Source organism: Thalassotalea sp. SU-HH00458 (genome assembly GCF_040362795.1).
GTDB lineage: Bacteria > Pseudomonadota > Gammaproteobacteria > Enterobacterales > Alteromonadaceae > Thalassotalea_H > Thalassotalea_H castellviae.
In genome coordinates, this window is the sequence record NZ_BAABWW010000001.1 from 634,387 (window position 1) to 680,292 (window position 45,906).

Genomic DNA, 45,906 nt, shown 5'->3' on the forward strand with positions numbered 1-45,906 from the left:
ATTCTGATGAGTTAATTATTCAGATACAGTTTTGGATGCAAACAAACCTTAACTCTTCCTTATCTTTAAAAGATGTGGCGGAACAATTTGGGATCAGTCAACGTACTTTTACCCGTCGTTTCAAAAATGCAATAGGAATAAGTGCGATCAACTATTGGCAACAATTGAAAGTTGAAGCCGCCAAAGAATTATTAGCCTCAAGTAACTTATCTATTCAAGAAATTTCATATCAAGTAGGGTATCAAGATCAAAGTCATTTTACTAAACTGTTCAAAAAATCGTTAAGTACAACACCAAAAGACTATCGTTTAATGGTTAAAAAGAAATTATTTTCACAATAAAATAATTATAATGGCAATTCACAAGCAATAGACAAGCAATAGACAAGCAATAGACAAGTTTTTTGTGCTGTTAAGTGAAGTTGTGCCAAGTAGAACGTGTTTTATGAGGGTAGCGGCATTCACCAAAGCCAAAAAAAACACTGATCATTATAACCAGTGTTTATTCTTTGCTTTAAATAAATGGGAATTTATTAAGCGGCTTTTAATTTACGCGATAATAAACCAACGACGCCTAGAGCAAAAATAGCTAATGATGATGGCTCTGGAACTTGTGTAGTAATAGCGATTGGCGGCTCACCTTCTGAAGGAGCAGCAATAGTCCAGTCTGAAGCGTAAAAAGTGCTACCTGAATGAGTATCTTTAACGCGTTGATATACAAATTGATCATCATCAACAACATCAGCTAAAGGTCCACCTACAAAAGTTGCCCCAACAGGCACGTTAATGTTTTGAATAGCAGTAATAAAATCAATTAAAACACCCGAAGCATTATAAAGAGCGATAGAAAATGCAGTTCCGTCATTAATTGGGATATTAAATAGAACGTTTACATCATGGCTTGCCTCTTCACCGACAACAAGAATATCGCCTGGTGCAAGTAACAATGCACTATTAAAGATAAACACATCAGAATCATTTTCATAAAAGTTTATGCTGTAATCTTGTAAATCAATTGCAGCACCGCCGGTATTAACTAATTCAATATAATCTTCATCACCAAGATTAACTTCATTGATGATCAAGCCTGCGTTGGCGGTTTGTATAAATGTCGCTAGGATAACTAACGCAGAGAAAAAAAGTGATTTCATGTTCTTCCTTAAGTTGTTTAAAAATAATCACTTACGCCTAAGCAATAATCAAACCAACAAAAAATAACGTTAATTATCAACAAGTTACATGAATCAAATTAATAAAGACACTATATGTGTAAAAAAACACGACACAATCTTTGCGCTAAATCACTAAAATAGTTAAGAAAATAATTATTACGGACAAAATTCTTCTTGTAAAAAACTAATCAGTCGCACAACCGATTGGTTAGCAATACTATAATATATAGTTTGCGATTCGCGGCGAGTTTTCACCAGTGAATCATTTCTTAACCGTGCTAAATGCTGAGATAAACTTGACTGGCTTAAATCTATAAATTGATTCAGTTCACTCACTGACAGTTCTTTTTCGCCAAGATAACAGAGAATTAATAGTCTATTTTCATTACTCATCGCTTTCAGTAATTCCGCGGCTTGACCAGCATTACTTCTCAATTCAGCGATATCAACTTGCTTTGCTTGATTCATTTTTCTATACCTTATAAAACTATTCATTGATATTACATTAGATTATGCTAATATAAAAGTATATTAACAAAATCTAATATACAAAGGATGCCACTTTGCATTATTCTCAGCTTTTACAATTTGCATTAAATAAGCCGAAAACCATCTACGCGATAGTAATCACTATGGTGCTAATTAGCTTAGCAATGATCCCTCAGCTCACCATAGATACTGATCCTGAAAATATGTTAAGTAGTCAAAACTCTGAACGCGTTTTTCACAATAATATTAAAAAAACCTTCAACATGCCTGACATGATAGTGGTGGGTATAGTGAGTGAAAATAGCATTTACCAACCAAAAACGCTGGCTATTTTACAACAGTTATCCGATAAAATTTTACAAATTGAAGGGGTGATCACACAAGATCTATTATCACTTAGTGTGGTGGATAATATTACTCAAGAAAAAAATGGTGGCATTCGGTTTGAATATCTCATGCAACAAGCGCCTAAAGACTTAGCGGGTAGTGAAAAAATTGCTGAGGCAGTCAAGCGTTTACCTTTACTTGCAAACACCTTAGTGTCTGGAGACGATAAAGCCGCCGCCATCTATGTTCCAATTACCGCGAAAGATTTAAGTTATTCGATCGCGGAACAAATCAGAGAAATTAATCAAACCTTTACCCATCATGATTTAACTTTTCACATTACTGGACTACCGATTGCTGAAGATCAGTTTGGCTACGAAATGTTTGTCCAAATGGGTATAGCAGCCCCACTGGCAGGCTTAGCTATTTTTGTTTTACTATGGTATTTCTTTCGAAACTTTCCATTAATCATTGCACCAATGGCCGTAGCAATGGCGACGGTAATTATTATCATGGGTGCATTAATAGGCCTTGGATTTACTGTACATATTATGACCTCGATGATCGCCATCTTTTTAATGCCGATTGCCGTTGTCGATTCCGTACATATTTTGTCGGAGTTTTCGGATCGTTATAAAGAAGGTGATGACACCAAACAAGTCATTAAAAAAGTAATGTCGCACTTGTTCACTCCGATGTTATTTACTTCCATTACCTCAGCCGTTGGTTTTTATTCTCTTTTATTAACCCCTATCCCACCCGTGAAAATCTTCGGTGCCTTCATTGGCACAGGCATTTTATTAGCCTTTTTATTAACGGTAATTTATTTACCGGTTTATCTGTCGAGATTAAGCCCGAAGTCTTTAGCAAATTTACAGCTTGCGGTCGCTAAAATGGAAGAAAAAGGCCGTTTATCGAATAGTCTTTTATGGCTTGGCAACTTAGCAACGAAAAAAGCCAAAGCCATTATCTTTTCTTTTATTGTGATATTTATCTTCAGCCTTGTCGGTATCAATAAAATCATTATCAACGATAATCCGGTTAACTGGTTTAAAGCCGATCATGAAATTCGTATTGCCGATAAAGTCCTTAATGAACATTTCGCCGGGACATACGATGCATGGTTAGTGTTTAGCCAGCCTCAAAAAGACGTGCAACAAGCAGAACTAACATTCATGCAGTTGATTGCAGATGCGAATCAACAAGGAATCGATTTATCAACAATTCAAGAGCACTTAGCACAATGGAAGTCCTCAACAGATAAAGGCATATTTAGCCAAGAATTATTAATAAAATTAGATGATTTAGCCTTTAGTGTTGCGATGGAACACCAAGCAGCTATCGATAAATTATATCAATTTGCTGATCAACAATTTGCCCAGCAAAAATTATTTATTCAACCTGAGATGTTAAATTGGCTTGCCGACTTACAAACGGCACTAAACAATACGGCATTAGTAGGTAAAACAAATGGTTTGAGCGATATCGTACGTACGGTAAACCGAGAACTACACTCAGGAAACGCGCTTGATTTTGTTATTCCTAAAACCAGTAATGGCGTCGCTCAAACGTTATTACAATATCAATCTTCTCATCGACCAAATGATCTGTGGCATTTTGTCAGTCAAGATTATCAACAATCTTTAATTTGGCTACAAATGACCAGTGGTGATAATCAACATACTACGGCGGTTGTTGAATGGGTTAATCAATATGTACAACAAAATCCACCGCCAATTGACGTTGAAATGAATTGGGCAGGAAAGTCGTATCTGAATATTGTCTGGCAAGATGCCATGGTAAACGGCATGCTCAACAGTTTACTTTCTTCCTTTGTGATTGTCTTTTTAATGATGGCACTGTTATTTCGCTCGATAAAATATGGCGTGTTAGCCATGCTACCTCTCACTTTAACCATTAGTTTAATTTACGGTTTAATCGGTTGGTTAGGAAAAGCCTATGATATGCCTATCGCGGTACTTTCAGCATTAACATTAGGACTTTCAATTGATTTTGCTATTCACTTTTTACAACGGGTTCGTGAATTAGAAAAACAAACCAACAGTTTAACCAAAGCATTGCTATTAATGTTTGAAGAGCCTAGTAGAGCTATTTCAAGAAATGCCATCGTCATCGCTATCGGTTTTACTCCGTTATTACTCTCACCGTTAATGCCCTATATTACGGTGGGATTTTTCTTAGCAAGTATCATGATAGTTTCCGCATTAGTGACATTGCTGCTATTGCCAGCCTTACTAAGTCTTTTTTCAAAGGATCAGACGACTAACAACCAAGCTTAAGTTTATGAATGACTCATGAAAATAAAACAGGATAAATGATGTTACATTTTTTAAAGAAAACACAATTGATTACATTAAGTTTTTTATCTTTGATAACCGCAGCAAATGCAACTGTGAATGTTGAAAGCATTATCAAAAAAAGTAACTTAGCGTCTTATTACGCCGGTGAAGACGGCAGCGCACAGGCAAGAATGATCATCGTCGATGCCAATGGAAATAAGCAAATGCGTCAATTTACAATTTTGCGTAAAGACCAGGAAGATTTAGGCGATCAAGATATGTTGGTGTTTTTCTCTCGACCAACTGATGTTCAAGGAACCGTTTTTCGAGTCACCAAAAAAGTACAAGCAGATGATGACCGCTGGTTATATTTACCGGCACTTGATCTCGTTAAACGCATTTCTGCCGGAGATAAACGTACCTCATTTGTTGGCGCTCACTTTTATTATGAAGATGTTTCAGGTCGTAATCCCGCAGAAGATAATTATTCTTTAATAAGCAGCGACGAAGAATCGTACATCATGAAAGCCGTACCTAAAGACCCATCAAGTGTAGAGTATGCTTATTATCACATCATCATTGATAAAAATACTTATTTACCAATGAAAGCGAGCTACTTTAATGAGCAGCAAGAAATCATCCGCGAAATGCAGGTGCTAGCGGTGCAAAATATAGACGGTTTCCCCACGGTTGTTCATGCAAAAATGACACAATTAAGTGATGGTAGCTTCACCGAAATGCAATTTAGGAATGTGAAATATAATGTTGGATTGCCCGACAATATTTTTTCTGAACGCAGCCTAAGAACTCCACCAAAAGCATGGTTAAGATAGTGAAGAAATTGGCCCTTATTCAAACTTTATTACTGCTAGGTTTATCATTAACGAGCAGCCAAATAATTGCCCAAACAAAGGCAGTGCAACAAGCTGTCACTGAATCTTCAGATGAAAAAGCCAGCCAAGAAATATCAACATTGTCGGCTGATGACTGGCAAGATGAATGGGCAGATGATTGGCAAGAAACGACTCAATTATCACCGTGGAAATTCAGTTACTTTGTTGAAGTAGCTTACGGTAAATTTATGCAAAATAATATCGTTGAGTCTAATGCTTCATTGAGCGAATTAAGAGGGCGTATCAATCTTGATTATAGTCACGCGTTTTTCGAATTAACCGCTAAAGGTGATTTTCTCTACGACGACGTATTAGAGCAAACTGATTTTAATACCCGAGAATTAAACATCGCCTTTAGTCCATTAAAAAACCTTGACGTAAAACTTGGTAGGCAAGTACTTACTTGGGGCACTGGCGACTACCTTTTTCTCAACGATTTATTTAAGAAAGACTGGCAATCCTTTTTTTCTGGTCGTGATGATGAATATTTAAAGTCGGCGTCAGACAGTATTCGAATGACTAGCTATTGGGGAGATTTCACCGTTGATCTGGCATGGACTCCAGAGTTTACTCCTGATAATTACCTTACCGGAGAACGTTTCTCATTTTATTCGTCTTTGATGAAAACGAATATTGCGCCTGATGAAAACTTTAGGGTTGAGCAAACACAAGACTCACAATGGTCGGCTCGGGTAGCAACAAGTATTCAAGGCGTTGAATATGCCCTGTATGGCTACAAAGGTTTTTGGACGACACCACTTGGCATGAATCAACAAGGTATGGCTTATTTTCCGAAGATGAATGCTTGGGGAGCGAGTGCTTTAACCCCACTAAGTACTGGAATTTTTAAAATGGAATTTTCTGCCTATAACAGTCTTGAAGACAGACAAGGGAACCAAGCAGCGATTCCAAATAGCCAAATAAGAGCGTTAATCGGCTATGAGCAAGAAGTGATTAAAAACTTATCGGTTGGTTTGCAATATTACCTTGAAAAGACCCAACACTATAATGCTTATACACAATCCGCATTATTTACCGATGAAGTCGTTGACGAATATCGACAACTAGCCACCGTTAGATTGCGTTATACCACTATGCAACAAAAATTAATTTATTCATTATTTGCTTTCTATTCTCCAACAGACCAAGACAGTTATTTAAAACCCGCTATTCATTATCGATACAACGATAATTATAGCTTTAGTGCAGGGGCAAATATTTTCTCAGGAAATCAAGATTTTACCTTTTTTGGTCAACACCAGGCAAATACCAATGTTTGGTTAAGAGGACGATTTAGTTTTTAATTTTATTCAACAACTATAGGTATTAACCATGAAAACAAATATTTCATTAGAAACCGCCATCATTCGTTTTGCAGGATTTATGGTGCTATTGTCCGTAGCTTTAACCTATTGGTTACACCCTAACTTTATGTGGTTTACGGTATTTATTGGTGCCAATTTATTTCAGTCTTCATTTACCGGTTTTTGTCCCGCTGCAACTGTTTTGCAAAAGTTTGGCTTTCAAAGCTCCTCCAATTGCTCAGACAAGTAAAGTCATAGAAAAGCCAGAAATCCCTTGTCTTTACTTGTCACCATCGCTTAGGTACGGCAAACTAGAGCTCTACTAATATTTATCGATTAATTGATTAAAAATAGAGATTAAAATGAGCGAAATGTTGATTGCACAAAACCAAATTAGCCAAATGTTAACCATGCAAGATGCGATGAATGCAAGAGTCAGTGAAACATGGCGTGACAATGGTTATGAATGGTATAGAGCAATATGGGTTGAATGTGCTGAAATGCTTGATCATCATGGTTGGAAATGGTGGAAACATCAAGAAATCGACGTCGCTCAAGTACAATTAGAACTGGTGGATATATTCCACTTTGGATTAAGCTTACGATTAATGACCGGCGCTACTGTAAGTGATATTACTTCACAGCTTGCTCATGAACTAACTCAGCAAAGTGATGAAACAGATTTTAAGATTGCCCTTGAAAATTTAGCATCCGCTGCTGTTACCAATAAAGCTTTTGATGCCATTGCGCTAGCAGACTGTATGCGCTTGATGAATATGGATCTTGATGAATTATTTCGTCAATACGTCGGCAAAAACACTTTAAATTTCTTCCGCCAAGATCACGGATATAAAGAAGGGACATATATCAAAATTTGGCATGGCGAAGAAGATAATGAAGTATTAGCTAAATTAGTGAACGAGTTAGATGCTAGTGCCACTGACTTTCAACAACAACTTTATTCTGCGCTAGAAGCTAAATACCCTAGTTAACGACGGATTCTAAGCTTTAAAAGTGCGCTTAGGAACAAACTAGGCGCATTTTTACCCTGTATTGCTTAAGCCACCAATCACATCGTTTGAATAATCTAAAGCAAAAACTATCACGTTTTATAGGCCAATAAGTTGACTGATCCCAGGTTTAAGTTGGGTAAGGCCTGCTTGTATACCCCGTTCTAACGCTTGTTGCGCTGATACACCTTCACACCAAAATGCATGTAGAGTAATTAATGCGCCTACTCTGTTACCTGTTGCACAATGAATTAACGTCGGTTTATTAAACGATAAGATATTATCAAGCCGTTCAGCTGCGTCTTTGGTAAACGAGTGGATATTAGTCAATGGAATAGCATGATAGTCACTCTCCATTTCACGTAAAACATTCCATTCATCGAAGTGGTTAACTTCGTTTTCCCCTCTCAAATTAACAACATGTTTTACACCTATTCTATCGAGCAATAGCAGATCTTCAATTGTCGGTTGGCCACCAACGATCAGGGTTTTAGTTGGTACTAGTACATTATCCATCTGAATGTTATTGATTATTTCAGCAGTAAACATTGCATACTCACTATTATTTTTTCAAGGTAGTTAAATTTTTACGACCATATATTTAAGCATTCTATCGTTTAAATGTTACATTAGTCAAAACTAATTTAGAAAAACCTAATATTTAAAGCACTTCGATAATTTATCAATGTATAGCGTCAAATTAACAGAAGAATGAGTGATTAAATAAAACACGAAGAGATTAAATGGCTCACCCCGATTTCCTGCATAGATCTGTTTTGTAAATTATTTTATCTGTATGGCACATTCCGTGCTTATTCCATAGTAATTATATAAACGTCAAAATTTTGAATTATCGGAGATGACTATGGAACTTATACTTTTCGCCATGATCAGCCTAATTGTTATTGTTGCTTTATTAGCGAGTCGCTTAAATGATAATAGCTTCCCTTTTCCTTTTGAAAAAAAGCAGGTGGTCTTTACCGCGGCGGAGAAAAATTTTCAGAATTTAGTTGAGCAAGCTTTAGGGCCAAAATATCGCATCATTAATCGCGTTAAATTATCTGATATGGTTACGATTCGAAATGGCGTCTCGTCTAAAGCAGGACAAACCGCAACCCATAATGCTGACAATAAATATTTAGATTTTGTTATTTGTGAACGTGACACAATGAAATTACTAGCCGCCATTGATTTAGTCGATACCCAAGGTAAAGGCTACAAAGTTAAAAAGGATTGGTTTGTAAGTGGCGCTTTAGAAGCTGCCACCATTCCTCACTTACGTATTAAAGTAAAAAGTAACTACAGTCTTGATGAAATAAGAGCCTGTATAAACAGTCGTTTACTCGGTAATACGGCTCCTGCCCCTAAAGTTAAAGGGCGTGTTATACCTGCACCTTTAGTTAAAGCACGCAAAAAAGTAGATAATGAACAACCAGCTACAGGCGTTATTACCTCTGCAGCCGCAGTTGCTCAAGCAAACTTAAACCGACAAATACCCGCTCCTCAACAAGCAGCATTGCCTCATTAACAAAATTTACGGTAACTCAAAGGTTGATCATCAACGCCTTTGAGTTACCCCCGCGTTTACTCATTCCGAACAAAAATTTCAACTAGATGGATAAATGTCGGCTTGGATCAATCAAGGGATTCTCCTCTTTCCTAGATTCAGGTTATAATCTCTTTTATCTAACGACTTAATTTTGAAGAAGAATCATGAAAGCAGGCATTATCGGTGCAATGGAGCCAGAAGTTGCAATTTTAAAAGCACAATTAGTAGATGCAACAACCAAACAACTCGGCGGTTATACATTTTATCAAGGACAATTAGCGGGCAATGACGTCGTGATTGTTCAATCAGGTATTGGAAAAGTTGCTGCTGCTTTAGCAACCGCTTTTTTAATTCATGAATTTAACCCTGATTATGTGGTAAATACTGGCTCTGCCGGTGGGTTTGAACAATCGTTGAAAGTTGGAGATATCGTGATCAGCTCTGAAGTCAGATATCACGATGTTGATGTAACGGCGTTTGGTTATGAGATAGGTCAACTGCCTGCTAACCCTGCTGCGTATATACCTCATCCAATGTTAGTCGAGGCCGCAAAATCGGGTATTGCACAATTAAATAACATTCAAACACTGATTGGTTTAATCACCACTGGCGATACTTTTATGACTAAAGATGATGACATTGCCAAAGCTCGAAAAAACTTCCCAACCATGGCAGCGGTTGAAATGGAAGGCGCGGCCATTGCCCAAACTTGTCATCAATTAAACACGCCATTTGTCGTGATTCGTTCGATGTCAGATATAGCAGGCAAAGAATCACCCACGTCATTTGAAGCTTACTTAGAAACGGCTTCGGTAAATTCATCACAGTTAGTGCTGAATATGTTAACTAGTTTACAAGATAAGACCTTGTCTTAATCTTTGAGTCTTGCATGATTGAAGTTTATGACACCTTACCTCAAATTGCGCAATATATTCTTGTGTTATTTGGGGTGGTGTTTTGTAAACTTTTATTCAATATAATATCCCCTTCATTGACTCAACAATCAGCATTTAGTTTTTATCGCTTTTATTGTCAGCAACTTGCCGAAAAAGTCAATAAAGATAAAAACAGTGATTCGCAACGAAACATTGCGGGTTTTATTGCCACCGTGATCACCATAACGCCTTTAATTGTTATTGTTTGGTTATTTGAGGAATTTATTGCTGTGCCAGTAATTTGGCAAGCGTTGCTTTTATTTACTACATTGGGAAGTTTTAACTTAAATAACCTAGGTAAAACCGTAGCCACTCAACTTAACGCACAAGATAAATACCAAGCAAAACAAACTTTATCACCTTGGCTGTCACGTGATGCCGAGCAATTATCACCTATTGGTATCAGTAAAGCTTGCATTGAAATGCTGCTTTTGAGAAAAATACAACAACAATTTGCCATCGGCTTTTTCTTTATATTTATAGGACCATTAGCGGCATTAAGCTTTCGTTTACTGCTAGAAACGCACTACAGTTGGAACTTAAAACATCATCAGTTTCGATTTTTTGGTCGCTTTATCGCTAAAATAACCAACTTATTACAATGGCTACCCAGCAGATTGTTTTTCTTGTTATTGATTTTAACTTCGATGAATCAAAATAGTTTATTATTTTGGCGACTTGTTAAACGATCATTTTTCACTAATAACAACAGTATTGTCATCGCATATTTAGCTTATATATTGGGAATAAAACTAGGCGGTGTTGCTATGTATAGTAAAAATAAGCTTCGCCGAGAGTCGTTCAATGATCAAGGACAACAACCACAAGCAAAAGATATTATCGCCACGATAAAACAGCTTAATTTGGTGATGACCTTAGCCATAGGAATATTAATTTCAATCGTCATTGTTATTGCTATACTCGTAAAACAATCAACTTAAACATGTTTAAGGTTAATACTAATGAAACTGCAACTCACTTTTATTCTGCTCGTTTGTTTTTCTCTATTTAGTCATGCTAATAAGATCAGTAACATCTCACAGCAACAATTACTCAGTTTACAACATGCTGCAAAAGCGCCAGAATTTATCGTCCTTGATGTGCGCAGTAAGGAAGAATTTAACGCGGGTCATATAAAAGGCGCTTTGAATATAAGCCATGACTCTATAGAACAGCATTTAGATAAATTATCGGGTTACCAAGATAAAACAGTGGTAGTGCATTGTCGCTCAGGCAGAAGGGCTGAAATTGCTGAAGCAACATTGCAAGCAAACGGTTTTACTCAACTAAAACATTTAACCGGCGATTATAAAGCGTGGGAAAGTGCTGACTTGCCTTTAGTAAAAGAATAAAAATGTTTGAATTATTGCGCTGGTTAGATTTATTTGGCGTGATCGTATTCGCTCTTTCTGGCGCATTAATGGCTGGCCGATATAAACTTGACCCGTTTGGTGTTGTTGTTTTGTCGGCTGTCACTGCGGTTGGTGGCGGTACAATACGCGATGTTATTTTAGATACCACCGTTTTTTGGGTGGCCGATCCTATTTACTTATTCGTTATCTTAATGACGGCCATATTAACGATATTAATCATACGTCGACCCAAACGAATTCCTAAACGATTTTTATTGATTGCTGATGCTTTTGGCTTAGCATTATTTGCCGTTTTAGGAACACAAAAATCCTTAGACTTAGGCGCACCAATACCGGTCGCTATAGTTATGGGAACCATTACAGGTGTTGCAGGAGGAATGATCAGAGACGTGCTCTGTAATGTGATACCTATGATTTTAAGACAAGAAATTTATGCTTTAGCAGCAATGCTAGGTGGCTGTTTATTTGTGGTTTTTCATACGTTTGGTTTATCTGAAAATGTCTCAACGATTTGTGCGATTGTTGGTGCCTTAAAATTAAGATTAGCGGCAATTTATTGGCAAGTATCGTTACCAGCTTTTCATATTTCAGAAAAAGAACAGTAACAAAGAACGAGTCGAATAGAAGAAGTAGGCAGCTAAAAGCGACACAGAAAAATTAGGCTTCAATTCCCCAACCATCGTTATAACCATTAAATTTAGCGGCGATTTGTTCAAGTTGAGCTTCTTGTGCAACAATAGCATCGTAATCAGGTAACATATTAATGGTACAATCTAAGTCCCAAACATTAGGAATTTCATCAGGATGAATACTTAATTGCATATCTGGCGCTTTCTCTTTTAACAATTGAGCCATGGCTTCTGCTTGTTCTTTTTGCTCAAACAATTGAAAAAAGACAACTGGGTGGACAATCGTTAAATCAACACCTGCTGCCTGCATTTCTGTTAAAACTTGGCCTGTATCATCGTTTGGAAAAGTCATAAAAAATTACCTTATTAAATTCAGCGCCATTATAAACATCAAAATCAAAGTATGATAGTTAAGACGTTAATTACTTCCTGCAAGTGTGCAAAAATTATCAACACATACGGCTTTATTTACATCACTATGATGTTCACAATGACCAATGACGGTTTTGTCTCGCTTTGCTTTTTTTAATTGTGAAGCCCCAATGACATTGACCGCAACCTGACAGCTCAAATCAACAAAATCAATCTCAACAACTCGACATTGCTCATTCGAAACACAAGTGAGGTTTTGCGCAACTATCGCTAAATTAACCGATTTTTTTGGCTCATCATTTACAGTGTTAAGCGTTACAATTTCAGTAGCAGCAATGCTTGAATGATTATTTTCTTGTTGTTGCTTTTTTATTTCAAGCTGACGATTATATGCTTCATGCTGCTTTTCATTTTCATGCAGTAATACCCCAAAGCCGAAAAGAATAATAAAAAAAATCGACAAAACTAACAATGCGATATATAGCCATTTCATCATTTCAATATCCCTTTTAGCGACTATAGTAACGCTAATGGTACGGTTTTCATCATAATACGAATGGCATGTTGAATTTTATCTTGTACTTCTTGACTATTATCTTTCGGTCTAATTTTTAGTGGATAAACACTACGCCAAACGGACCGTTTGTCTTGCTGATCAACAATATCGAGCACTAAACTACCTGGTGACAATTGCCATGACTTTCTATCTTGAACCGCTAAACCTGAGTGTAAGCACGGATCGCAATATTTCACTCCTTGGTTATATTTGTTCAAGCCTTGCTTATCTTGTATTAAATGATAGCCAATAATGACATCCGCTTTATCATTAGTCTGATAAAGCAAACCTTTGCTGTCAAAGCTTCGTTCAATTGCAGTTTCAATGTTATTTCGTGTTGCGTAACTGATGTTTTGAGACTCGCCAAACTCTGAATTTCGAGAATAAGTACTATAAGATTGAATATCAGAAAAGTTAAAGTTACTTTTAAATTTAGCCGTCGCTGGAGGCTGACTTGAACAGCCAAAAAGTATCAAAACACTTATAGCAAGGGCCAAAGGTATTTGTTTTATCATAAAGAGTTAGCAAACCTAGTAACATTGATGCTATTTAGCCTACCTTAGCCACTAAATAATTCAACCATTTCAGTATGAGATAAAAGGGCACTTACATTAATACCGATAAATCAATGTCTTGAAAGCTTAATACCTTACCTCCGTATGCTTTGGCAAATTGTTGGGCATCTCGCTGTTTACTAAAGCTTGCGAGGGTTTTCCCCATTGCTCCTGTTTTTTCAGAGCCCGCGACAAACCAAGCGGTTTTAGCGTCGATAAAATAATTATCATTAGGCGAATCCCACGGAGATTTACTCATATCATGTACATATAAAGTAGTGACATTACGCTTATTCTCCGGATCAAGATAAAAGCTAAACATATCGCGGGTTGAGCAAAATTTATGTACTTTTTTTCCTTGTTCTGCGGTCACTCCTTTGCGAAATAACTCTCCTTTTGGCCCAGCAAAGTGGGCAATTAACATCCCGCATAAATGACATTCATCGGCGGATTCTATCGCTGCAGCTTGATGAATAGTCTGATGGCCATCTTCATGCTTAGAACAAGCGGTCAACAATGTCACAACAAGCAAACAGCTCATTAATTTTGATAATGATTTCATAGTTTTCATTCTTTCTAACTTAAGATTAAAGTGTTTTTTTCATAAAAATAAAATTAGCACCCGCTAGAGGTAACATCACCCAAGCAAAGAGCACGAAAAATAATTGCCCTTGAGTTAAACTCGACTTAATAGCTATGGCTAGCACGCCATTTACATCACTACTGTCAAGGCCCGCTAAATTGACTAATCTGAAAATATCGGATGGACTAAACATCATAATTTGCGTTAATCCTTGCTGACTAACCCCCTGCTCTACTCCCACAAGTAATGCTAACAAGGCAAGGTCAAACACGAGAGCAAAGAAAAACCAAATCAGTAAGGCAATACCTGCCGCTTTAGATTTTTCATTTACCGTTAAACTGATAACATAAGCTATGGCAGTAAAGCTTAAGCCAAGTAAAACGGCACTAGCAATAAAGGTACTGAATAAACGAACTACTTCAAGATCCTTCACTTGTAGGTATAAAATCAGTGCTGAAGCACCAAAACCTAACAAAGTAGCTAAGGCTATAATGCCACCTTGTCCGATAAATTTACCGAGCAATAATTGCGTTTTACTCAGCGGATAAGTTAATAATAAAAGTAAGGTGCCGCTTTCCTGCTCACCAACAAAGCTGTCATAACTTAATAACAAGGCAATTAATGGGATCAAAAAAACGGCTAAACTTGCCAAGCTCGCAATAGTGGTAGACAGTGAAGTCACCCCTACTTCTCCCGATGCAACGCCGCCAAAATACGTTAAACCTATCGATAAAACGGCAAAAACAATGGTAATTGAAATGAGCCAACGGTTTCGTAAACCATCAAAAAATTCTTTCCCTGCAACGGCTAATATCTGATTCATACTAAGCTCCTGTGCTTAAATTTTTGACTTTACTATCGCTTTTATTTTGCTGTAAATAATATTGGTAAACCTGTTCTAAGTTGGCTTTATCCACATCAATATCATCAATAGTTTCAAACGCTAACAAGTAACGTAACATCGCGACTTTATCTTGCTCTGGTACCATTAATACTGAATCGCTGTCACCACTTTCTAGGAATTTCAGTAAATGTGCGTCTTGTCGAAGAGCGCCATTTAATCCATGAGGTGTTATTTTTATTGGTAAATTCGCTTGTCGACGTAATTCAGCTAATGTGCCAATCGCTAACATATTTCCTGACGAGAGTATCATTGCTCTATCAATATGTTGTTCAACTCCCGGTAAAACATGAGAGCATAAAATAACGCTTGAACCTTGGCTCTTTAATTGATCAACTGTTCGATAAAAATCGGCAGTTGCAATGGGATCTAATCCGACAGTCGGTTCATCAAGCAATAATAATTTAGGTTTACCAATAAATGCTTGAGCTAACCCTAAGCGTTGTCTCATACCTTTTGAAAAGGTTTTAACCGGCTTTTTCATCGCATGGACAACACCGACTTGCTCTAATAATTCAATCGCATGCTGCTTCGCCGGTTTAGGATAAAAACCTTTTAATCGAGCAAAATAAGTTAACACTTCTAAGCCGGTTAAATGCTCATAAAAACTGACGTTTTCAGGTAAGTAGCCAATTTGTTCACGCATGTGCCATGCGGCTTTAGAGTCAGGTGCAACTCCCATGACATTGACTTCACCATGACTTGGCGAAATAACCCCTAAGATCAATTTCATCATTGTGGTTTTACCTGCACCATTGTGACCAAACAGACCTAACACTTCACCTTGATTCAATTGCATATCAATCGAATTCAACGCGGTTAATTTTGCATATTGCTTGCCTACATTTGATAGGCTAATGATTGGAGAAGTTGACATTAATGCACGTCCTTAACATTGAGTTGTACAAGGCTTAATTCAATGTTTGAATTTTCTGCAGATTGGCTTGCATGAGGCGATTTCATCAGCGGGAAGCTATCTTTGACCCCTGATGGTTTTAAAATAGGAAATTGCCTTTGTACCCACCGTAAAATGATCACAGCAGGACTATCCATTAGTATCTTCATTTCTGGATATTGCCACACTAGTTTATCGATACCATCATTAGGCTCAAAAACGACATCACCTATTTTATCGTTATTCATATCCCACCCTAAGTAGTTACTCCAATAGTTACCAACCCCCTCTTGGCTCCATTCTTGGTTTTTATTGGAAACATATTTCACTTGTGTTGGGTTATCGATAAAACTATTGGCATACACTTTTGTATGTTCAGATCCTGCAGTTAAATGTATACCGATTTCCGTTGTATCTATCACATTGCCATAAATCGAGTTATAGGCAGAATTATAAACAAACAAGCCTTTGCCATCTCGGCCTAATACTTTGTTTTCTGGTTTAGTCCAAACATTTTTAATGTAATTATTACTAATGGTTGATGACGTAATAAAGTTCATTAAAAAACCATAATCTTCACTATCAAGCGTGCTATTACCATCAACAATTAAATTTCGAGAACTCATTAAGGCATAACCAGCTCTCGTGTTATAGGCCAAATTGTTAAGCACTTTGTTACTGTGTGAATACATATAATGAATACCGTAACGTAAATCGTGCAGGGTGTTATTTTCCAACACATTGTCTTGGCTGGAAATAATATATAGGCCATCTCGCGTGTGAAAAACTTCGTTATCTCTCACCTCAACATTTTTAACAATAGAAAGTTGAATCCCATTACCTCGATCTGCTGAACGTAAGGCTAAATTCCCTTCAATTGTATTATTAATTACATGAATTGATTCCCCTTTTTGTAACCAAATACCAAAACCATCGCCTTTAAGGTAATTGTTTTGGATCACCAGATGACTGGCTTTTTCATCAGAATATATGCCGGAATGTTGTTCGGTTAAATCACTGCCCCAATTTTCAATGGTTAAATTTTCAATCGAGATATGAGAATTTTTCAGCAATATCGCGTGACCATCTCCTTGGGCATCTATAATCGCTTTTTGCTGATCGTCAGGGGTAGTTGTTAAATGAATAGCCCGATAAATAACAAAATTTCCTCGATATCGACCGGCAGACAATATCAGGGTGTCACCATCATTGGCGTTATCAATCATCTCCTGTAAGTTATCACTTGGTAACACCATGACTTCACTTGCGTAAGCTTGATTAATTGATATTGGCATACCACTAAACAGCGCAATAATCAGGAGGAGTTGGGCATATTTACATATCATAAATTTACAGCTCTTCTATCACGTAGAAAAAGCATAACACCGATTAAATGTTATGCTTTTGATCTCAGTTAATAAACGTGCTGTTTTTAGGTTTCAACAAACATTCTTCCACGCATTTCCATATGTAATGCATGACAAAACCAATTACAGTAATACCATTGAACGCCGGGTTTATTGGCGGTAAAGGTAATTGACGCAGTTGCTTGCGGACCAATCTCCATCTGAACACCATGATTTGTCATACAGAAACCATGAGTTACATCTTCAACTTGATCCAGATTAGTAACAATAACAGTGACTTCATTGCCTAATTTCACATTGAATGACTCCATACCGTAGGTAGGAGCAATGGAAGTCATGTATACACGAACTTTATTACCATCACGGATCACTTTGTTTTCGGTATACACATCGACACCATCACGTTTTGCTTGAGCGATGGTTTCGGCGAACATCACATCATCTCTTGGCCAGATTTTCAGCGGTTTCATTTTACTGCGATGAACAATCATACAATCATGCGGTTCGGCATAGGTAGGTCCATCATGCACTAACTTCATTTCATCACCTGAAATATCAATTAACTGATCATTTTCCGGACGTAATGGACCAACAGGTAAAAATCTGTCTTTAGAGAACTTACATAAGGCGATTAACCATTTACCATCAGCATCTCGCGTTTCACCGGCCGAAGTATGGTTATGACCTGGTTGATAATGTACATCGAGTTTTTGACGAATATAATTCACTTTTTTACCGTTATGGGCATCAATAGCATCTTGCACATTCCATTTGGCAATTTGGCTATCAAGGAATAACGTGGTATATGCATTACCTTTATTATCAAACGCGGTATGAAGAGGACCTAAACCTAACTCAGGCTCAGCAACAATGGTATCACGAGGTTTGATGCTATTTGAAAATAAGGCATCTAATTTGTTAATAGCGATCACCGATACTGTCGGTGATAGTTTACCATTCGCAACAAAATATTCGCCATTTGGCGAGGTATTCATACCATGTGGAGATTTAGGGACAGGAATATAACGGGTTAATTCAGAGCCCTTGGTTCCATCAAGTACAGGCACATTATTACCATTATAGGTTTTAAATTTACCGGCTTTTAGCGCCGCTTCACAGCGTGCAAGGCTAAATACAACAACATGGTCACGCTCAGACGAGATCATATCTCCTAAATTCATGCCCATTTCTGAATTATAACAAGTAGAAGCGAAATATTTTCCATCGTAATCAGCGTCAGTATTATCTAAATTACCGTCCACCATGACTTGGAAAGCGATTTCCATTTTCTCAGCATCAATGACGTTAAATAACGAACGATACGTGCTGACATCTTTCATGCCGCCTTTTCCGTCATTATTCATCGGAATTTCGAATTCACCGTTACAAATTACGTATTTGGTATAAGGCACTTTTTGTACCCGTAATCCGTGTATTGCTTGTACATTAGGAATGGTGATCATTTTGTCACATTTCATAATGTCACAACGAATACGAGCTACCCGAGAATTAGCTTTATCATTGATGAAAACATATTTACCATTATATCGGCCATCCGTCATACTCATATGTGGGTGATGCGAATCCCCTGCATGTAAGTGCGCACTATCACCTTTAATTCGTTTACTTTCATCGGTTAATCCCCAACCAGTAGCACTATCGGTATTAAATACCGGAATACGCATTAACTCACGCATAGATGGCACGCCCATTATTCGTACTTCACCTGAGTGACCACCACTCCAAAAACCGTAATATTCATCTAAATCACCTGGGCCAACATGTGGACTATTCGCCGCTTCACTTCTTTGCGCTTGTGCCATAGATGAAAACATAGCAGCGGTCATAGGAGCAGCAATAGCGCCAGCACCAATTAAAGCTGTTTTACCAAAAAATTTACGTCTATCTTCACTTTCTAGCTCAACATTATTTGAGCTTTTATCTTCATTACTCATACTCTTCCCCAGTTATTTTATCTATAAAATTTTTAACGTAAGTCACTTAAGCGACATTGACAGTTTCTATTTCGTTTTCTTTAAAGCGGTTCTTTTTACGTGCTAATTTTTTCAATGGAGGACATTTTTCTTCATTAAAGTAAGTGACTTGGCAATCCAAACAGTAATGACATTCACGCATATTAATTTCGCCATCAGGATGAATAGCTTGAATTTCACATTCTTTGGCGCATGTTTTACAAGGTTGACCGCATTCTGGTCGACGACGTAGCCAACTAAATAATCGAACACTATTACTGGTCGATAACGCCGCCCCTAATGGACATAAATACCGACAGAAAAATTTACGATTAAATATATTGATGATAAGTAAAGCTGATGCGTATAAAACAAACGGCCATTCACGATCAAATTTCAATAAGAAAGTCGTTTTAAACGGTTCTATTTCGGCGAATTGTTCAGCCAACGCCAATGACTCCATTGATAACCCGAACAAGCCAAGCAGAATTAAATATTTAATGGCCCATAAACGTTCGTGCACAGCCCAAGGCAATTCAAATTGTGGAATTTTTATATAACGCGCAAAAATATTTAACAATTCTTGCAAAGCGCCAAATGGACACAACCATCCACAATAAACAGCACGTCCCCATAAAATCATGGTTACTGCTGCGGCACACCATAAGATAAAAATAATAGGGTCGAGTAAGAACAAGTCCCATGAAAAGTCCGTCATAAAGGCTTGTAAGAAGGTAAAGACATTTACAACAGATAATTGTCCGCCCCAAGACCAACCGATAAAAACAACAGTGACAATAAGAAACGCATGTCTAAAGTTATGCATAAAGGTAGGATGTCGAACCAAAATATCCTGAAAAAACAAACTCATCACGACAATAGAAAGCAAGATCACTAAAATGATCACCTCAGTATTTTTTTCTTGCCATACTTGCTGAGTCAGGGTTAATTCTGGTTCTGGTATTATAACGGCTGGGCGATCAACATAATGATCTAAGGTATGATAATCCCCCTTAAAACTGGTGAATAAGCTATCGACCGCGCCTAATTGACGTCTGACGAGTAATTCAAGCTGCCAATCTACACCGGGGTTAAACTCATGTTGAGCTCGGACAATGAATAACGACATCTCTTTGAAAAGCGGCGCACCTTCAAGATAAAGGTCAGTAACACGATTGTGATCCAAGTCACGAAAAGCAAAAGCATCACCATTTTGCAAAATTTGAATACGATCGAAAATCCCACCTCGAACATAGCCAGAGCCTTTAAAAGAATAACCATTGCCTAATAAAATAATGGCGTGTTCGTTTGGCTTTAAACTGCTCATAAGCCATTGATATTCAGCATCCCCTAACAAGTTTCGTCCAACCGTTGGAATATTGGCTTGCGCAAAATAGATATCAGCAAACATATCTTCTTTTTGATCGGCATTGGCTTTATCAATATGTTCAGCCGCTGTACCGACAAAAGCTTCATCAACCATTTTTCTATTCAAGGTTAATCGTCGAATAGAGCCATCACCAATAAGCGTTTGCCATGAAGACTCTTGGTAAACATCAGGGTAAATGGTTGACATAGGTTGGATAATTTCTTGGCTAGCACTAATAATCCCCAGCGAACGCGCCACTTTAGTGGCCGATTTGGTAATCGCCACATTCATTACCATGACAGTTACGGTAGCACCTGATAAACCATCAATATGAATGATATTTTCTTGCTGGTTGTTACCACCAACTTTTAAGCGATCACTCACTGATAAACCATCATATTGCTCTGCAAAGGCATGTAACTTACTCTCAGGAATACCAGCAAGAATAATAGGTTCATGGTGCTCAAGTACTTTAGCGCCGAGGTAAACCCCTTGGGGGTTGATGGCAACTAACATATTTACTGGTTCACCTGAATAGGCAGGAATTTTGGCAATATCATTGGTTTCAAAAGCATAACCAATAATTTCACTGTCTTGATAGATAGTCCAAACTAAGGGGTCGCCAGTTTTCTCACTAATATGGGTTAAATTTGGAAATATTTCATGGATCAGTGGAATAGGATCTTTAGGAGGGCTAACGAATAAGGCGTTGGCAGACATACTAGTGCACAACAAAGCAGCCGCAAGCAGAAAAATATAAACAACACATTGTAGATTTCTTTGAATATTAATCATGAACTCTTACTACGTAGCACTGCAGTTGAAGCATCAACTGCGACAATATGTCGCACATAATACGTAAGCGTCGTGATGAGAGGTTGATCTAGATCATGATCTAAATGTTGTTTGAAAGTGGATGTGAAAAAATCTGATTTAGATCAATATAACGGGAAAATTTGAGTTTGAGAGATGAATTTAAGAGATTGATTACCGAACAAAAACAGAGGGGGTTGTGTTAATTTCACCGTCCATTTCAATAGTTGCCACATTATCATCAACCGTCATAAAGGCGACGTTTCCAGCGGAAGAGCAACGAATATATGACAATTCATATCCATATTTAGTTAAACTACTTGCAGCGAATTTTTGTGCTAAGGTCAAGTTAGACCATAATTCATCGAAGTTGTTTTGGCTCGATCGTCTTTCTATTAACGGATCCCTGAGACTATTTTGTGCCATCAAAAATTACTCTTAAAAAATGCATACTCGAAATATAAGCATTTTATATTCCAGTTTTACTATCATTATACACTTCAACAAGTTAAATCCTGTTTACTCTTGTGATCAGTTTTTACTGTAAAAATTTTAGACGTATCGCTTAAAACTATCAATAACAATTAGTCAAAAAAAAACCAATTTTTACAATTGGCTTTTTTCGGTTAACACTTTAATTATTAAACGGTTAGCTTAATAACTCTGACACAATAAATTAACTTACTGTCACTTTAGAAAATTTCCGCTTCCCTACTTGATAAACCGCCGTTGTACCTGCTGCGATAACCACTTTATTGTCTGCTATTTTCTCGCCATCAATTTTAGCGGCACCTTGTTTAATCATGCGCATAGCTTCAGAAGTACTGGCCACTAAACCAGCTTCTTTTAATAAATTGGCAATGGCTATTTCACCATTGTCTACCGTTAGTGTTACCTCAGGCATTTCATCAGGCATCGCGCCTTTTTGAAATCGATTAATAAATTCTTGATGAGCCGCTTGAGCAGCATCCTCATCATGAAAACGAGCAATTAACTCTTTGGCTAAATCAATTTTAACATCACGGGGATTAGCGCCGTTAGCAATATTTGTTTGGTATGCTTCAATTTCTTCGATCGGTTTAAAACTTAATAATTCATAGTATCGCCACATTAAATCATCAGAAATAGACATAATTTTGCCAAACATTTCAGTTGGGCTGTCGGTGATCCCTATGTAGTTATTTAATGATTTTGACATTTTTTGAACGCCATCAAGACCTTCTAACAAAGGCATCATTAACACTGTTTGAGGACGCTGACCTTCTGACTTTTGTAACTCTCTGCCCATCAATAAATTAAACTTTTGGTCCGTGCCCCCTAATTCAACATCTGATTCTAGCGCCACAGAATCCCAACCTTGAACAAGCGGGTACATAAATTCATGAATAGCAATAGACTGTCCGCCAGCATATCGCTTTTTAAAATCATCACGTTCCATCATGCGAGCAACCGTTTGGCGAGAGGCTAATTTTAACATGCCGGCTGCACCAAGTTTTTCCATCCAAGTAGAATTAAATTCAACACGGGTTTTCGCAGGATCTAAAATTTTAAACACTTGTTCTTTATAGGTTTCAGCGTTTGCCAAAACATCTTCTTGCGTTAAAGGCTTACGAGTGACATTTTTACCTGTTGGGTCACCAATCATACCGGTAAAGTCACCAATCAAAAAAATGACTTCATGACCTAATTGTTGAAATTGACGCAGTTTATTAATTAATACTGTATGACCTAAATGGAGATCAGGTGCTGTTGGATCAAAGCCAGCCTTTATTTTAAGTGGCTTGCCTTGCTTTAATTTTTCTAATAACTCATCTTCCAGCAAAATTTCTTCGGCACCGCGTTTTATTTCTGCAAACGCTAGGCTGACATCTGACATCAATTTAACTCCAATAACAGGGATAATTTAAACAATAATTGACGAATTCTACTGTAAATTCATAGCCTGTGAAACGTCAAAGATTGTTTCATTGCATATTATTTTGTTATAGTAAACGACAGATGTCGTATTAAAGCTTGTCGTACAGGTAGTAACCTCTTGAATAATTTAAAAAAATTATATATACAATTACCCAAACAGCACAGAATTTTTATCTCTGTTGTCAGTATATTATTACTCCTGCTTATTATATTCCCCTCAGAAAAAGCAACGGCTAGCCGTCAATCGGAACAACCTTCGCTTAAAGTCGGTCAACGATATGAGTTATCGGTTCCTGAACAATCAGAAATCGAAAGCGCAATTTCGACTCAAGTAGAGCAAGCTCAGCCAGATGAAATAAAGCTTGAGCAACCTCAACTTACTTGGCAAACGGCGAAGGTGAAAAGTGGTGATTCTTTAGCAAAAATATTTAAACGACTAGGATATAACGCCCGTACTACCCATGATGTAAGTCGAGCAAAAGGCGAAGATAGTCATTTATTAAAAAAATTAAATGTCGGAGACACTCTACGTATAGGTAAAGATTCAACAGGAAAGCTTAGCGCGTTAGAATATCCGCTTTCAAAAACCGACACGTTATTTGTTAACTTAGTTGAGGGCCAATACCACTCCTTTAAAGAATCAAAATCCGTAGAGATCAGAGAGAGTATTGCTCATGGCGTGATCAAGTCTAACTTTTGGAATGCCGGTATTGCGGCGGGGTTAGACGATGGACAAATTATTAATTTAGCGAATATTTTCGGTTGGGATATCGATTTTGCTTTAGATATTCGTAAAGGTGATAGTTTTCATGTGGTGTATGAAAATAAGTATGTTGATGGCGAATTTATTGGTAACGGTAAAATTTTAGCCGCAGAGTTTATTAACCAAGACGACCCCTTTCAAGCCATTCGCTTTACTGACGGTGAATACTATAGTCCTGATGGCAAAAGCATGCGTAAAGCTTTTTTACGTGCACCAGTTAATTTCAAATACATTAGCTCTAATTTTAAACCTAAACGCTTTCATCCAATTCAAAAACGTTGGAAAGCGCACCGCGGCACAGATTATCGGGCGAATAAAGGCACGCCAGTAGTAGCAGCAGGTAACGGTAAAGTGACCCATTCAACCTATAATAAATACAATGGAAATTACGTATTTATCCAACATGGTAATGGTATCGTGACTAAATACCTGCATTTTTCAAAACGTGCGGTTAAAAAAGGCCAACGTGTTAAACAAGGACAAGTTATAGGTTATGTAGGCTCAACGGGTATGTCACAAGCGCCTCATTTACATTATGAGTTTTTGTTAAATGGCGTTCATAGAAATCCACGTACTGTTAAATTACCCGATGCAAAGCCAATAGATAAAAAATATCGTCAAGCTTTTGCTGCGATTGCTGAACGTCGCTTAACAGAGCTATCTGGTTCTAGAATCGCATTAACGACCTTGAACCCCCCAAAAAATGGTCATCAACAAGCACCATAATGGCAAATAATAACTACTATATTGGTGTAATGTCCGGCACTAGCGCAGATGGAGTAGACATTGCACTAGTAGATTTTTCTTCGGGTAACGTACAATTAAAAGCCCATTGGTATCAGGCGTATAATGATCAACTGCACCAGAAAATCACCGCCTTATATGACTCAGGCGACAATGAAATTGATCGAATGGGTAACTTAAGTGTTGAATTGGCTCATTATTTTTCTCATGCTATCCATCATTTATTAACACAAGAAAAACTGACCGCTAAGGATATTGTCGCCATAGGTTGTCACGGGCAAACCGTACGCCATCGTCCTGTAATCGATAACACCAATAAGTATCCATTTACACTGCAAATTGGTTGTCATCAAACACTAGCTTGTTTAACGAATATTAAGGTCATTGGTGATTTTCGTACAAAAGATGTCGCCCTAGGTGGACAAGGAGCCCCACTTGTTCCTGCTTTTCACCAGTATTTATTTGCCGACCAACAACAAGATACCTTTATTGTAAATATGGGGGGCATTGCCAATATTACTTTTTTGCCCCGCGATAAAAACCGGTCAATTATCGGATTTGATACAGGTCCGGCAAACGCATTACTCGATGCATGGTGTTATAAACATACCCAACAGCGATATGATGAAAACGGCCAATGGGCGGCCCAAGGTAACATCAATCAGGCATTACTCGCTAAGCTTTTATCCGATCAATATTTTTCATTAACTGCGCCGAAAAGTACCGGACGAGAATATTTTAATCTCAATTGGCTTGCGCCATATTTAACCGACTTTTCATTAGATCCTGTTGATGTTCAAGCGACATTAAGTGCTTTAACTGCAAATTCTATCGCGCAAGAAATCAATAAATTATCCCCGAAGAGTTTCGTATATTTATGCGGTGGAGGAATTGCAAATGAGCATTGTTATAAGCTGATAAAACATCAACTTACTGAACATTGTATAAAATCTATTAATTCATTAAACCTGAATAATAACGCGTTTGAGGCCATTGCTTTTGCATGGCTCGCTTTCGCATATGAAAAAAAGATCTATGGAAATATACCAACCGTGACGGGGGCTAGCAGAAAAACGATTCTTGGTACTAAGTTTTATCCGTAACCCCCTCTAGATTTCAAAATGTTTTTCCCTATAATGAATTCCTCGCTGTATAAAGCACACACAACTTGAACAGATTTTGAACTATTTACAAAAATAAATATCTAATAAGTTGTGCTGTATGTATTTGCATAATTAGGAGGAACTATGGAGTTTAATGATATTCATATCGGCATGAAATGCGGTAGTGTGAAAGGCAGTGGTACCGTTACATGGATTGATGGTTCAACCAAAACAATTTACATCGCCAACACTGCCGACAATAACAGCTTTGAAGTAGACTTTGATGATATAATCGAAGATCCGCAAGCACACAATCGTGAAGATACATATTACTAATTTTTATCTATCGAATAACTTACCCTAGTATTTATAATTAATAGAACCTCTTTATATAAAGAGGTTTTTTTATACCCATTATTCAAAATAACTAAATCATATAACTTAATATTGCTCATCCAGTAAAAAAAATATGTTAAGTTATTCTATCATTTTCTTAACTATATTCGATTATGCAAAATAATAGCTTTGTCCTTTCACTCCTCTTTATTTCAGCAACCACCCTAGCAAATATTGAACATACTACCGATTGGATGCCAGATCACAGTTTTACACAAGGTGTTGAAGGTCCAGCGGTCGATAAAAACGGGACTTTATTTGCCGTGAATTTCGCTAAAGAAGGCACCATTGGCAAAGTTACCCAAAGCAATAAAGGCGAAATATATTTAACCTTACCGAATGGCTCTATTGGCAACGGCATTCGTTTTGATCAAAAAGGCAATATGTATATCGCTGATTATGTTAACCATAATGTCTTGATAGTTGAGCCTAACACTATAAACGTAAAGGTATTTTCGCATAATAAACAAATGAACCAGCCCAATGATATCGCGATTATGGATAATGGAATTTTATTTGCGAGTGACCCTAACTGGTCAAATAATACTGGAAATTTATGGCGCATTAATGCTGATGGCACTAATACATTATTAGAAGCGAATATGGGCACGACAAATGGGGTTGAAGTGAGTCCAGATAATAAAACACTTTATGTGAATGAAAGTGTGCAACGCAATATTTGGCGGTATTCTCTCGATGAAAAAGGCAATATTCAAAATAAAGCCCTTTTTTATAAATTTAAAGATCATGGTTTGGATGGCATGCGTACCGATAATGCGGGTAATTTATACGTAGCGCGATATGGTGCAGGTGTTGTTGCAGTACTGTCACCCCAAGGTGAGCTTATTAAAACTATACCGTTAACAGGAAAGCACCCAACCAATGTTGCATTTGGTGGTACAGACGGTAAACAGCTTTTCATTACGATGCAAAAGCGTGGCGCAATAGAAACCTATTACAATCATATTGCCGGTCGAAACTATCGATAAGTTTAATTTCGTATTTGCAATCCATAAAAACCAGCGTTAATGCTGGTTTTTTATATTTAAGTGAGGCTATTTAATTAATTACATGCTCTAGTCGATTATTAATAGAGCCTATTGTTCTTGTCTTTTCGAACGACTATTGTTTAATTCGATATAAACGAAATACCCCTTTTTGAAGCGTTGTGCCTTTATAAGTAGAGTACATATAGCCTTCAAGCACCGCATTATGTTTATGAATTAATAATTTATTAGCAAAAGTCAGATGGTCTGTTTCAATTTCGATAAGGCTCCCCACTTTACTGACATTCGCGGGAGTAAAAGATGCTTTATTAGTAAAACTTTCGCCATTCACGAATCGAACAAAGTGTGAAGTTTTATCAGGGTGTGCTTCAAAACTTAACAGCTCTGGTTTTCCATCGATATTTAATACTCCTATCCAAAACCCATAAAACTCATTTTGGCGAATAGACGTTAGCGACTCGAGTCTATCTTTATACATATGAACGAATTCACGAACAGTCGATTGTTTTTGCTGCTTATCAAGTTGGTATGTTTGTGTAAATATAGCTTGGCCATTATGATCTGTGCTCATATCCATGACTTGTAACGCATTATCTAAGTGGGGAGTCATGATTAAACGTGTGTTTTCGTTGGGATTATGCTCGTTAACTATATTAATAACACATGCTGTAATATCGCAATTTATATCATGATCAGAAAAGGCTCTGAATTTTACTTTTCTAAAGGCACTGGCGATCTTCAAAGTAAACATTCTATGCTGACCATTAGCGTTAAACTCAATCAGTTTATACGAAAAGTCTGACTCGCTAATCCCTTCAAATAAACCAGCCTTCAATTTTAATGGTTCAATTGACCATGCATCGTTGCTAAAGAAAATGACAGCGACGAAAAAAATACTAACTCTTATAAAATTAAACATTAAAATTTTCATCCTGGTAAAAACACGCAAGCTATATTTACATATTGGTATACCTATATAAAGGTAAGTAACTGTTTTAAATATTATTGTACAGGAGAAAATCAAAAAGCCGCTTAATAGCGGCTTTCTAGAATACTCTTCAACATTTAATATTTTGTCTTGAATCAGAACGGAATATCGTCATCAAAATCAATCGTTGGCTCTTGAGGGTTTACCTTAGGGGCTTGTTGCTGATTTTGCTGTCCTTGATTAAAACCACCTTGTTGCTGCCCTTGTTGTGCATAGCCACCACTTTGTTGCTGTGGTGCTTGTTGTTGATAGCCTTGCTGTTGTGGTGCTTTATAAACAGGTTGTTGAGCTGGTTTTTGTTGCGCTTGATTAGCAAACCCACCTTGTTGTTGACCCTGTGCGGCAAAGCCACCAGTTTGAGGTGCATTTTGACCAGTGAAACCACCGGCTTGTTGTCCGCCGCCTTGGCCGCGAGAGTCAAGCATTTGCATTTCATTGGCAACAATTTCGGTAGTGTATTGATCAGCACCTTGCTGATTTTGCCACTTACGCGTTTGTAAACGCCCTTCTAAATAAACTTTAGAGCCTTTTTTCAAATACTCGCCAGCAATTTCAGCTAAACGTTGATAAATAACAATACGATGCCATTCAGTTTTCTCTTTTTGCTCACCGGTTTGCTTATCTTTCCAAGTTTCAGAAGTTGCTACAGTAAAGTTTGCAACAGCACTGCCATTTGGCATAAAACGCACTTCAGGATCTTGCCCTAAGTTTCCAACAATAATTACTTTATTTACGCCGCGGCTTGCCATTAATTCCTCTCCAGCCTTTGTTTTTCAAAGGTTATATCTATTAAACGAAAGTAAAACTCTACTAAAAACTAACCCTACTTTTTACAAAGTAGTACTATACAAAAGAGATATTTGAGTAGAGTATTTTATGTCGGTAATATACTCGTTAATCCAAAGTTTTGCACGTTTAATTCTGTTATTTTTGTCGCAAAGTTGATGGCTAATTTATCAATAAATGAGCCTATCGGTTTAGAAAGTTACCTTGAATGAAATATTGCCCAAGTTTTCAATAACTCAGAATAAAACACCAGCATGCATCACACATACTTTTATCGTAGTCCAACAAAATAACGGGTCAATTAATTGATTTAAAGGTAGCAAACACAGCTTCCATTTGTTTTTGTAATTCGTAACTAGTTTTATGTGGCATTAAAGGGTGTTCAAGTAGCTGCTGTTGAATCGCATCTCCAACAGCTTGCGCTTCATAATTAAACCCTAAACTACGTCTTTTATCATCAAAATAATCGATTTGTTCATCATGGACAAATAAAGCACATTGCTTAGCGTGCCAAAAGTTAGGTATAGCTATATAGCCCACATCACCAATAATGTAAGCGGTGTTTGGTAATTGACAAGTAAAGGAGCTTGCTAGGGTTAGTTTGACATCGCCAGAATCAGCTAATATAACGATATCATCTTCAACTCCTGTTGCAGCAATATGCGACTTCACCATTAAATTTTCGAGCGGATAGTCGTTAAAATACTTTGATAACGCAATTGGATAAATGCCCATATCGAGCAAGCATCCACCAGCAAGTTCCGCATTATATAATCGAGACTCGCGATCAAAAGGCATGAAATAGCCAAAGTCTGCCTTAATATGTTTAAGTGTGCCAATTCGCCCTTCGTCAAACCATTTTTTCGCTTTTTTAATGGCAGGTAAAAAATATGTCCACATAGCCTCCATTAAAAACAAACCTTTTGACTGTGCTAAATCAGTCAACTGCTGGCATTCTTCACTACTAATCGTGATAGGTTTTTCACATAACACTGACTTCCCCGCAAGTAAGGCGTCTTTAGCATTTTGAAAATGAAAATTATGAGGAGTAGCAACATAAATTACATCGATATCCGCATCATCAAATAACGATTGATAACCTTGGTACGCTTTTTTAATTCCATGTTTATTAGCGAATGTTTTCGCGTCATCTAGTTTTCTTGCTGCCACAGAAACAAGCTCACCATTATCAACAAAGCGCATATCTTGACAAAATTCTTGCGCGATTCGACCGGTACTAACAATTCCCCAGCGTAACTTATTACTCACTCTTTACTCCTTTGTATGTATTAGTATTATTAACGTAAGCAAGCGATTGTTTTTCTATAATCCTTAACTATCAACCAACAGACTTTACGAGTTAGGTTTTAAATATTCGGCCATTTTACTCGCGATTTCTTCAGGAATTTTTTGTGCTTTTTGTTGCTGATAATCAAAGTGAACCATTACTGCCGTGCCTGAAGATTTCACTTCGCCGTCTTGCCAAAGCTCTTGATAAACATCAAATGAAGAAGAGCCTATCCTACCAATATAAGTACGCACTTCTATGGCTTTACCATAATACATTTGACCATGAAAACTCACCTCAATTTTCGCTAATATAAGTCGCCATTCAGATAAATTTAATGTAGGTGTGAACCATCTAAATACTTCATCCCTAGCACCTTCGAACCACACAGGCACCATCGTATTATTAATATGACCTAAGGCATCAGTATCGCTAAACCTAGGGTTAAATTTTTCTAAAAAATAGTTATTTGACATTAAAACATGCTCGCTTTATTTGGTTCTACAAATTAATTCTGTTGTAGTGTATTCTGTTGTGCAGACAAATAATAATAAAAATACTTATGACAGATTTTATTGAAATATACCCAGAGACTTTATCAACAACGTTTTGCCAAGAATTTATCCGCTCGTTTGAACAAAGTCCTTATAAAAATGAAGGACGCACAGGTGGTGGTGTAGATACGAGTAAGAAGTTAAGCCAAGATATTTATCTCAATCAACATCATGAATTTCAAGAACAGCTCTCGCATATAACTCAGGCATGTACTGGTAAAGTTATGGAATATATGAGCAAGTATTTTTTTAGTCTTATCGGCTCTATTTCATTAGTTATGGAACATCCAAAAACGAAGCAACCAGTACAACTTACTGAAGAAAATTTTGAGGAAGTGGGTAAGCCAAATATTTTAAATTTAATTAAATATTTATTTCGGTTAGCACCAATTAATGCGCAAAAATATCAACAAAATGCGGGGAATTATAAGTATTGGCATTCAGAAATATTTCCGCAACAAGGTCATAATGATGCATTACACCGCACTTTGCTGATCTTACTTTATTTAAATGATGTCGAAGAAGGGGGCGAAACTGACTTTTACTATCAAAAGAAAAGCATTAAACCCAAAGCTGGAAGTATGATTATTGCCCCTTGCGGATTTACTCACACTCATCGAGGGAATATCCCATTATCATCAGATAAATATGTCCTGACTTCTTGGGTTTTATATAATCCTGCAGAGCGAATTTATACGCCGACAAAGTAAAGTTGTTGAAAATAATTACTCGCTCAATTATAAAAATCGTTTTAGTAAACGATCGACTTTAGACATCGATAAACGCGCTAATAATTTGCGCGGTTTTAGGGGGTAATCACGTTGTGAATCAATTTGCTTATAACTTGTAATATCACGCGTATGTTGACAAATACTCGCGAGTTCTTGCTGAAAACCCGCCAATAATTGTTGAGTAGGATCTTGTAATAATAAGCCATTTTCGAGATCTAAACCCCATGCTCTTGGGTTTAAATTACTACCGGTAAGTAGGTGTTTCGTTTCATCAACAACCAGTCCCTTTAAATGATAGCTGTTGCTTTCATCTTGCCAAAGCTTAAAAACTAACTGACCTGAATTAACAAATTTTTGCCAGCGCTTAAGGAACTTTCGTAAAATCTGTTCATAAATATAAGGAATAATTCCAATTAAACTAAACCTTTCTGGATCCGCGATATAAAAGTCACTGGCGGTTTTATCGCCAACAATGACAGTGATTTTGACTCCGCGTTTCAGTGCAAGAGTTAACTGCTTAGTTACGGCTCTAGGTAGGTTGAAATAAGGAGTAAATAAAACAATAGACTCAGTACTGTCTTTTATTAACTGACAAACCTGATGGTTAAGCTGATTACGACGGATGCCACAACCCGCAAAGGGCGTGATTTGGATAGCGCTTGTTTTGTTCACTTCAGCAAACTGATAATCAGCACGTTTAACAATTGCCCTCGTTTTTTTACTTTGTATTTTCTTTTGTTTTTTCGTGATCGGTATTGTATCGGTCAAACGTATTGCCACACCTGATTCGATAAAATTAATCACTAAATATTGGCAAAAACAATTGGCTAACGCCGTTGAACTAATAAGATAATAACGATCTAAACGGTAATTATTGTGCTGATGTAAATAAACATTATTAATGCTCGCACCGCTGTAAAGTAGCATATCGTCAATGACAATGCCTTTTAAGTGCAACACGCCCAGTAATTCTTTAGGCTTAACGGCGATACCATAAAAATTAATGTTTACTTGATGCTTTTGCGCAAATTCAGCATACATAGCACGATTGCCCAATTGCGTTTTTTGGCCAATTAATCCACGTTGCGCACGGTGAGCGTCTACAAAAATGCAAATATCTAACGTAGGTGTTTGTACTTTAGCACGATACAAAGCGGTCAATATTTCTCGGCCAGCTTCATCGTCTTGTAAATAGAGTGCCGTAATATAAATACGTGTTTTTGCTTGTTTTATATGATCTAAAAATATTTCTTTATAGGCAGTTGGCGACAGCAAAACATCGACATCTTGCTGCTCAATACCAATTGACGGTAGTTTCATTTGATTTTTTCTTCATTAACTCAACCCGTTGATTTTATTTTTTTAAGGTGAACTGTTCAAGCTGATTTGATAAATGATCGGCTAATTTTGATAAGCTTTGCCCAGCTTCAGCAGCTTTATTTGCAGATTGCATCACTTCATCTGCACCGTTAGCGATATTTTTAGTATTTTCATTAATTCCTAATACATCCCCTCTCTGCTTAGAGACTGCCGCTGATATTTCTATGGTCGCATTAACAATATCACCAACATTATTGGTAACTTCGATAAAAGTATTTTGAACTTGCTCCGTTTTTTCTACACCTAGCTCTGATTTTTCAACGCCTGACTTCATAGCTAAAACAGAATCACTTGCCCCTTTTTGTAATTGTTCAATAATTCGTTGTATTTCAGCAGTAGAATCTTGAGTTCTACTTGCTAAAGTTCTAACCTCGTCAGCAACAACGGCAAAACCTCGTCCTTGCTCTCCTGCTCTAGCAGCTTCAATGGCCGCATTTAACGCTAATAAGTTTGTTTGATCTGCTATCTCACGGATCACATTAACAAAACCTGCAATTTCACTACTATGTTCTGCTAAATGATTAATAACCGATGCGGAAGTATTAACTTCTTTTGAAATATCATGAATGGTTTCTCCTGTATCTCTTACAACAGTTTTTCCTTTCATGACATTGTCATTAGCTAACTCTGTTAATTGTTGAGCTCCATCGGTATTTTCAGAGATAACGCGAGCTGAATCGCTAACTTGGCTAATAGCAGCGGCAACTCGGTGAGTTTCTTGTTGCTGCTCTGAAATACTTCTTTGCATATTACCGGTTAGTTGATAAATATCATTTGCAGCACTTCTTAGCTCGATGACATCCCCTTCAAATGAATGTAATAACTTCTGAATTTTTTCTTGCATATGAATAAAACTTCGCGCGATATCTCCCAATTCGTCTTTTGAATTAACTACTAGCGTTTCTGTAAAATCACCATTTCCAAGCTTCTCTGTCGCTAAGTTTATTAATTCAACATTGCTTCTTAATGACTGATAAATAGCTAACAATAAATAACAACTCAACATAATAACTAAGAAAATAACAACAGATAAAATCCACATGACAGTGGAACTTTTTTGTCTTAGTTCATTTATTCGAGTAATGAAATACTTATTAGTTTGTTGCTTCAAAGCCTTTACGGAATCTAACTGCTGTGAAGCTAACGTTTTAGCCTTTGATAGTGAAAGTAAAATAGTATCAGGTTCAATTACTTGATCGTTAATAACTGATTGGTAAGTTGTAATATCCCCTATAATTTCTCTAGAGTTTTGTACATATTTATCTAAACCTTCGGTTGAAGCGCGACTTAATTGTTCAATCGTTTTCTCAAATTTTGCTGTAAGCTCACTTAAGCGATTATTTAAAGCAACAACTAATGTATATGACTCTGCACTAAATCCTTGCTGTATGATCTGAGAAACTAAATCGTTATAACGACTACTATATTCTATTAATGCGGGTAAATGCTGTTCTGCTGCTTCTATTAGATAAAAAGCGACCACATCACTTTCTCGGGTTAAACCACTTAATGCAGCAATGTTTTCTCGAAGAGATAATGTTTGACTATAAAACTCATTATATAAAGTGAAGTTATCGTCCGTAAAATTATTTTGATTTTCTTCCCAAAAGCTTACTAACTCATTGGTTTGATTATTAAGTGATAAAAATTCTTCATTTGCTAATATATTGTCTTTTAATCGCTTAAGTTCATCAGTGATTTCTGATGAACTATTTATATCTTGTCGTATATTTGCAAGATTGACTTCTAATGAAAGCACTTTTTCAATTTGCTCAAATCCTGTTATTTCGTGCTCATATTGCTCTAATAAAGTTAATTGATCACCGACTATCCAACTAAAGCAAGCCAATAAAGGTAAATAAAACATTAACGATAGTAAGATGAATTTAGCTTTAAATCTTAAAGAGTTAGATAAAGAGATCGCGGGTTTTAAAATAATAGTCATAATTACTCTTATAGTTTTGTGGCACAAAGATAGCTGACCACTTCATTAAGACTAAAATTTCAAAAAAATTATAAGTTTTTAAATATATGAAAATAAAACCATAGATTAAATCGTCATCGCTAACTCTGCCGCTTGACGGATCGCTCTTTTAGCGTCTAATTCTGCCGCAACATTAGCCCCACCAATCAAATGAGTTGTAACGTCAGCATCTAATAAACTTTGATATAACGAACGCTCTGGCTCTTGACCGGCACAAATAATAACATCATCAACCGGCAATACCTGTGCTTTGCCATCAATTTCAATGTGTAAGCCTTGATCATCAATTGCCTTATACGTAACACCTGCCATCATATTTACACCATTTTTCTGTAATGTTGCGCGATGAACCCAACCCGATGTTTTACCTAAGCCGGCACCTACTTTAGTCGTTTTACGCTGTAAAAGATAAATTTCTTTTTGCGTTTTTTCATGCTCAGGTTGCGCCAGTAAAGCACCATTTTCAGTATAGTTTTTATCAACGCCCCAACTTTTTAACCAAGCATCTTTATCTGTGGTTAACGACTTTCCTTCAGCCAAATAACAAGCGACATCAAAACCGATTCCTCCCGCGCCAATGATCGCAACTTTATCGCCAACCGCCTCTTTATCTTTTAATACTTGTAAGTAAGTCTTCACTTTTGGATGCTCGAAACCTGGAATATTAAGTTTTCTTGGAGAAATCCCCGTGGCTAAAATCACTTCATCAAAGCCTGCTTCAATTAATGACTCTGCACTTTTTTCAGCGTTAAATTCAACGGTAACGTTATGCTTTTTAAGTTGTACATCAAAATATCGAATCGTTTCATAAAACTCTTCTTTACCAGGTATTTGTTTAGCGACATTAAATTGCCCACCTAATGCTTCTGACTTATCAAAAAGCGTGACATGATGACCTTTTTTTGCAGCATAAACACTAAACGCCATACCAGCTGGACCTGCACCTACCACGGCTAACTTTTTACTAACGGTTGATTTTTCAATAACAAGTTCCGTTTCATAACACGCTTGTGGATTCACTAAACAAGAAGCTCTTTTTTGTTTAAAAACATGATCTAAACAAGCTTGATTACATCCAATACAAGTATTGATTTCTTCACTTTTATTTTCTATTGCCTTTTGTATAAAGTTTTCATCAGCGAGAAAAGGTCTCGCCATTGAAACCATATCAGCATGACCATCCGCTAATACTTGTTCGGCAACTTCTGGGGTATTTATTCTGTTCGTTGTTACCAAAGGTATTGATACTTCTTTTTTCATTCGCTCAGTGATCCAAGTAAAAGCAGCTCTAGGAACCGACGTTACTATGGTTGGTACGCGGGCTTCATGCCAACCTATACCTGTATTTATAATCGTTGCGCCAGCTGCTTCAATGGCTTTAGCCATAGTTACCACATCTTGCCAACTATTACCGCCTTCAACCAAATCCAGCATAGATAGTCTAAAAATAATGATAAACTCTTTACCCACTTTTGCTCGTACTGCTTTGACGATTTCACAAGCCAGTCGCATCCTGTTTTCAATTGAACCGCCCCATTCGTCCGTGCGTTTATTGACGCGAACACAACTAAACTGGTTAATTAAATACCCTTCTGAGCCCATGATTTCGACGCCATCATAATTAGCTTTTGCCGCTAAACTTGCTGAATGAGCAAAGTCTTTGATAGTGCTTTTTATTTGTCTTACAGACATTTCACTGGGGGTAAAAGGGTTGATTGGCGATTTAACTTTACTCGATGATAAGCTAAAGGGGTGATACGAATATCGACCTGCGTGCAATAACTGTAAGCATATTTTGGTTGGGTATTTATGCACCGCTTCGGTCACTTGTTTGTGTTTCCCAACCTGCCAAAAATAACTTAATTGGCAACCAAAAGGGGATAATCTACCTCGAGCATTTGGGCTGATCCCTCCAGTGACAATTAAGCCGACCCCACCTTTGGCACGAGCTTCATAAAAAGCAGCTAGCTTTTTAAAACCACCTTTTTCTTCTTCTAAACCTGTGTGCATTGAGCCCATTAAGCTACGATTAGCTAATGAAGTGAAACCTAAATCTAACGGTTCAAGTAAGTGAGGAAAAGATGATGTTGTTGTCATATTCAGCTTCTTAATGATTATCGTAAAACAAGCGTAATGGTTTTAAGTTGACGCTAGTCAGTTTGTTATAAATTAGTCTTTCAATCATTAAAACTCAAGCTTTATTTTGACACCTGTCAGATTAGCTGAGAGATTTTCTTATAAACGACTTAATTATGAACATGTTACACTGAAAAAAAATCTTGCTTTATTTAGTATGAAATTAGCACTTATTAATAACATCATTCGTTATTTAAACGACGAACTGCAACTTTTATTGTCAGCGGCCAATAATGCTCATCAAGCGGCGATTGACGATCAATCTATTGCCGAAACGCAATACGATACTTTAGCAATTGAAGCCGGTTATTTAGCGGAAGGGCAATCTAGAAGAGTTGAATCGTTGAAACAAGCAATAATTTCTTTCGAGCAGTTATTTGAAATATTGAAACAACGGCCAGCACCACACACTTCTATTAAACTAGGCTCAATTGTCCAACTTGCTCAAGAGCAAACCATAGGACAATATTTATTCATTGCACCAGCGGCTGCGGGTTATCGTTGCGAAGTAGCGGGTAAGAAATTTACGGTGATCACCCCTGAGTCGCCAATGGGACAATCGCTGATAAATCAACGATTATACGACGAAGTATCAATCACATTAGGTAATACCATACACATTGATGAAATCACGCATTTATCTTGATTGTCTTAACGAATATTAAATCGAGTTTATCTTATAGGAGTTTGATTTAATAATGTTTTAATCTCTTGAAAATCCACCATTTTATCATCAAGCTTTACATATGCCACCGCTTCGCTGTGCACTAACGTAGCTTCTAGTACTCCAGGTAAATTGATGAGTTTTTCAGCAACAATATCAGCTTGTTCTTCAGTTGCTATTGACGTTGTAAAACTATAACTTTTAGACTTTTTAAGCGGTTTCATACCGGTCGCCGCAATAAACCACAATAATCCTAAACAAGACATCACGAGAAATATCATTTGTTCACCAAATTGGCTTGCTATGGCACCACCGAGAACACCACCTGTAAAAGCGCCCATAAATTGACTACTGGAATATATTCCCATCACACTCCCTTTAACTCCTGCAGGCGCTAAACGAGATAACAACGAAGGCATAGTTGCTTCTAAATAATTAAAAGCGGTGAAAAATAACATCACTAAAACAATAAGCGAGCTTAATGAATTATCCATCAACCAAAATAACATCAAGGCTAAAGAAAAAAGTAATACCGCCGAGGAAAACATTTGTTTTTCTTTTTGTTTTTTGATCGCTAAAATCATAAACGGCACCATTAAAAAGAAAGACCCCAATAATGTTGGTAAATATAATTGCCAATGATTTTCTAGCGCTAAACCCGCTGCTACGAATTGTTTTGGCAAAGTAACAAAGCAAGCTGTTAGTGCCATATGTAGAGTAAAAACCCCAATGTTTAAACGAATTAATTGTCGATCGCGGATCAGCTTACCTATTTGATTAGGCAAGGCAACATTATCACCTTTTGGCGCTTTATTGACTGAAAACGGCACCATAAATTGAATCATTATCATAGCGCCAATCGTTAATGCACCAGTAAACCAAAACAAACCACTTAAGCCAAATGCTTGCGCGACTACAGGGCCTATGATCATCGCTAATGTGAACGATAAGCCGATAAACATACCAATCGTTGCCATCACTTTGGGGCGCTGCTCTTCCCGGCTTAAGTCAGCCGCCAAGGCTAAAACAGCAGACGCAATTGCCCCCATACCTTGTAACGCTCGACCGGCTACAACACCGTATATAGTTTCAGACATTGCCGCCACGACACTGCCTAATAAGAAAATGAGTAAACCTGCTAAAATAATGGGTTTACGACCATACTTATCCGATAAAATCCCCATAGGAATTTGCAACATCGCCTGAGTTAATCCGTAAGCACCTATCGCTAAACCGATCCAAATGGGGTTATACCCCACTAACTCTTGTCCATAAATAGCAAATACCGGCAAGATCATAAACAAACCTAACATCCTCAAACCAAAAACGATGGCGAGTGAAAATGCCGCTTTTTTCTCAATGCTATTTAGTGCTGAATTGCTCATGGCGGGTGATCATAAACCTTTAACTATCAAAATAAATCCGCGCTAGTTTAACACGACAATTGAATGAACAAAAACAGAGATTAATAGATGAAAATCGTCGAGAAATTGTGCGATAATATGCGGCTGCGATTTTAAGTGGATAAATTATGAGACAGATCGAAGTTAGGGGTGCCAGAACCCATAACCTAAAAAACATTAGTTTAGATATTCCTCGAGACAAATTAATTGTTATTACCGGCCTCTCAGGCTCTGGAAAGTCATCTTTGGCATTTGATACCTTATATGCAGAAGGACAGCGCAGATATGTTGAATCGCTTTCTGCTTATGCTCGTCAATTTTTATCGCTAATGGAAAAACCTGACGTTGATCATATTGAAGGCTTATCTCCAGCAATTTCTATTGAACAAAAATCGACGTCTCATAACCCGCGTTCAACGGTTGGAACCATTACTGAGATTTATGATTATTTACGACTTTTATACGCACGTGTAGGTGAGCCTCGTTGTCCTACTCATCATCAACCGTTAGCTGCACAAACTGTCTCGCAAATGGTTGATAAAGTTTTAGCGCTCGAAGAAGGCACTAAAGTCATGGTGTTAGCACCGGTGGTATTAAATCGTAAAGGTGAGCATGTAAAATTACTCGATAACTTAGCCGCACAGGGCTATATCCGTGCTCGTATTGATGGCGATGTATGTGATTTATCTGATCCACCAACTTTAGATCTTCATAAAAAGCACACCATAGAAGTTGTCGTTGATCGTTTAAAAGTCCGTGAAGATATCCAATTACGACTTTCTGAATCATTCGAAACAGCTTTAAGCCTAACAGCCGGCTCTGCCAAAGTTGCTTTTATGGATGAACCTGACCGCGAAGAGCTATTATTTTCAGCGAATTTTGCTTGCCCACACTGTGGTTACAGTATGCAAGAATTAGAACCGCGTTTATTTTCTTTTAATAACCCTGCTGGTGCTTGTCAAACCTGTGATGGCTTAGGAAATCAGCAGTTTTTTGACCCTGCACGAGTCATTGCCAATCCTGAATTAAGCTTATCAGGTGGCGCAATTCGAGGCTGGGATAAACGTAATTTTTACTATTTTCAAATGCTTCAAGCCCTTGCTGATCATTATGACTTTAAAGTGGATCAACCGTTTAATCAGTTAGATAAAAAACATCAAGATTTAATCTTACGTGGTAGCGGCAAACAAGAAATTGAATTTAAATACATGAACGATCGTGGCGATATTGTCATTCGCAAGCATCCGTTTGAAGGTATTTTAAATAATATGGATAGACGCTTCAAAGAAACAGAATCAAACGCTGTTCGAGATGAGTTGTCAAAGTACTTAAATAGTCAACATTGTCCCGATTGTGATGGTAGCCGTTTACGGCTTGAAGCACGAAATGTATTTATCAATGATACCCCTTTACCTGTAGTCGCAGAACTTGCTATCGCTGATGCATTAGCTTTTTTTGAAGGCTTAAATTTAACGGGTCAAAAAGCTCAAATTGCAGAAAAAATCCTCAAGGAAATTTGTGACCGTCTAGGGTTTTTAGTCAATGTAGGATTAAATTACCTCAACATGTCACGCGCAGCAGGTACTTTATCAGGTGGTGAAGCACAACGCATTCGTTTAGCCAGTCAAATTGGTGCGGGTTTAGTCGGGGTAATGTACGTACTCGATGAACCATCCATTGGTTTACATCAACGTGACAATGAACGTTTACTCAAAACCTTGATCCATCTCCGTGATCTTGGCAATACTGTCATTGTTGTAGAGCATGACGAAGACGCCATTCGTGCTGCTGATTATGTCATCGATATTGGTCCTGGTGCCGGAGTTCATGGTGGCGAAATCATTGCTCAGGGTAAAGTTGATGATATTTTAAAATGTGAGCACTCACTGACAGGAAAATACCTTTCAGGTAGAGAAGGTATAGATATACCAAAAGTAAGAACTCCATTTGATAAAAATAATGTAGTGAAATTATTTGGTGCCACAGGGAATAACTTAAAGAATGTTGATCTAACCATTCCAAACGGCTTGATGACTTGTATCACAGGTGTTTCTGGCTCAGGAAAATCAACCTTGATCAATGATACTTTGTATAAGCTTGCTCACATTGAATTAAATGGTGCAACCACCCAAGAACCTGCTCCTCATCAATCAATTGAAGGCTTAGAGTTACTCGATAAAGTTATCGATATTGATCAAAGCCCAATAGGTAGAACACCGCGTTCAAACCCCGCTACTTACACCGGAATATTTACTAATATTCGTGATATTTTTGCTGGTACACAAGAAGCACGATCTCGTGGTTATAAGCCAGGCCGCTTTAGTTTTAATGTAAAAGGCGGACGATGTGAAGCTTGTCAAGGTGATGGTTTAATCAAAGTAGAAATGCACTTTCTACCTGATGTTTATGTACCTTGCGATGTTTGTAAAAGTCAGCGTTATAATCGAGAAACATTAGAGGTGAAATATAAAGGCAAAAATATTCACGAAGTGCTCGATATGACCATTGAAGACGGTTTAGAATTTTTTTCAGCCATTCCAGCTGTTAAACGTAAGTTGCAAACCTTGATGGATGTGGGTTTAAGTTATATTAAGCTTGGACAATCAGCTACAACCCTATCTGGTGGTGAAGCACAAAGAGTTAAGCTTTCTAAAGAACTTTCGAAACGCGATACGGGGAAAACCCTCTATATTCTTGATGAACCAACTACGGGCTTACATTTTCATGATATCAAGCAACTACTTCAAGTCATTCATCGTTTGCGTGATCATGGAAATACTATCGTAGTGATTGAACATAATTTAGATGTAATTAAAACGGCAGATTGGATCGTTGATCTTGGCCCTGAAGGTGGCTCTGGTGGTGGTGAAATATTAGCGACAGGTACGCCTGAGCAAATCGCGCAACATAAAACCTCACATACCGCAAGATTCTTAAAGCCAATGTTAGAAAACTAACTCACACTTTACCCTGTAGATAATTGGCTTTGCAATTTAAAACGGACACTGGGTTGTCCGTTTTTTATTACCTTAATTTTCAGAGACAGTTTTTAATGGGTCACTGAGAAAATGTTGGGCAAATTTTTCTAATGATGGATGACTAGGATCAGAAAAATGAGCAACGTTTAATACTTTGCCTTTAGGTGAGATAAATACCAGCCCTGGCGTTCCTATTATTCCATATTTATTCGCAATATCATCACCATCAAGTACCGTATCGAACTGATAACCGTGATTCCGCCAGTAAATTGCAGGTTGCCAATCTTCTTTAATATTTACGCCAATCACTTTTAATCCTTGAGATTGATACTTTTCATGGAGCTCAGCAATGCCAGGTAATAGCTTTTTGCAATATGGACACCATGTAGCCCAAAAGACTAAAAGTACTGGCTGACCTTGATATTCTGATAAGGTGACAGGTTTTCCCGTAATAGACATTAATGTCCAATCTTCACTTTCGTAGCGTTCCGATACTTCAATATTTTGATTGTTTTTACTAATAGAAACAGCATTTGCTATTGAGTTATTAATAAAAGTCATCGTCAATATTAAGCTAAGCCATAGACTATTCGACAAATTTCTCTGCTTAAAGCATTTCATATCACTGTCCTGATACATGTATGATGTTGGTTATTGAATATATCGGACCTGATTTTGTTAATATTTCTTTCTTATTTTAAGAATGTCTTTGAAACAATCGCTAGCCACTCATCACTGCTTAAGGTTAATATATTTATCTCGCTAACCTTTTATATTTGTGTGAAAATTTGAAAAATATTAACTTCCAAAACGCTTTAATCTATCTTCTCGCTTTTTCAAGTGGCTTTAGTATTATGGGCATCGAGTTGTTAGGTGGACGTATTCTAGCGCCATTTTTTGGCAGTAGCGTTCATATTTGGGGCAGTATTATCACTGTATTCATGCTTAGCCTTTCATTCGGTTATTTAATTGGTGGGAAACTTTCCACTAAAAATGCTTCCTTAACCCGATATGGCTTAATTTTTCTTTTCGCAGGCGTCACTGTATTACCAATTGTTTTATGGTCAGGTCCTATGATGGAATTCATCTTTCTCAATATTGAAGACAGTCGCTATGGCTCTCTTACCGCATCAATGGCATTGTTTTTTATTCCTACCATTATTTTGGGAATGATCTCTCCTTATTCAGTACGTTTACTGGTAACCGATAAAGAAAGAAGTGGCCAAGTAGCGGGCGTTTTATATTTCGTTTCCACCTTAGGAAGTGCATTAGGTACCATCATTACTTCTTTTTATTTCGTCTTATTTTTTGAAGTAAATGCCATTATATTAACCTTCAGTTTAGCATTGATGATTTTTGGTATTATCGCGATAACTTTTGACAAATATTCAAGCAAACCCGTTAACGATTTGGCAGGAGCTGTACATGAATAAACTATTATTAATTTGCTTATTATTTAGTGTATCGGGTATATCCTTCGCAAACGTTATTCATAAGGAACGTTCGCTTTATCGTAATATTATTGTCGAAGATAATTACAACTTACGTTGCTTAAAGTTTAATGTAAAAACAAGTAAAACTAACCAAAGTTGCTTATATAAAAACAACCCTAACAAATTAGTTTTCAATTACACTAAGTTGTTATTTTCTAGTTTATTATTACTGGATAATCCGCCTGAAAACATCTTAATTGTTGGTTTAGGTGGTGGCACTATGTCTAATACGCTGCACCAGCTGTATCCGAACGCTAAGATTGAAAATATTGAAATCGACCCAGCAGTGATCAAAGTTGCACGTCAATATTTCAGTTTTTTTGAAAATGACAATATTACCAGCAAGGTACAAGACGGCCGTATATTCGTAAAACGAGCCGCTTTAAAAAAACAAAAGTATGACTGGATTATTTTAGACGCTTTTAATGGCGATTATATCCCTGAGCATTTAATGACCAAAGAATTTCTTCAGGAAACAAAAACATTACTATCTGAAAATGGTGTTTTATCTGCTAATACATTCTCAGTTAGTGAGTTATATGCCCACGAATCCGCAACCTATAAAGCAGTATTTGGTGATTTTTTTAATGTCAGAAATAGAAAAAATAGTAATCGAATTATTTTAACTGCTAACAGTGCCTTGCCATCAGGCGAAGTAATTGTGGAAAGAGTTAAAAAATTAGCAAAGCAGTTATCAACCTTTGGGGTCGACATCGCCCAAATATCTAGCAATATGACCTCAACATCTGAAGAACAAGATTGGTCTGATGATACAAAGGTGTTAACTGATCAATATTCACCTGCTAACCTACTTAATCAGTAATGAAACTTAACCCTGCATTATAGCTATTCAGGGATATTTTAGTTTTTAGTTTTTAAGGTTAACCGAGTTTTAGCACTCGGTTTTTTTACCTTTTTATTATGCAAAATTACTTTGCCGTTTCTGGCTGTACTTTTATTATTTGGCGGTTCAACAGACAGTTGGCTTTCGGAGCTATTTTCAACGCTTTTCGCAGTTTTAGTTGATGTCGCCACCGCACGATTGATCTCATTCATCTCTTGAGCAGTTAAATCTCGCCATTCACCAGGTTTTAATTTTCCCAGTTCGACAGACATTATCCGAGAGCGTTTTAATTTCTTTACCTCATAATCTAAATACTCACACATACGTCTTATTTGGCGGTTCAAACCTTGAGTTAAAATAATTCTAAAAACAAATTTACTTTGTGGCTTTACGATACAAGGCTTAGTAATGGTGCCGAGAATTGGTACACCGCGTGACATACGTTGCACAAAGCGTTCACTGATAGGTTTATCAACAGTAACAATATACTCTTTATCATGAGCATTCTCAGCCCTTAAAATTTTATTGACTATATCTCCGTCACTCGTTAAGAAAATAAGACCTTCAGAAGGTTTATCTAAACGACCTATAGGAAAGATACGTTCTTTGTGACCAATAGCGTCAATGATATTGCCTTTTACATGTTTTTCTGTCGTACAAGTAATACCGATAGGTTTGTGATAAGCAATATAAACACGATCAGATTTATTCGCAGGCATAGCCCCAATTTTTTTACCATCAACAGATACGCTATCACCTGGGTATACTTTAGTACCAAGCTCAGGGATCAAACCGTTTATTTTAACTCGGCCTTCCTCTATTAATTTGTCAGCCCCTCTTCTGGAACAATAACCTGATTCACTGATAAATTTATTGAGTCGTTTACTTGTATCTGTCACAAATATTCCAACGTAGTCATTTTATTCATTCCTTTATTTTAACCGATATATCTTTTCATGTATTGATTAAATCTAAATTTGAACCTAGTTAGAACAAGTATTACTTTTGGAAAAGCCAACGGTTAGAGTGATTTTTTGGCTAAAAATTTGCTGGTATAAAAGCCTAGCAATATCCTACTCTCATCTAATGACAAGCACACTCAGATACTTTTTATCAGTGGCATCACAATTTACTTACATGAAAGGCCGAATGTTTCGAAAGCAGGGATACTTATAGAACTAGCTGTTCAGCGTTTCAAGCACAGAAACAGGCTTTCCGTCCCAGAAATATGATCACTATGCTGTAGGCAACAAGAGGTCTCTTTCGTGTCGAGCGTGTATTTCACACTGACATATCTTTATATCTTGATAGAAATAACACCGCATGCGGGTAATCAAAAGACACGCACAAAAAAAGGCTATCCGTTAGGATAGCCTTTTCTCTT

General features: G+C 37.2%; 44 protein-coding genes (1 of these 44 only partly in view). 20 read left to right on the top strand and 24 right to left on the bottom strand.

The genetic code is table 11. The annotated features are described in order from the left end of the window. A protein-coding gene (locus tag ABXH06_RS02750) for a GlxA family transcriptional regulator (protein WP_353517201.1) crosses the window boundary here: on the top strand, positions 1 to 341 show its 3' portion. It extends 655 nt beyond the left edge of the window; 341 of the gene's 996 nt are visible here — the last part of the coding sequence; its start codon lies beyond the left edge, outside the window; the stop codon is at positions 339 to 341. A 191-nt stretch (positions 342 to 532) separates the two neighbouring features. Here ABXH06_RS02750 and ABXH06_RS02755 read toward each other — a convergent pair whose 3' ends face one another. Both ABXH06_RS02755 and ABXH06_RS02760 read right to left on the bottom strand, forming a co-directional pair. After that, the gene (locus tag ABXH06_RS02755; protein ID WP_311578760.1) at positions 533 to 1,150 is read right to left on the bottom strand and encodes a lamin tail domain-containing protein; all 618 of its coding nucleotides are present in this window, start codon (positions 1,148 to 1,150) and stop codon (positions 533 to 535) included. Positions 1,151 to 1,327: 177 nt separating this feature from the next. Then, entirely contained in the window at positions 1,328 to 1,639 is a 312-nt protein-coding gene (locus tag ABXH06_RS02760; RefSeq protein WP_311578762.1) for an ArsR/SmtB family transcription factor, read from the bottom strand. Between the two features lie 164 nt (positions 1,640 to 1,803). Between ABXH06_RS02760 and ABXH06_RS02765 the strand changes: the two genes are divergently transcribed. The 5 genes from ABXH06_RS02765 to ABXH06_RS02785 all read left to right on the top strand — a co-directional run bounded on the left by ABXH06_RS02765 (position 1,804) and on the right by ABXH06_RS02785 (position 7,476). Continuing rightward, a complete protein-coding gene (locus ABXH06_RS02765) occupies positions 1,804 to 4,287 on the top strand; it encodes an efflux RND transporter permease subunit (RefSeq protein ID WP_503012480.1) in 2,484 nt (827 codons plus the stop codon). A 35-nt stretch (positions 4,288 to 4,322) separates the two neighbouring features. Next, a complete protein-coding gene (locus ABXH06_RS02770) occupies positions 4,323 to 5,120 on the top strand; it encodes an outer membrane lipoprotein-sorting protein (protein WP_353517203.1) in 798 nt (265 codons plus the stop codon). Beyond that, positions 5,120 to 6,484, top strand: coding sequence for a hypothetical protein (locus ABXH06_RS02775; RefSeq protein WP_353517204.1), 1,365 nt, complete (start codon positions 5,120 to 5,122; stop codon positions 6,482 to 6,484). The genes ABXH06_RS02770 and ABXH06_RS02775 overlap by 1 nt, the downstream gene beginning before the upstream one ends. A 40-nt stretch (positions 6,485 to 6,524) precedes the next feature. Beyond that, positions 6,525 to 6,734 carry a YgaP family membrane protein gene (locus ABXH06_RS02780; RefSeq protein WP_311578939.1) on the top strand — a complete coding sequence of 70 codons (210 nt, stop codon included), beginning with the start codon at positions 6,525 to 6,527 and terminating at the stop codon, positions 6,732 to 6,734. Between the two features lie 121 nt (positions 6,735 to 6,855). Further along, positions 6,856 to 7,476 carry a dUTP diphosphatase gene (locus ABXH06_RS02785; protein ID WP_432280221.1) on the top strand — a complete coding sequence of 207 codons (621 nt, stop codon included), beginning with the start codon at positions 6,856 to 6,858 and terminating at the stop codon, positions 7,474 to 7,476. A 117-nt stretch (positions 7,477 to 7,593) separates the two neighbouring features. On the opposite strand, the gene ABXH06_RS02790 is transcribed toward ABXH06_RS02785, so the two are convergent. Then, positions 7,594 to 8,043: a protein tyrosine phosphatase family protein gene (locus tag ABXH06_RS02790; protein ID WP_311578776.1), complete on the bottom strand. Its 450-nt coding sequence runs from the start codon at positions 8,041 to 8,043 to the stop codon at positions 7,594 to 7,596. A 316-nt stretch (positions 8,044 to 8,359) separates the two neighbouring features. Between ABXH06_RS02790 and ABXH06_RS02795 the strand changes: the two genes are divergently transcribed. The 5 genes from ABXH06_RS02795 to ABXH06_RS02815 all read left to right on the top strand — a co-directional run bounded on the left by ABXH06_RS02795 (position 8,360) and on the right by ABXH06_RS02815 (position 11,956). Next, positions 8,360 to 9,022 carry a DUF2726 domain-containing protein gene (locus ABXH06_RS02795; protein ID WP_311578779.1) on the top strand — a complete coding sequence of 221 codons (663 nt, stop codon included), beginning with the start codon at positions 8,360 to 8,362 and terminating at the stop codon, positions 9,020 to 9,022. A gap of 185 nt (positions 9,023 to 9,207) precedes the next feature. Then, a complete protein-coding gene (gene mtnN / locus ABXH06_RS02800) occupies positions 9,208 to 9,918 on the top strand; it encodes a 5'-methylthioadenosine/S-adenosylhomocysteine nucleosidase (RefSeq protein ID WP_353517205.1) in 711 nt (236 codons plus the stop codon). Between the two features lie 14 nt (positions 9,919 to 9,932). Next, complete coding sequence (locus ABXH06_RS02805) at positions 9,933 to 10,919, top strand: cobalamin biosynthesis protein CobD/CbiB (RefSeq protein WP_353517206.1); 987 nt, start codon at positions 9,933 to 9,935, stop codon at positions 10,917 to 10,919. A 21-nt stretch (positions 10,920 to 10,940) separates the two neighbouring features. Next, positions 10,941 to 11,330 carry a rhodanese-like domain-containing protein gene (locus ABXH06_RS02810; protein WP_353517207.1) on the top strand — a complete coding sequence of 130 codons (390 nt, stop codon included), beginning with the start codon at positions 10,941 to 10,943 and terminating at the stop codon, positions 11,328 to 11,330. Between the two features lie 2 nt (positions 11,331 to 11,332). Beyond that, complete coding sequence (locus tag ABXH06_RS02815; protein WP_353517208.1) at positions 11,333 to 11,956, top strand: trimeric intracellular cation channel family protein; 624 nt, start codon at positions 11,333 to 11,335, stop codon at positions 11,954 to 11,956. A 52-nt stretch (positions 11,957 to 12,008) separates the two neighbouring features. On the opposite strand, the gene ABXH06_RS02820 is transcribed toward ABXH06_RS02815, so the two are convergent. From ABXH06_RS02820 to tyrS, 11 genes are all read right to left on the bottom strand, one after another. Then, a complete protein-coding gene (locus ABXH06_RS02820) occupies positions 12,009 to 12,332 on the bottom strand; it encodes a ribonuclease E inhibitor RraB (RefSeq protein WP_311578797.1) in 324 nt (107 codons plus the stop codon). Between the two features lie 66 nt (positions 12,333 to 12,398). Next, positions 12,399 to 12,848 (bottom strand): hypothetical protein, encoded by a 450-nt coding sequence (locus ABXH06_RS02825; RefSeq protein WP_353517209.1) that lies wholly within the window; start codon positions 12,846 to 12,848, stop codon positions 12,399 to 12,401. A 20-nt stretch (positions 12,849 to 12,868) separates the two neighbouring features. Next, positions 12,869 to 13,423 carry a DUF4136 domain-containing protein gene (locus ABXH06_RS02830; RefSeq protein ID WP_353517210.1) on the bottom strand — a complete coding sequence of 185 codons (555 nt, stop codon included), beginning with the start codon at positions 13,421 to 13,423 and terminating at the stop codon, positions 12,869 to 12,871. Positions 13,424 to 13,514: 91 nt separating this feature from the next. Next, the gene (locus tag ABXH06_RS02835) at positions 13,515 to 14,024 is read right to left on the bottom strand and encodes a nitrous oxide reductase accessory protein NosL (RefSeq protein ID WP_311578809.1); all 510 of its coding nucleotides are present in this window, start codon (positions 14,022 to 14,024) and stop codon (positions 13,515 to 13,517) included. A 25-nt stretch (positions 14,025 to 14,049) separates the two neighbouring features. After that, the gene (locus ABXH06_RS02840) at positions 14,050 to 14,868 is read right to left on the bottom strand and encodes an ABC transporter permease (protein ID WP_353517211.1); all 819 of its coding nucleotides are present in this window, start codon (positions 14,866 to 14,868) and stop codon (positions 14,050 to 14,052) included. A 1-nt stretch (position 14,869) separates the two neighbouring features. Continuing rightward, positions 14,870 to 15,823 (bottom strand): ABC transporter ATP-binding protein, encoded by a 954-nt coding sequence (locus ABXH06_RS02845; RefSeq protein ID WP_353517212.1) that lies wholly within the window; start codon positions 15,821 to 15,823, stop codon positions 14,870 to 14,872. Beyond that, entirely contained in the window at positions 15,823 to 17,187 is a 1,365-nt protein-coding gene (locus ABXH06_RS02850) for a nitrous oxide reductase family maturation protein NosD (RefSeq protein ID WP_503012475.1), read from the bottom strand. Before ABXH06_RS02850 ends, ABXH06_RS02845 begins: the two co-directional genes overlap by 1 nt. 86 nt (positions 17,188 to 17,273) lie before the next feature. Further along, complete coding sequence (gene nosZ, locus ABXH06_RS02855) at positions 17,274 to 19,163, bottom strand: TAT-dependent nitrous-oxide reductase (protein ID WP_353517213.1); 1,890 nt, start codon at positions 19,161 to 19,163, stop codon at positions 17,274 to 17,276. Positions 19,164 to 19,209: 46 nt separating this feature from the next. Next, positions 19,210 to 21,345 carry a transcriptional regulator NosR gene (gene nosR / locus ABXH06_RS02860; RefSeq protein ID WP_503012476.1) on the bottom strand — a complete coding sequence of 712 codons (2,136 nt, stop codon included), beginning with the start codon at positions 21,343 to 21,345 and terminating at the stop codon, positions 19,210 to 19,212. A 192-nt stretch (positions 21,346 to 21,537) separates the two neighbouring features. Further along, positions 21,538 to 21,789, bottom strand: a complete 252-nt coding sequence (locus ABXH06_RS02865; RefSeq protein ID WP_353517214.1) for a hypothetical protein — start codon at positions 21,787 to 21,789, stop codon at positions 21,538 to 21,540. A 250-nt stretch (positions 21,790 to 22,039) separates the two neighbouring features. Then, positions 22,040 to 23,239, bottom strand: coding sequence for a tyrosine--tRNA ligase (gene tyrS, locus ABXH06_RS02870; protein WP_353517215.1), 1,200 nt, complete (start codon positions 23,237 to 23,239; stop codon positions 22,040 to 22,042). 159 nt (positions 23,240 to 23,398) lie between these two features. On the opposite strand from tyrS, the gene ABXH06_RS02875 reads away from it, so the two are divergent. From ABXH06_RS02875 to ABXH06_RS02890, 4 genes are all read left to right on the top strand, one after another. Beyond that, the gene (locus ABXH06_RS02875; RefSeq protein ID WP_311578828.1) at positions 23,399 to 24,769 is read left to right on the top strand and encodes a peptidoglycan DD-metalloendopeptidase family protein; all 1,371 of its coding nucleotides are present in this window, start codon (positions 23,399 to 23,401) and stop codon (positions 24,767 to 24,769) included. Then, entirely contained in the window at positions 24,769 to 25,890 is a 1,122-nt protein-coding gene (locus ABXH06_RS02880; protein ID WP_311578831.1) for an anhydro-N-acetylmuramic acid kinase, read from the top strand. Before ABXH06_RS02875 ends, ABXH06_RS02880 begins: the two co-directional genes overlap by 1 nt. Before the next feature lie 144 nt (positions 25,891 to 26,034). Continuing rightward, entirely contained in the window at positions 26,035 to 26,226 is a 192-nt protein-coding gene (locus ABXH06_RS02885; RefSeq protein WP_311578834.1) for a hypothetical protein, read from the top strand. Positions 26,227 to 26,399: 173 nt separating this feature from the next. Next, positions 26,400 to 27,275, top strand: coding sequence for an SMP-30/gluconolactonase/LRE family protein (locus ABXH06_RS02890; RefSeq protein ID WP_353517216.1), 876 nt, complete (start codon positions 26,400 to 26,402; stop codon positions 27,273 to 27,275). 133 nt (positions 27,276 to 27,408) lie between these two features. On the opposite strand, the gene ABXH06_RS02895 is transcribed toward ABXH06_RS02890, so the two are convergent. The 4 genes from ABXH06_RS02895 to ABXH06_RS02910 all read right to left on the bottom strand — a co-directional run bounded on the left by ABXH06_RS02895 (position 27,409) and on the right by ABXH06_RS02910 (position 30,831). Next, positions 27,409 to 28,212 carry a hypothetical protein gene (locus tag ABXH06_RS02895; protein WP_353517217.1) on the bottom strand — a complete coding sequence of 268 codons (804 nt, stop codon included), beginning with the start codon at positions 28,210 to 28,212 and terminating at the stop codon, positions 27,409 to 27,411. A gap of 164 nt (positions 28,213 to 28,376) precedes the next feature. Continuing rightward, the gene (gene ssb / locus ABXH06_RS02900) at positions 28,377 to 29,030 is read right to left on the bottom strand and encodes a single-stranded DNA-binding protein (RefSeq protein WP_311578844.1); all 654 of its coding nucleotides are present in this window, start codon (positions 29,028 to 29,030) and stop codon (positions 28,377 to 28,379) included. Positions 29,031 to 29,364: 334 nt separating this feature from the next. Continuing rightward, entirely contained in the window at positions 29,365 to 30,336 is a 972-nt protein-coding gene (locus tag ABXH06_RS02905) for a Gfo/Idh/MocA family protein (RefSeq protein WP_353517218.1), read from the bottom strand. A gap of 84 nt (positions 30,337 to 30,420) precedes the next feature. Then, positions 30,421 to 30,831, bottom strand: a complete 411-nt coding sequence (locus ABXH06_RS02910; protein WP_353517219.1) for an acyl-CoA thioesterase — start codon at positions 30,829 to 30,831, stop codon at positions 30,421 to 30,423. 86 nt (positions 30,832 to 30,917) lie between these two features. Here ABXH06_RS02910 and ABXH06_RS02915 point away from each other — a divergent pair, with 86 nt between their 5' ends. Then, positions 30,918 to 31,619: a 2OG-Fe(II) oxygenase gene (locus ABXH06_RS02915; RefSeq protein ID WP_353517221.1), complete on the top strand. Its 702-nt coding sequence runs from the start codon at positions 30,918 to 30,920 to the stop codon at positions 31,617 to 31,619. Positions 31,620 to 31,646: 27 nt separating this feature from the next. Here the strand turns inward: ABXH06_RS02915 and pssA are convergent, their stop codons facing one another. The 3 genes from pssA to ABXH06_RS02930 form a co-directional block, all read right to left on the bottom strand. Next, positions 31,647 to 32,960, bottom strand: a complete 1,314-nt coding sequence (gene pssA, locus ABXH06_RS02920; RefSeq protein ID WP_353517222.1) for a CDP-diacylglycerol--serine O-phosphatidyltransferase — start codon at positions 32,958 to 32,960, stop codon at positions 31,647 to 31,649. A gap of 34 nt (positions 32,961 to 32,994) precedes the next feature. Beyond that, positions 32,995 to 34,965: a methyl-accepting chemotaxis protein gene (locus ABXH06_RS02925; RefSeq protein ID WP_353517223.1), complete on the bottom strand. Its 1,971-nt coding sequence runs from the start codon at positions 34,963 to 34,965 to the stop codon at positions 32,995 to 32,997. 105 nt (positions 34,966 to 35,070) lie between these two features. Next, complete coding sequence (locus tag ABXH06_RS02930) at positions 35,071 to 37,101, bottom strand: oxidoreductase (RefSeq protein WP_353517224.1); 2,031 nt, start codon at positions 37,099 to 37,101, stop codon at positions 35,071 to 35,073. A gap of 196 nt (positions 37,102 to 37,297) precedes the next feature. Here ABXH06_RS02930 and ABXH06_RS02935 point away from each other — a divergent pair, with 196 nt between their 5' ends. Beyond that, positions 37,298 to 37,786, top strand: coding sequence for a hypothetical protein (locus tag ABXH06_RS02935; RefSeq protein WP_353517225.1), 489 nt, complete (start codon positions 37,298 to 37,300; stop codon positions 37,784 to 37,786). Between the two features lie 26 nt (positions 37,787 to 37,812). Here the strand turns inward: ABXH06_RS02935 and ABXH06_RS02940 are convergent, their stop codons facing one another. Further along, positions 37,813 to 39,189 (bottom strand): MFS transporter, encoded by a 1,377-nt coding sequence (locus tag ABXH06_RS02940; protein ID WP_353517226.1) that lies wholly within the window; start codon positions 39,187 to 39,189, stop codon positions 37,813 to 37,815. A gap of 146 nt (positions 39,190 to 39,335) precedes the next feature. On the opposite strand from ABXH06_RS02940, the gene uvrA reads away from it, so the two are divergent. Next, entirely contained in the window at positions 39,336 to 42,164 is a 2,829-nt protein-coding gene (gene uvrA / locus ABXH06_RS02945) for an excinuclease ABC subunit UvrA (protein WP_353517227.1), read from the top strand. Positions 42,165 to 42,236: 72 nt separating this feature from the next. Here the strand turns inward: uvrA and ABXH06_RS02950 are convergent, their stop codons facing one another. After that, complete coding sequence (locus ABXH06_RS02950) at positions 42,237 to 42,782, bottom strand: TlpA disulfide reductase family protein (RefSeq protein ID WP_353517228.1); 546 nt, start codon at positions 42,780 to 42,782, stop codon at positions 42,237 to 42,239. Positions 42,783 to 43,039: 257 nt separating this feature from the next. Here ABXH06_RS02950 and ABXH06_RS02955 point away from each other — a divergent pair, with 257 nt between their 5' ends. Further along, complete coding sequence (locus ABXH06_RS02955) at positions 43,040 to 43,618, top strand: fused MFS/spermidine synthase (RefSeq protein WP_353517246.1); 579 nt, start codon at positions 43,040 to 43,042, stop codon at positions 43,616 to 43,618. Then, entirely contained in the window at positions 43,611 to 44,501 is an 891-nt protein-coding gene (locus tag ABXH06_RS02960; protein WP_353517229.1) for a spermidine synthase, read from the top strand. The genes ABXH06_RS02955 and ABXH06_RS02960 overlap by 8 nt, the downstream gene beginning before the upstream one ends. A 38-nt stretch (positions 44,502 to 44,539) precedes the next feature. Here ABXH06_RS02960 and rluF read toward each other — a convergent pair whose 3' ends face one another. Continuing rightward, positions 44,540 to 45,421, bottom strand: a complete 882-nt coding sequence (gene rluF / locus ABXH06_RS02965; RefSeq protein ID WP_353517230.1) for a 23S rRNA pseudouridine(2604) synthase RluF — start codon at positions 45,419 to 45,421, stop codon at positions 44,540 to 44,542. Positions 45,422 to 45,906: the final 485 nt, after the last annotated feature.

What these genes read in the sequence shown, in the direction of transcription:
- ABXH06_RS02755 (WP_311578760.1), bottom strand. Translation starts at nt 1,150, where the DNA reads ATGAAATCACTTTTTTTCTCTGCGTTAGTTATCCTAGCGACATTTATA.
- ABXH06_RS02760 (WP_311578762.1), bottom strand. Translation starts at nt 1,639, where the DNA reads ATGAATCAAGCAAAGCAAGTTGATATCGCTGAATTGAGAAGTAATGCT.
- ABXH06_RS02765 (WP_503012480.1), top strand. Translation starts at nt 1,804, where the DNA reads ATGGTGCTAATTAGCTTAGCAATGATCCCTCAGCTCACCATAGATACT.
- ABXH06_RS02770 (WP_353517203.1), top strand. Translation starts at nt 4,323, where the DNA reads ATGATGTTACATTTTTTAAAGAAAACACAATTGATTACATTAAGTTTT.
- ABXH06_RS02785 (WP_432280221.1), top strand. Translation starts at nt 6,856, where the DNA reads ATGTTGATTGCACAAAACCAAATTAGCCAAATGTTAACCATGCAAGAT.
- ABXH06_RS02790 (WP_311578776.1), bottom strand. Translation starts at nt 8,043, where the DNA reads ATGTTTACTGCTGAAATAATCAATAACATTCAGATGGATAATGTACTA.
- ABXH06_RS02795 (WP_311578779.1), top strand. Translation starts at nt 8,360, where the DNA reads ATGGAACTTATACTTTTCGCCATGATCAGCCTAATTGTTATTGTTGCT.
- mtnN (WP_353517205.1), top strand. Translation starts at nt 9,208, where the DNA reads ATGAAAGCAGGCATTATCGGTGCAATGGAGCCAGAAGTTGCAATTTTA.
- ABXH06_RS02805 (WP_353517206.1), top strand. Translation starts at nt 9,933, where the DNA reads ATGATTGAAGTTTATGACACCTTACCTCAAATTGCGCAATATATTCTT.
- ABXH06_RS02810 (WP_353517207.1), top strand. Translation starts at nt 10,941, where the DNA reads ATGAAACTGCAACTCACTTTTATTCTGCTCGTTTGTTTTTCTCTATTT.
- ABXH06_RS02815 (WP_353517208.1), top strand. Translation starts at nt 11,333, where the DNA reads ATGTTTGAATTATTGCGCTGGTTAGATTTATTTGGCGTGATCGTATTC.
- ABXH06_RS02820 (WP_311578797.1), bottom strand. Translation starts at nt 12,332, where the DNA reads ATGACTTTTCCAAACGATGATACAGGCCAAGTTTTAACAGAAATGCAG.
- ABXH06_RS02825 (WP_353517209.1), bottom strand. Translation starts at nt 12,848, where the DNA reads ATGATGAAATGGCTATATATCGCATTGTTAGTTTTGTCGATTTTTTTT.
- ABXH06_RS02830 (WP_353517210.1), bottom strand. Translation starts at nt 13,423, where the DNA reads ATGATAAAACAAATACCTTTGGCCCTTGCTATAAGTGTTTTGATACTT.
- ABXH06_RS02835 (WP_311578809.1), bottom strand. Translation starts at nt 14,024, where the DNA reads ATGAAATCATTATCAAAATTAATGAGCTGTTTGCTTGTTGTGACATTG.
- ABXH06_RS02840 (WP_353517211.1), bottom strand. Translation starts at nt 14,868, where the DNA reads ATGAATCAGATATTAGCCGTTGCAGGGAAAGAATTTTTTGATGGTTTA.
- ABXH06_RS02845 (WP_353517212.1), bottom strand. Translation starts at nt 15,823, where the DNA reads ATGTCAACTTCTCCAATCATTAGCCTATCAAATGTAGGCAAGCAATAT.
- ABXH06_RS02850 (WP_503012475.1), bottom strand. Translation starts at nt 17,187, where the DNA reads ATGATATGTAAATATGCCCAACTCCTCCTGATTATTGCGCTGTTTAGT.
- nosZ (WP_353517213.1), bottom strand. Translation starts at nt 19,163, where the DNA reads ATGAGTAATGAAGATAAAAGCTCAAATAATGTTGAGCTAGAAAGTGAA.
- nosR (WP_503012476.1), bottom strand. Translation starts at nt 21,345, where the DNA reads ATGATTAATATTCAAAGAAATCTACAATGTGTTGTTTATATTTTTCTG.
- ABXH06_RS02865 (WP_353517214.1), bottom strand. Translation starts at nt 21,789, where the DNA reads ATGGCACAAAATAGTCTCAGGGATCCGTTAATAGAAAGACGATCGAGC.
- tyrS (WP_353517215.1), bottom strand. Translation starts at nt 23,239, where the DNA reads ATGTCAGATGTCAGCCTAGCGTTTGCAGAAATAAAACGCGGTGCCGAA.
- ABXH06_RS02880 (WP_311578831.1), top strand. Translation starts at nt 24,769, where the DNA reads ATGGCAAATAATAACTACTATATTGGTGTAATGTCCGGCACTAGCGCA.
- ABXH06_RS02885 (WP_311578834.1), top strand. Translation starts at nt 26,035, where the DNA reads ATGGAGTTTAATGATATTCATATCGGCATGAAATGCGGTAGTGTGAAA.
- ABXH06_RS02890 (WP_353517216.1), top strand. Translation starts at nt 26,400, where the DNA reads ATGCAAAATAATAGCTTTGTCCTTTCACTCCTCTTTATTTCAGCAACC.
- ABXH06_RS02895 (WP_353517217.1), bottom strand. Translation starts at nt 28,212, where the DNA reads ATGTTTAATTTTATAAGAGTTAGTATTTTTTTCGTCGCTGTCATTTTC.
- ssb (WP_311578844.1), bottom strand. Translation starts at nt 29,030, where the DNA reads ATGGCAAGCCGCGGCGTAAATAAAGTAATTATTGTTGGAAACTTAGGG.
- ABXH06_RS02910 (WP_353517219.1), bottom strand. Translation starts at nt 30,831, where the DNA reads ATGTCAAATAACTATTTTTTAGAAAAATTTAACCCTAGGTTTAGCGAT.
- ABXH06_RS02915 (WP_353517221.1), top strand. Translation starts at nt 30,918, where the DNA reads ATGACAGATTTTATTGAAATATACCCAGAGACTTTATCAACAACGTTT.
- pssA (WP_353517222.1), bottom strand. Translation starts at nt 32,960, where the DNA reads ATGAAACTACCGTCAATTGGTATTGAGCAGCAAGATGTCGATGTTTTG.
- ABXH06_RS02925 (WP_353517223.1), bottom strand. Translation starts at nt 34,965, where the DNA reads ATGACTATTATTTTAAAACCCGCGATCTCTTTATCTAACTCTTTAAGA.
- ABXH06_RS02930 (WP_353517224.1), bottom strand. Translation starts at nt 37,101, where the DNA reads ATGACAACAACATCATCTTTTCCTCACTTACTTGAACCGTTAGATTTA.
- ABXH06_RS02935 (WP_353517225.1), top strand. Translation starts at nt 37,298, where the DNA reads ATGAAATTAGCACTTATTAATAACATCATTCGTTATTTAAACGACGAA.
- ABXH06_RS02940 (WP_353517226.1), bottom strand. Translation starts at nt 39,189, where the DNA reads ATGAGCAATTCAGCACTAAATAGCATTGAGAAAAAAGCGGCATTTTCA.
- uvrA (WP_353517227.1), top strand. Translation starts at nt 39,336, where the DNA reads ATGAGACAGATCGAAGTTAGGGGTGCCAGAACCCATAACCTAAAAAAC.
- ABXH06_RS02955 (WP_353517246.1), top strand. Translation starts at nt 43,040, where the DNA reads ATGGGCATCGAGTTGTTAGGTGGACGTATTCTAGCGCCATTTTTTGGC.
- ABXH06_RS02960 (WP_353517229.1), top strand. Translation starts at nt 43,611, where the DNA reads ATGAATAAACTATTATTAATTTGCTTATTATTTAGTGTATCGGGTATA.